The organism is Streptomyces sp. NPDC032745, from assembly GCF_055579465.1.
On the sequence record NZ_JBVING010000024.1, the window covers coordinates 1 to 54,945 of the forward strand.

General features: G+C 67.4%; 54 protein-coding genes and 9 pseudogenes (1 of these 63 only partly in view). 29 read left to right on the plus strand and 34 right to left on the minus strand.

Annotated features, from left to right (window positions below):
- Positions 1 to 204: 204 nt before the first annotated feature.
- The 3 genes and pseudogenes from ACZ5WG_RS38425 to ACZ5WG_RS38435 form a co-directional block, all read left to right on the plus strand.
- Positions 205 to 946, plus strand: a pseudogene (locus tag ACZ5WG_RS38425) (transposase); the annotation flags it as partial.
- 257 nt (positions 947 to 1,203) lie between these two features.
- Positions 1,204 to 1,491, plus strand: a complete 288-nt coding sequence (locus tag ACZ5WG_RS38430) for a hypothetical protein (protein WP_468729302.1) — start codon at positions 1,204 to 1,206, stop codon at positions 1,489 to 1,491.
- Between the two features lie 200 nt (positions 1,492 to 1,691).
- Positions 1,692 to 2,240, plus strand: coding sequence for a DUF4262 domain-containing protein (locus ACZ5WG_RS38435; RefSeq protein ID WP_468729303.1), 549 nt, complete (start codon positions 1,692 to 1,694; stop codon positions 2,238 to 2,240).
- A 165-nt stretch (positions 2,241 to 2,405) separates the two neighbouring features.
- On the opposite strand, the gene ACZ5WG_RS38440 is transcribed toward ACZ5WG_RS38435, so the two are convergent.
- The 4 genes from ACZ5WG_RS38440 to ACZ5WG_RS38455 form a co-directional block, all read right to left on the minus strand.
- On the minus strand, positions 2,406 to 3,248 hold the full coding sequence (locus tag ACZ5WG_RS38440) for an SDR family oxidoreductase (RefSeq protein ID WP_468729304.1): 843 nt from the start codon (positions 3,246 to 3,248) through the stop codon (positions 2,406 to 2,408).
- A gap of 26 nt (positions 3,249 to 3,274) precedes the next feature.
- Complete coding sequence (locus ACZ5WG_RS38445) at positions 3,275 to 3,742, minus strand: GNAT family N-acetyltransferase (protein WP_468729305.1); 468 nt, start codon at positions 3,740 to 3,742, stop codon at positions 3,275 to 3,277.
- 72 nt (positions 3,743 to 3,814) lie between these two features.
- Complete coding sequence (locus tag ACZ5WG_RS38450; protein WP_468729306.1) at positions 3,815 to 5,137, minus strand: UDP-glucose dehydrogenase family protein; 1,323 nt, start codon at positions 5,135 to 5,137, stop codon at positions 3,815 to 3,817.
- Between the two features lie 93 nt (positions 5,138 to 5,230).
- Positions 5,231 to 5,515 (minus strand): hypothetical protein, encoded by a 285-nt coding sequence (locus ACZ5WG_RS38455; RefSeq protein WP_468729307.1) that lies wholly within the window; start codon positions 5,513 to 5,515, stop codon positions 5,231 to 5,233.
- A 262-nt stretch (positions 5,516 to 5,777) separates the two neighbouring features.
- Here ACZ5WG_RS38455 and ACZ5WG_RS38460 point away from each other — a divergent pair, with 262 nt between their 5' ends.
- The 5 genes from ACZ5WG_RS38460 to ACZ5WG_RS38480 all read left to right on the plus strand — a co-directional run bounded on the left by ACZ5WG_RS38460 (position 5,778) and on the right by ACZ5WG_RS38480 (position 8,932).
- The gene (locus tag ACZ5WG_RS38460) at positions 5,778 to 6,551 is read left to right on the plus strand and encodes a hypothetical protein (RefSeq protein ID WP_468729308.1); all 774 of its coding nucleotides are present in this window, start codon (positions 5,778 to 5,780) and stop codon (positions 6,549 to 6,551) included.
- 142 nt (positions 6,552 to 6,693) lie between these two features.
- A complete protein-coding gene (locus ACZ5WG_RS38465; RefSeq protein WP_468729309.1) occupies positions 6,694 to 7,095 on the plus strand; it encodes a hypothetical protein in 402 nt (133 codons plus the stop codon).
- A 197-nt stretch (positions 7,096 to 7,292) separates the two neighbouring features.
- Entirely contained in the window at positions 7,293 to 7,613 is a 321-nt protein-coding gene (locus ACZ5WG_RS38470) for a hypothetical protein (RefSeq protein WP_468729310.1), read from the plus strand.
- Between the two features lie 94 nt (positions 7,614 to 7,707).
- Positions 7,708 to 8,190 carry a hypothetical protein gene (locus ACZ5WG_RS38475; RefSeq protein ID WP_468729311.1) on the plus strand — a complete coding sequence of 161 codons (483 nt, stop codon included), beginning with the start codon at positions 7,708 to 7,710 and terminating at the stop codon, positions 8,188 to 8,190.
- 217 nt (positions 8,191 to 8,407) lie between these two features.
- Complete coding sequence (locus ACZ5WG_RS38480; protein ID WP_468729312.1) at positions 8,408 to 8,932, plus strand: IS5 family transposase; 525 nt, start codon at positions 8,408 to 8,410, stop codon at positions 8,930 to 8,932.
- A gap of 8 nt (positions 8,933 to 8,940) precedes the next feature.
- On the opposite strand, the pseudogene ACZ5WG_RS38485 reads toward ACZ5WG_RS38480, so the two are convergent.
- Positions 8,941 to 9,471, minus strand: a pseudogene (locus ACZ5WG_RS38485) (IS110 family transposase); the annotation flags it as partial.
- A gap of 793 nt (positions 9,472 to 10,264) precedes the next feature.
- Between ACZ5WG_RS38485 and ACZ5WG_RS38490 the strand changes: the two are divergent.
- A complete protein-coding gene (locus ACZ5WG_RS38490) occupies positions 10,265 to 10,861 on the plus strand; it encodes a hypothetical protein (RefSeq protein ID WP_468729313.1) in 597 nt (198 codons plus the stop codon).
- A gap of 14 nt (positions 10,862 to 10,875) precedes the next feature.
- Here the strand turns inward: ACZ5WG_RS38490 and ACZ5WG_RS38495 are convergent.
- From ACZ5WG_RS38495 to ACZ5WG_RS38510, 4 genes and pseudogenes are all read right to left on the minus strand, one after another.
- Positions 10,876 to 11,040 (minus strand): annotated as a pseudogene (locus tag ACZ5WG_RS38495) (endonuclease); the annotation flags it as partial.
- An 11-nt stretch (positions 11,041 to 11,051) separates the two neighbouring features.
- A pseudogene (locus ACZ5WG_RS38500) lies at positions 11,052 to 11,228 on the minus strand (IS110 family transposase); the annotation flags it as partial.
- A 763-nt stretch (positions 11,229 to 11,991) separates the two neighbouring features.
- Positions 11,992 to 12,972, minus strand: a complete 981-nt coding sequence (locus ACZ5WG_RS38505) for an MvdC/MvdD family ATP grasp protein (protein WP_468729314.1) — start codon at positions 12,970 to 12,972, stop codon at positions 11,992 to 11,994.
- Positions 12,973 to 14,184: 1,212 nt separating this feature from the next.
- A complete protein-coding gene (locus tag ACZ5WG_RS38510) occupies positions 14,185 to 14,412 on the minus strand; it encodes a hypothetical protein (RefSeq protein WP_468729315.1) in 228 nt (75 codons plus the stop codon).
- A 62-nt stretch (positions 14,413 to 14,474) separates the two neighbouring features.
- Here ACZ5WG_RS38510 and ACZ5WG_RS38515 point away from each other — a divergent pair, with 62 nt between their 5' ends.
- Positions 14,475 to 14,735 carry a hypothetical protein gene (locus ACZ5WG_RS38515; RefSeq protein WP_468729316.1) on the plus strand — a complete coding sequence of 87 codons (261 nt, stop codon included), beginning with the start codon at positions 14,475 to 14,477 and terminating at the stop codon, positions 14,733 to 14,735.
- Between the two features lie 223 nt (positions 14,736 to 14,958).
- Here the strand turns inward: ACZ5WG_RS38515 and ACZ5WG_RS38520 are convergent.
- Positions 14,959 to 16,058 (minus strand): annotated as a pseudogene (locus ACZ5WG_RS38520) (IS3 family transposase).
- A 327-nt stretch (positions 16,059 to 16,385) separates the two neighbouring features.
- Between ACZ5WG_RS38520 and ACZ5WG_RS38525 the strand changes: the two are divergent.
- From ACZ5WG_RS38525 to ACZ5WG_RS38535, 3 genes and pseudogenes are all read left to right on the plus strand, one after another.
- Positions 16,386 to 18,920 carry a DUF4332 domain-containing protein gene (locus ACZ5WG_RS38525; protein WP_468729317.1) on the plus strand — a complete coding sequence of 845 codons (2,535 nt, stop codon included), beginning with the start codon at positions 16,386 to 16,388 and terminating at the stop codon, positions 18,918 to 18,920.
- A 251-nt stretch (positions 18,921 to 19,171) separates the two neighbouring features.
- Positions 19,172 to 19,408 (plus strand): annotated as a pseudogene (locus ACZ5WG_RS38530) (transposase); the annotation flags it as partial.
- Between the two features lie 491 nt (positions 19,409 to 19,899).
- Positions 19,900 to 20,582: pseudogene (locus ACZ5WG_RS38535) on the plus strand (IS256 family transposase); the annotation flags it as partial.
- 205 nt (positions 20,583 to 20,787) lie between these two features.
- Here the strand turns inward: ACZ5WG_RS38535 and ACZ5WG_RS38540 are convergent.
- The 6 genes from ACZ5WG_RS38540 to ACZ5WG_RS38565 all read right to left on the minus strand — a co-directional run bounded on the left by ACZ5WG_RS38540 (position 20,788) and on the right by ACZ5WG_RS38565 (position 25,295).
- Complete coding sequence (locus tag ACZ5WG_RS38540; RefSeq protein ID WP_468729318.1) at positions 20,788 to 21,339, minus strand: hypothetical protein; 552 nt, start codon at positions 21,337 to 21,339, stop codon at positions 20,788 to 20,790.
- 199 nt (positions 21,340 to 21,538) lie between these two features.
- A complete protein-coding gene (locus tag ACZ5WG_RS38545; protein WP_468729319.1) occupies positions 21,539 to 21,904 on the minus strand; it encodes a GlcG/HbpS family heme-binding protein in 366 nt (121 codons plus the stop codon).
- 17 nt (positions 21,905 to 21,921) lie between these two features.
- Positions 21,922 to 22,653, minus strand: coding sequence for an alpha/beta hydrolase (locus ACZ5WG_RS38550; RefSeq protein ID WP_468729320.1), 732 nt, complete (start codon positions 22,651 to 22,653; stop codon positions 21,922 to 21,924).
- A gap of 181 nt (positions 22,654 to 22,834) precedes the next feature.
- Positions 22,835 to 23,101 (minus strand): hypothetical protein, encoded by a 267-nt coding sequence (locus ACZ5WG_RS38555; protein ID WP_468729321.1) that lies wholly within the window; start codon positions 23,099 to 23,101, stop codon positions 22,835 to 22,837.
- An 83-nt stretch (positions 23,102 to 23,184) separates the two neighbouring features.
- A complete protein-coding gene (locus tag ACZ5WG_RS38560; RefSeq protein ID WP_468729322.1) occupies positions 23,185 to 24,123 on the minus strand; it encodes a ParB/RepB/Spo0J family partition protein in 939 nt (312 codons plus the stop codon).
- Entirely contained in the window at positions 24,120 to 25,295 is a 1,176-nt protein-coding gene (locus ACZ5WG_RS38565; protein WP_468729323.1) for a ParA family protein, read from the minus strand. The genes ACZ5WG_RS38560 and ACZ5WG_RS38565 overlap by 4 nt, the downstream gene beginning before the upstream one ends.
- A 212-nt stretch (positions 25,296 to 25,507) precedes the next feature.
- Between ACZ5WG_RS38565 and ACZ5WG_RS38570 the strand changes: the two genes are divergently transcribed.
- From ACZ5WG_RS38570 to ACZ5WG_RS38585, 4 genes are read left to right on the plus strand one after another with little or no spacing between them, the layout of a single operon-like run.
- The gene (locus ACZ5WG_RS38570) at positions 25,508 to 26,284 is read left to right on the plus strand and encodes a TnsA-like heteromeric transposase endonuclease subunit (protein WP_468729355.1); all 777 of its coding nucleotides are present in this window, start codon (positions 25,508 to 25,510) and stop codon (positions 26,282 to 26,284) included.
- The gene (locus ACZ5WG_RS38575; protein ID WP_468729356.1) at positions 26,268 to 28,352 is read left to right on the plus strand and encodes a Mu transposase C-terminal domain-containing protein; all 2,085 of its coding nucleotides are present in this window, start codon (positions 26,268 to 26,270) and stop codon (positions 28,350 to 28,352) included. Before ACZ5WG_RS38570 ends, ACZ5WG_RS38575 begins: the two co-directional genes overlap by 17 nt.
- Complete coding sequence (locus tag ACZ5WG_RS38580) at positions 28,343 to 29,398, plus strand: TniB family NTP-binding protein (RefSeq protein WP_468729324.1); 1,056 nt, start codon at positions 28,343 to 28,345, stop codon at positions 29,396 to 29,398. The genes ACZ5WG_RS38575 and ACZ5WG_RS38580 overlap by 10 nt, the downstream gene beginning before the upstream one ends.
- Positions 29,395 to 30,297 carry a hypothetical protein gene (locus tag ACZ5WG_RS38585; protein WP_468729325.1) on the plus strand — a complete coding sequence of 301 codons (903 nt, stop codon included), beginning with the start codon at positions 29,395 to 29,397 and terminating at the stop codon, positions 30,295 to 30,297. The genes ACZ5WG_RS38580 and ACZ5WG_RS38585 overlap by 4 nt, the downstream gene beginning before the upstream one ends.
- On the opposite strand, the gene ACZ5WG_RS38590 is transcribed toward ACZ5WG_RS38585, so the two are convergent.
- Positions 30,250 to 31,002, minus strand: a complete 753-nt coding sequence (locus ACZ5WG_RS38590) for a hypothetical protein (protein WP_468729326.1) — start codon at positions 31,000 to 31,002, stop codon at positions 30,250 to 30,252. The two genes, ACZ5WG_RS38585 and ACZ5WG_RS38590, sit on opposite strands and share 48 nt — an antisense overlap.
- An 8-nt stretch (positions 31,003 to 31,010) precedes the next feature.
- Positions 31,011 to 31,508: a hypothetical protein gene (locus ACZ5WG_RS38595; RefSeq protein ID WP_468729327.1), complete on the minus strand. Its 498-nt coding sequence runs from the start codon at positions 31,506 to 31,508 to the stop codon at positions 31,011 to 31,013.
- A 194-nt stretch (positions 31,509 to 31,702) separates the two neighbouring features.
- On the opposite strand from ACZ5WG_RS38595, the gene ACZ5WG_RS38600 reads away from it, so the two are divergent.
- Positions 31,703 to 33,625 carry an outer membrane protein assembly factor BamB family protein gene (locus ACZ5WG_RS38600; protein ID WP_468729328.1) on the plus strand — a complete coding sequence of 641 codons (1,923 nt, stop codon included), beginning with the start codon at positions 31,703 to 31,705 and terminating at the stop codon, positions 33,623 to 33,625.
- Between the two features lie 92 nt (positions 33,626 to 33,717).
- Here the strand turns inward: ACZ5WG_RS38600 and ACZ5WG_RS38605 are convergent, their stop codons facing one another.
- The 5 genes and pseudogenes from ACZ5WG_RS38605 to ACZ5WG_RS38625 all read right to left on the minus strand — a co-directional run.
- Positions 33,718 to 34,266: a hypothetical protein gene (locus ACZ5WG_RS38605; RefSeq protein WP_468729329.1), complete on the minus strand. Its 549-nt coding sequence runs from the start codon at positions 34,264 to 34,266 to the stop codon at positions 33,718 to 33,720.
- 618 nt (positions 34,267 to 34,884) lie between these two features.
- The gene (locus ACZ5WG_RS38610; RefSeq protein WP_468729330.1) at positions 34,885 to 35,553 is read right to left on the minus strand and encodes a restriction endonuclease; all 669 of its coding nucleotides are present in this window, start codon (positions 35,551 to 35,553) and stop codon (positions 34,885 to 34,887) included.
- Positions 35,554 to 36,016: 463 nt separating this feature from the next.
- Positions 36,017 to 36,487: a WD40 repeat domain-containing protein gene (locus tag ACZ5WG_RS38615; protein ID WP_468729331.1), complete on the minus strand. Its 471-nt coding sequence runs from the start codon at positions 36,485 to 36,487 to the stop codon at positions 36,017 to 36,019.
- Positions 36,488 to 36,538: 51 nt separating this feature from the next.
- Positions 36,539 to 37,366, minus strand: a complete 828-nt coding sequence (locus ACZ5WG_RS38620; protein WP_468729357.1) for a WD40 repeat domain-containing protein — start codon at positions 37,364 to 37,366, stop codon at positions 36,539 to 36,541.
- Positions 37,290 to 38,840: pseudogene (locus tag ACZ5WG_RS38625) on the minus strand (NB-ARC domain-containing protein); the annotation flags it as partial. The gene ACZ5WG_RS38620 and the pseudogene ACZ5WG_RS38625, both read right to left, overlap by 77 nt.
- A gap of 307 nt (positions 38,841 to 39,147) precedes the next feature.
- Between ACZ5WG_RS38625 and ACZ5WG_RS38630 the strand changes: the two are divergent.
- Positions 39,148 to 39,276, plus strand: coding sequence for an HNH endonuclease (locus ACZ5WG_RS38630; protein WP_468729332.1), 129 nt, complete (start codon positions 39,148 to 39,150; stop codon positions 39,274 to 39,276).
- 200 nt (positions 39,277 to 39,476) lie between these two features.
- Here the strand turns inward: ACZ5WG_RS38630 and ACZ5WG_RS38635 are convergent, their stop codons facing one another.
- Both ACZ5WG_RS38635 and ACZ5WG_RS38640 read right to left on the minus strand, forming a co-directional pair.
- Positions 39,477 to 39,995 (minus strand): hypothetical protein, encoded by a 519-nt coding sequence (locus ACZ5WG_RS38635; RefSeq protein ID WP_360703742.1) that lies wholly within the window; start codon positions 39,993 to 39,995, stop codon positions 39,477 to 39,479.
- Between the two features lie 109 nt (positions 39,996 to 40,104).
- A complete protein-coding gene (locus ACZ5WG_RS38640) occupies positions 40,105 to 40,437 on the minus strand; it encodes a hypothetical protein (protein ID WP_466862855.1) in 333 nt (110 codons plus the stop codon).
- An 855-nt stretch (positions 40,438 to 41,292) separates the two neighbouring features.
- Here ACZ5WG_RS38640 and ACZ5WG_RS38645 point away from each other — a divergent pair.
- The 4 genes from ACZ5WG_RS38645 to ACZ5WG_RS38660 all read left to right on the plus strand — a co-directional run bounded on the left by ACZ5WG_RS38645 (position 41,293) and on the right by ACZ5WG_RS38660 (position 43,873).
- Entirely contained in the window at positions 41,293 to 42,048 is a 756-nt protein-coding gene (locus ACZ5WG_RS38645; protein WP_468729333.1) for a hypothetical protein, read from the plus strand.
- A gap of 388 nt (positions 42,049 to 42,436) precedes the next feature.
- Complete coding sequence (locus tag ACZ5WG_RS38650; RefSeq protein ID WP_468729334.1) at positions 42,437 to 43,069, plus strand: hypothetical protein; 633 nt, start codon at positions 42,437 to 42,439, stop codon at positions 43,067 to 43,069.
- 157 nt (positions 43,070 to 43,226) lie between these two features.
- Positions 43,227 to 43,496, plus strand: a complete 270-nt coding sequence (locus ACZ5WG_RS38655; RefSeq protein WP_468729335.1) for a WhiB family transcriptional regulator — start codon at positions 43,227 to 43,229, stop codon at positions 43,494 to 43,496.
- A gap of 176 nt (positions 43,497 to 43,672) precedes the next feature.
- Positions 43,673 to 43,873 (plus strand): hypothetical protein, encoded by a 201-nt coding sequence (locus tag ACZ5WG_RS38660; RefSeq protein WP_468729336.1) that lies wholly within the window; start codon positions 43,673 to 43,675, stop codon positions 43,871 to 43,873.
- A 97-nt stretch (positions 43,874 to 43,970) separates the two neighbouring features.
- Here the strand turns inward: ACZ5WG_RS38660 and ACZ5WG_RS38665 are convergent, their stop codons facing one another.
- Positions 43,971 to 44,540, minus strand: a complete 570-nt coding sequence (locus ACZ5WG_RS38665; RefSeq protein WP_468729337.1) for an SMI1/KNR4 family protein — start codon at positions 44,538 to 44,540, stop codon at positions 43,971 to 43,973.
- Positions 44,541 to 44,791: 251 nt separating this feature from the next.
- On the opposite strand from ACZ5WG_RS38665, the gene ACZ5WG_RS38670 reads away from it, so the two are divergent.
- On the plus strand, positions 44,792 to 45,370 hold the full coding sequence (locus ACZ5WG_RS38670) for a hypothetical protein (protein ID WP_468729360.1): 579 nt from the start codon (positions 44,792 to 44,794) through the stop codon (positions 45,368 to 45,370).
- Positions 45,371 to 45,498: 128 nt separating this feature from the next.
- Here ACZ5WG_RS38670 and ACZ5WG_RS38675 read toward each other — a convergent pair.
- A pseudogene (locus ACZ5WG_RS38675) lies at positions 45,499 to 45,993 on the minus strand (helix-turn-helix domain-containing protein); the annotation flags it as partial.
- An 85-nt stretch (positions 45,994 to 46,078) separates the two neighbouring features.
- Positions 46,079 to 46,720, minus strand: coding sequence for a gamma carbonic anhydrase family protein (locus ACZ5WG_RS38680; RefSeq protein WP_355251332.1), 642 nt, complete (start codon positions 46,718 to 46,720; stop codon positions 46,079 to 46,081).
- Positions 46,721 to 46,909: 189 nt separating this feature from the next.
- Between ACZ5WG_RS38680 and ACZ5WG_RS38685 the strand changes: the two genes are divergently transcribed.
- Together ACZ5WG_RS38685 and ACZ5WG_RS38690 are read left to right on the plus strand one after the other, a co-directional pair.
- The gene (locus tag ACZ5WG_RS38685; RefSeq protein ID WP_468729338.1) at positions 46,910 to 47,533 is read left to right on the plus strand and encodes a DUF6000 family protein; all 624 of its coding nucleotides are present in this window, start codon (positions 46,910 to 46,912) and stop codon (positions 47,531 to 47,533) included.
- A 59-nt stretch (positions 47,534 to 47,592) separates the two neighbouring features.
- The gene (locus ACZ5WG_RS38690; RefSeq protein ID WP_468729339.1) at positions 47,593 to 47,868 is read left to right on the plus strand and encodes a hypothetical protein; all 276 of its coding nucleotides are present in this window, start codon (positions 47,593 to 47,595) and stop codon (positions 47,866 to 47,868) included.
- 28 nt (positions 47,869 to 47,896) lie between these two features.
- On the opposite strand, the gene ACZ5WG_RS38695 is transcribed toward ACZ5WG_RS38690, so the two are convergent.
- A complete protein-coding gene (locus ACZ5WG_RS38695; RefSeq protein WP_468729340.1) occupies positions 47,897 to 48,127 on the minus strand; it encodes a hypothetical protein in 231 nt (76 codons plus the stop codon).
- Positions 48,128 to 48,337: 210 nt separating this feature from the next.
- Here ACZ5WG_RS38695 and ACZ5WG_RS38700 point away from each other — a divergent pair, with 210 nt between their 5' ends.
- A complete protein-coding gene (locus tag ACZ5WG_RS38700) occupies positions 48,338 to 48,931 on the plus strand; it encodes a hypothetical protein (RefSeq protein ID WP_468729341.1) in 594 nt (197 codons plus the stop codon).
- A gap of 93 nt (positions 48,932 to 49,024) precedes the next feature.
- Positions 49,025 to 49,630: an SMI1/KNR4 family protein gene (locus ACZ5WG_RS38705; protein ID WP_468729358.1), complete on the plus strand. Its 606-nt coding sequence runs from the start codon at positions 49,025 to 49,027 to the stop codon at positions 49,628 to 49,630.
- Positions 49,631 to 49,666: 36 nt separating this feature from the next.
- Here the strand turns inward: ACZ5WG_RS38705 and ACZ5WG_RS38710 are convergent, their stop codons facing one another.
- Positions 49,667 to 52,096 carry a tyrosine-type recombinase/integrase gene (locus ACZ5WG_RS38710; RefSeq protein WP_468729342.1) on the minus strand — a complete coding sequence of 810 codons (2,430 nt, stop codon included), beginning with the start codon at positions 52,094 to 52,096 and terminating at the stop codon, positions 49,667 to 49,669.
- Entirely contained in the window at positions 52,093 to 52,725 is a 633-nt protein-coding gene (locus ACZ5WG_RS38715) for a tyrosine-type recombinase/integrase (protein WP_468729343.1), read from the minus strand. The genes ACZ5WG_RS38710 and ACZ5WG_RS38715 overlap by 4 nt, the downstream gene beginning before the upstream one ends.
- 31 nt (positions 52,726 to 52,756) lie before the next feature.
- On the opposite strand from ACZ5WG_RS38715, the gene ACZ5WG_RS38720 reads away from it, so the two are divergent.
- Positions 52,757 to 53,152 carry a hypothetical protein gene (locus ACZ5WG_RS38720; protein ID WP_468729344.1) on the plus strand — a complete coding sequence of 132 codons (396 nt, stop codon included), beginning with the start codon at positions 52,757 to 52,759 and terminating at the stop codon, positions 53,150 to 53,152.
- Here the strand turns inward: ACZ5WG_RS38720 and ACZ5WG_RS38725 are convergent.
- From ACZ5WG_RS38725 to ACZ5WG_RS38735, 3 genes are all read right to left on the minus strand, one after another.
- The gene (locus tag ACZ5WG_RS38725; protein WP_468729345.1) at positions 53,125 to 54,057 is read right to left on the minus strand and encodes an SMI1/KNR4 family protein; all 933 of its coding nucleotides are present in this window, start codon (positions 54,055 to 54,057) and stop codon (positions 53,125 to 53,127) included. The two genes, ACZ5WG_RS38720 and ACZ5WG_RS38725, sit on opposite strands and share 28 nt — an antisense overlap.
- 71 nt (positions 54,058 to 54,128) lie before the next feature.
- Positions 54,129 to 54,539 carry a DUF6262 family protein gene (locus tag ACZ5WG_RS38730; protein WP_468729346.1) on the minus strand — a complete coding sequence of 137 codons (411 nt, stop codon included), beginning with the start codon at positions 54,537 to 54,539 and terminating at the stop codon, positions 54,129 to 54,131.
- Positions 54,536 to 54,945: the 3' portion of a tyrosine-type recombinase/integrase gene (locus ACZ5WG_RS38735; protein ID WP_468729359.1), read on the minus strand. The gene runs 262 nt beyond the window's last position; the window shows 410 of its 672 coding nt (coding positions 263–672); its start codon lies beyond the right edge, outside the window; the stop codon is at positions 54,536 to 54,538. The genes ACZ5WG_RS38730 and ACZ5WG_RS38735 overlap by 4 nt, the downstream gene beginning before the upstream one ends.

A 54,945-nucleotide genomic window follows, 5' to 3' on the forward strand; every position in this document is an offset into this window, starting at 1 on the left:
TTCGGGCTGGGGGTCGTGGGAACAGGACCTGTTCAGCAGGCACCTCGCCGACGGCCCACCAGTACTCTGTGGCAGGGCCTCGGCCGAGCCGTGGAGACCTGCGTCGCTGCCCATCGCGACTGCCTGCGCAATCCTTCACCCACCGGCATGTTGCCGGAGGCCACCCGAACGGCTGCCGGCCGGCCGCAGGGCGACTCGGCTCCCGTCGGCCGGCGGGCCGAGCGGAAGAAGGCAGCACATGCCTTGGTCCACGAGCTCCTTGCCCAGGGGTACTCACGCCGGGCGATCGCCCGGCACCTGGGCTGGGGCCTCAACACCGTGCTCCGGTACGCGAACGCCGCACGCTGGCAGGACACCTTCCGCGATAGCCGGCCCCGGCCCAGCAGGCTGGACCCCTACAAGCTCTACTTGGAGCGGCGATTCGCCGAGGGATGTACCAGTGTCACCCGACTGCACGGCGAGCTGGTTGCCGAGCGCGCTCCTGTCACCTACGGCATGGTCCGCGCGCACATTGCCACTTTGCGCGGGGCTCCATCCGGGGCACCGCCCCGGCCGCCGACAGTGCGGCAGGTGACCGGCTGGATCACCCGTCACCCCGCGACCCTGACCGAGGAAGACCGGGCCGGCCTGAAGGAGGTCCTGGCACGCTGCCCCGAACTACACACGGCAGCCGGACATGTCCGCGACTTCGGCGATATACTCACAGACCGCCTCGGCTCCACGCCCCCCACCTGGATCGATGCAGTCGACGCCAGCCAGCTACCCGGTCTCACCGGGCTTCGCGCTCCATCTGCTCCAAGATCTCGACTCCGTGACTGCCGGGCTCACTCTCGACTGGAGCTCCGGCAGCATCGAGGGCGCCGTCAACCGCATCAAGAAGATCAAGCGGCAGCTCTACGGCCGAGCCGGATTCGGACTGCTCCGCAAGATGATCCTGCTCCAGTGACACTCCGAGACGCCCCCAAGACCCGCACAGAGCCGAGAAGTAGGAAGATTTGCCGCGGGTGTGTGGACCGGGGGTCCATCCAGGTGCCCAGCCGTGGCAGGATGGCGTCATGTTGATCCGAAAGGGCGATGCCGCGTAGGCGTCCCAAGGCCGTCCGTGCAGAGCGGTGGCGGCCACGATGGCAGTATCCGGTCCTGAGGGTCCGCGGTGTCTCCGCGCGAACTCGTGCAGCGATCCGCCGGGTCGAAGACCAGGAGATGTGGCCTAACGCGGTCGCGAATGCGCTCTCTCGCTTCGAGTGGGCCTTCAAGCAACCGGGCCGCTACCTGAACGCCTCCGAGGCCTGCTCGCCTGGGATAGAGGTGGAAGACGCTCGAGACGATCTGGAGCGGGCGATGCTGCACCTTCCTCCCGGAGCCAAGCGGGACTTGGGTCGACTGATCGCGCGCATCGATGAGGAATTCGAGCGCCGCACCTTGCCGGAGCCCAACTACATCGAGTGGGCAATGGACGGCTGGTGGTGGACCAGGATGCGTGAACGCTGACGGAACCGGCCTCGTGCCCCTTCCTTGTAATCGAACGACACGGTTACCCTCCGCGACCGCTCCCCAAGATCTGTGCCAGAACCGACCTCGGTTCTGGCACAGATCTTGGGGAGTCGTTGCGGAGGGTGATGGTGCTGTTCGATGGAGAAGGTTCAAACCCCGGTTGCTCGACTTGAAGGCTCACCTCATATCCTCCGCACATGACTGATGATCCGTTCCAGTGCCGGTGTGTCCTCTGCCATGACTACGGCGACCGGGACGAAGCGGACCGCATGGATCTGACGGTCATCGATCACGTGCAGCAGCACGGATGGCACGTCGTGATGGTTCCCGAAGACGAGATCGGTCCTGGATTCGCCTACACGGTTGGCCTCGCGCACACCCACGGCGGACCTGAAGTCGCCATGTTCGGGCTCGATGTCCACGTCATGCACCGCATGCTCAACACGCTCGGAGAGAAGTCCGCCGCGGGCGAGGTGCTGGCGGATGGCCAGAGCCATCCTGATGTTGTCCACGGGTATCGCGTCGCGCTCAGGCAGGTCGACCGCAGCTGGTACCGGACCTTCTTCGGGCAGGCCATCGGGTTCTACCGGCGGCCGCCTCTCCCCGTGCTGCAGGTCGCGTGGCCTGATGCCGAGGGCCGTTTCCACTGGGATGAGCAGGCTGACGAGAGGCACCGCGACTCACAGCCTCAGTTGTGGCTCCCGTCGCGTGACCATCCTGTCGGGATCTGGACGGCCGATCTCTGATCTCAAGAGGCCGGGAAGCGGAGTTCACCCGCGCGGCGTACGCGCGGCCAGCCGGGCGGGCAGCGCGAGTCGGCGCCCGGGGCGCGGCGGTGAACGCCGCGCGAACAGGAATATCGGCGAGGGGGTCACCACCGCCGCAGCGCCCGTTCGCGCGTCGAAAGCCACCTACAGGTTGGGCTGGTACCCAGTGCGGCGCAGGAACTGCCGGACACCGCGCAGTGTGGTGCGCAGAGTCCGCTGGGTTGCCCGGCTGTCGAGGCGCACGTCGAGCGCGCCGGGAAGGGCGCTGTCGGCCCGCAGGCCCGTGGGCAGTAGGGAGGCATCAAGACCGTCCCGCTCGGCGATGAGCAGGCCAAGCTTGTGACGGCTCACAGCGTCGGAGCCTGCGAGGTGGTGGACGCCGGTCGTGTCGGTGGCCGCCAGCTCCAGGAGGGCGGAGGCCAGGTCGGTGACGTGCACGGGGCAACGGATGTCGTCCGTGAATAGCGCACCGTCGCGCGTGCCATCGGCGAGTTCGTGTACCACCTTCTCGTGGGCAGACCGCCCGTAACCGATGATCAGCGATGTCCGGGCGACAGCAGCCTTCGGATGTACGGCGAGGACGCCGGTTTCTGCCGCAGCTTTGGCCGCGCCGTAGGGGGTGACGGGGTCGGGGAGGCTGGACTCGTCATAGTGGACTCGCGCACCGGAGAACACTGAGTCGCTGGACACGTGGACCATGCGGGTTCCGTACGTCGCCGCGACCATCGCGAGCCGGATGGGGCCCTCTGCCGTGGTCGCCCAGTCGGCCAGGCCGCTCGACGCGTTGAGGACGAGCTGCGGGCGCACCTCGGCCATGATGGCCTCTAGGCTTCCCGCGTCCCGCAGATCAAGGTGGCGCCACGCGGTCGGGGAGGCGGGACCGGGCTTGGTTGCGTACGTCGCGACGGTCGTGTGCCCCGCTGCTGTCGCCTGCCGGACCAGCTCGGTCCCGAGGAAGCCGCTGCCGCCGACGATCAGAACTGTCATTGCGACACCGTAGACCGCCTTCACCGTCAGTGTGTTGGTGGGGGAGGCCAGACATAGCGGACGTCCGGCTCGCGCTCGTCGTTGCGTACTCCGTCGGTTCGCTCGACCGCGATGAAGCCGTGTCGCTCGTAGAACCGGTGGGCTGATTCGTTCACCTGGAACGTCCACAACGCCAGTCCGTCCGGCTGCCGCTTCTTGGCCAGGGACATGAAACGGTCGCCCAGGCCCCGCCCGCGCCGCGCGGGGTCGAGGTAGAGCTGTTTCAGCTCACCGCCGTTGAGAACCATGAGCCCCACCACGTTGCTGCCGGTGACCGCCACCCAGTTCTCATACTGGGGCACGAGCACGCGGGCGAACCAGTCGCGTACGTCGGCTTCGTCGTGGGCGCAGCGCACGGTCGGCAGAGCGGCGGCGAAGGAACGCAGCCACAGATCGGCCGCGGGGCGCGCGTCGGAGTCGTCGGCACGACGAAGAAGGACGTCGTCACTGGTCATGGCAGGGCACCTCCGGCTTTCGAGGGCGTTGACGATGCTTGATGCGGACCTACTCCTCCTCGGCCGCCGGTTCTACTTGCCAGGTCGTCCGAGCTGGTGGAGAGTCCAGCCGGCCGTGCGCCAGGGATCGGGGTCGAGGGTGGTGCGGCAGTCGACGAGCAGGGGGTCGGCCGGACGGTTCACGAGAGCCCGGGGGTCGGCCTGCCGGTACTCCGGCCACTCGGTGGCCAGGACGACGAGGTCGGCTCCGTCGACGGATGCAGCCAGGTCGCTGGTGTAGTCCAGCTCCGGGTTGCGGGCCATGGCGGAGGCCACCGCCTGCGGGTCGTGAACGGTGACGTTGCCACCGGCCTGCTGGAGGGCGTGGGCGAGGGCCAGGGCCGGGGACTCGCGTACGTCGTTGGTGCCGGGCTTGAACGCGGCGCCCCACACGGTGACCCGGATCCCCCTGACGGGACGGTTACCCAGAGCGTCGCGGATGAGGTCCATGGCGACGTCGGTGCGGCTCTCGTTGATCTTCTCGGCGGCGCGCAGGAGGGTGGCGGCCTGTTCGGCGCCGAGCTGGCGGGCGGAGGCGGTGAAGGCGCGGACGTCCTTGGGGAGGCAGCCGCCGCCGTAGCCGATGCCGGGCCTCATTCCGCCGCTGCCGATCCGCGGGTCGATGCCGAGGATCTCCACGATCTGGGAGACGTCGCCGCCGGCGGCTTGGCACATGTCGGCGACGGCGTTGATGTAGCTGATCTTCAGGCCGAGGAAGGTGTTCGCGGCGCCCTTGGCGAGTTCGGCGGTCTGCGGGTCGGTGACGAAGATCGGGACACCGGCGTCCAGGATCGGCGCGTACACGGCACGGATCGCTTTTTCTCCCTCGGCGGTGGTGACGCCGGCGATGAGACGGTCGGGGCGCAGCGTGTCCTGCACCGCGTGGCCCTCGCGCAGGAACTCCGGGTTCCACACGACGTCGACGTCCTGGCCGGCGGGGGCGAGGCGCTGGGCGAGAGCCGTGACCTGAGCGGTGGTGCCTACGGTGACGGTGCTCTTGCCGACGATCGTGCACGGCCGCGTCAGGAGAGGGGCGAGCTGGCGGACAGCTCCGTAGACCTGTGCGGTGTCGTAGGAGCGGCCGTCGGCGTCGATGGGGGTGCCGACGCCGATGAAGTGCAGGTCGGCAAAGTCGGCGGCCTCACGGATGTCGGTGGTGAACCGCAGGCGTCCGCTCGCGGTGTGGACGGCGAGGAGCTCGGGGAGCCCGGTTTCGAAGATGGGGCACTGACCGGCATTGAGCCGGTCGACCTTGGCCTGGTCGACGTCCACGCCGATGACCTCGTGGCCGAGCTCGGCCATGGCCGCAGCGTGCGGGATGCCGAGGTGACCACAGCCGATCACGGAAACACGCATTGCAGATCCTTGTCTCGTCGGGGGGCACGCCGGGCACGGTGTGCCCCCCGACGCTATCGGTGCCGAACTCTGTCTGAGAAAAGCCGAGTTCGCTCAGATGTTCGTGTTGATGTTCAACAGACGCTCTAGGTCGCTGATCGCGGTGGCGGCCGTCTGCCGTACGACCACGTCACCGGTCTGCGGGGCCTCCAGCGGGTAGTCGAACCACGTGCCGTCCGGACGGGGGAATCCCTCCGGGTTGACCAGGAACACCTTGAGCCCGGCCGCGCGGGCCCGCTTGGCCACCCACCGCCGGTCGGCGTGCAGCCCGATCACGACCAGGGCCTTCGCCTCGGGGTGGAAGGTGACCGGCGGGATCCGCTGGTCGTAGCGGCGCATGAACCGCTCCTCGAACCCAGCGCGCGCCCCCAGGCGATGTGCCGGGCGTTGGTGGACGGGGGCGGAACTGTCCTCGTTCGCGGGCGGACCATTCGACGTTCGGACAGCGGTGGCCGCTATCCCGTCCGAGGTCAAGGACGGATTCCTCCTCGACCAAGTCCCCTGGCAGCATTTCCCGGCGGGAGATCGTGTCAGGGGCGCCGTTCACCTGCTACACACGAACGACTCGCCTGTTCGCACGGGAGCAGGCGTTGTGGATGGCATGTGTGCCAACGACATGCGGGCCGCGGCCGTTCTCGCTGCGCCGTTCCTGATCCGCATCGCCGCCGATACCGGCCACCCCTACCGTGCCGGCGCGCTCTCAGAGGCCTCCACCCCGGCACGCGCCCGCTACCTAGGTGTGGCCTCCCGCGACGAACTACTGCTCCACCGCGCCGACACCCAGGACGGCGATCCGTACGACGACTATGGCGTTGAGGTGACCGGCTACCCTGCTGGTTGGTCGGTTGCCGCCGCCCGGGCCGCGATCACCGCCGACATAGCTCTCCTGCAGCCCCTTCTCGGTGACCCTGACCCGTCGATACGCATCCACGCCGCCTACACACTGGCCGCCGCCGCAGACCACGACCACGCGGTCCGTGCTTCCTGCCAAGACCGGCTCGCCGCCGAGCAGGACCCGGCCGTCAGAGCCGCCTTGGTCCTCGCCACCGCTGAAGTGACCCGAACCCATCCCCACTTGCCGACCCTCGCGTGGATGCGAGAGCTGTGGCGGCAGCAGACACAGGCGCCCGAGGTCCGGCTGGCCGCCGCGATCGGCTGGCTGTGCCTCACCGATGAACCCGTCCCCGACGACTTGCGCGCCGCCGTCGACGACCTCGCCACCGACGAGCGCGCCCACGCCATGGACGCCCTGCCCTGGATGGCCATCGCCAGCGGATCCGACGAGACCGGACTGCAACGCTGCGTCCGGAAGATGCTCCATCCCGACCAGCCCGACCCTCCGGATTGCGACGACCCGTGGGCCTCGCGCCGTTGACGGCGAGAGCAAGCCACCAACGTTAGATCTTCACCCGTACGACTGAGACAGGCCGCGTCTGAGTCCGTGCACGCTGACGCTAAGAACAGGCCGAGGGCGCCGCTCGATTGAACGAGACGCCCTGGTGCAGTTAAGGACCAAGATGAGAAGACGGGACACCACCGAAGCGGTCATCGGCGCCGTCACCGGCACCTTGACCCGCCCGCAGCTCCTGATCCTCGGCCGCCGCGACCAGGACGGCCGGCTGCGCGCGGTCGGCCGCACCGTACCGCTACGCCCGGACGCCTCCCGGCAGGTCGGCGAGCACCTGGCCGCCGCCGGCCCCGGACACCCGTGGACCGGCGTACGGTTCGCGGCGTCCTGGGGATCCAGAGAGGCCCTGCTCGCGGTCCTGGTCCGCCCCGAGCTGATGGCGGAGATCAGCGCCGACCGCGCGATCGACCACGGCGGCGTCTTCCGCCACCCGCTGCGCTTCCGGCGGCTACGCCTGGATGTGAGCGTGGACGATGTCCCGCGGTTCGGGGCGGGGTTGGCTGCGGGCTGAGCCGGCAGGCGCAGTCACCGCAGGCAAATAGAAACAGGGCCGACCCTGGTGTGGGCCGTGCATGTGCGGCACTCGCGCGGCAACGCGGTGCTGTTGTTGTGCCATCCAGTCCGCTCACGCGTACGAAGACTCACGGTTCGTCGACAGCTACCGGACTGCGGAGGGTCGTACGGCCGCGCAGGGTGCGGTCCAGGGCGGTGCGCAGGGACATCCCGATGGTCGGGATGGCCGCCCTGGTGGTTGAGCGCGGGGTGGACATGGGGGAGGGCCGGACCCGGGAGGCGCGGGAGATCTGGGACCGGCTCCGGCCGAGCCAGCGCGAGCAGGGGCGCTTCCGGCTGCTGGCGGCGAGGCTGCTGGTCGCTGAGGGCCATGTGGCCGCCGCCCGGCGGCTGTTCGAGGACGGCATAGAGGTCCCCGACTTCCGCGAGGGCGACGGGATCCTCTCCGAGGTCTGGTCCACCCTGACCCACGTCCCCCTCCCGGCCCGCTACGACTTCCGGATGCGCCCGCAGTAACCCGCCGGTAACGGTGCGCGAACTTCTCCTGCGGCGCTACGGTGCACGAGGGTGTTGCTTGGTCTTCGACCGTTCGGCTGAGGGGGGAACGGGGATGCTGGAGCAGGCGTTGACGGCACTGGCCGCCGCGGGCGGGTCGGCAGTGGTGCAGGCCGCGGGAACGGACGTGTGGACGGGGCTGAGGCAGGCGGTCGCCCGCTGGTTCGGCCGCGGAGAACAGCAGCGCGAACAGGCGGAACTGGAGCGCCTGGACCGGACCGCGGGCGAACTGGAAACCGCGGACGCGGACGAGGCCGAGGCGGAGCGGGCCCGCATCCGGCAGGCGGCGGCCTGGCAGGCCCGGTTCGAAACCCGCCTCGAAGACCTGGGGGCCACCGAGCAGGCCCAGGCTGCCGAAGAGCTGCGCGCCCTGCTGGCCCGGCACACCCCCCACGGCGGAGCGTCGGCCGGCCAGGGCGGGCTGGCCGTCGGAGGCAACGTGGACATTCGCGCCGACCGGGGCGGGATCGCCGCGGGTGTCATCAACGGGGGTGCTCGCATCAGCAACCCTCCGGTGCCGGATTCGTCACAGGGCTGAACGAACCGGCCGCCGCCCCCAGCCCACCACCCACCAGTACGCCGGCCACTCCCGACGGGTCCGCGCATCTCACGGTGCGGGCAGACCAAGGCGGCGTCTCCCTCGGCTCCGTGGGCGACGGCGCCCGGTTCACCTTCAACGGCGTACCACCGCTGTGGACGGGCTCTCCGGACCCCGACCGTACGCGCTCCGGGCATGGGCACGGGCACACGCAGGCGTGGCCGCCGCCCGGGCCGGGCGTTCCCTTGGCCGTCCCGCAGCGCAGGGTCGCGTCGGGCCGTCTGCGGGGACGCACCGAGCTGGTGACCGGATCGGATCGAAAATCCACTTGATCACCGATCGGAACGGCCTGCCTCTCTCACTGGGTATCTCCGGCGCGAACATGCACGACAGCCTCGGTCTGGAACCGCTTGTGCGGGGCATCCCGCCGATCCGTTCCCGGCGAGGACCTCGTCGACGGCGCCCCGCCAAGCTCCAAGCAGACAAGGGCTACGACTACAACCACCTACGCCGTTGGCTCCGCAAACGCGGCATTCGCCACCGCATCGCCCAGCGGGGCATCGAGTCCTCACGACGACTCGGCCGTCACCGGTGGGTCGTCGAACGGACCGTGTCCTGGCTCGCCGGCTGCCGTCGCCTCCACCGCCGCTACGAGCACAAGGCTGAACACTTCCTCGCCTTCGTCGGCATAGCCGCAGCCCTCATCTGCCACCGCCGCCTCACCAAACGAAACGATGTCTAAAGGAGTACGCGGACAAGTCCTTCGCGGACGTTCGCGAAGGCGGCGAGGAAGCCGGGGAAGTACCCCTGCAGGTGGGAGCGGAGCTTGTCGGCGGCCTGGGTCCGGTCCCAGACCGCGTCCTGCTGGGCCCGAGCGAGGACGGCGATGGCCTGGACGAGTTCGCTGTCAGCGGGCAGCGGCCGGTGGGCGGGCTTGTCCGTACGCAGGATGTTCGCCAGGACCATGGCGTCGAGGTGGTCGGACTTCTTGCGGGCGACCGCGTGACGTTCTCTATAGCGGGCTGCGGCCATCGGGTTGATCGCGTACATGGGCCGGCCGGTCGCCCGAAGGCAGGAGACCAGCAATCCGTGGGAGGTCTCGATGGCCACCGGTATCGGCGTGTCCGCAGTGTCGCCGTGTGCGGTGAGCAGGTCGAGGAGCTGTTGCAGGCCCGTGGCGTCGTCGTCGATCCGGGCCCTGCCCAACAGGGTCCCTTCGTGGTCCACCACCGCGACGTCGTGGTGATCGCTGGCCCAGTCGATGCCGCAGAACACTTTCACCGGGTTCAGGTCCTCTCGGTCGGGGTGTGTTGCTGCTGGTCGCAGCCGTGCGGGGCACGCGTCTCCCTAATGGAAGGGCTCGATGGCCCTGCATCCGATTAGCCGTTCGTGACCCCAGCGATCCGCAGGGCCCTCGGTCTGTGAGGGAGCTCGTAAGGCTCCTGGCTCTTTGAGAGGTGACCCCTGCGAACGGCTTGAACCACGGACTTCAACGATCCGGTCGTCGGCCTTGGTTCCTCGCAAACGCGGTGGCAGCGGACGGGACCGGGGGCCGGATCTTGACCAAGGGATCAAGTCCCAGGGATGTGTCACGACTATCCCGGTACCGACTGCTGCCACCGCGAACGGGAGGTGAAGCCGGAGGCCGCGCTCTTTTTGAAGACCTCAAGGGCCGGGTAACGGGTAGCGATCCACCGACTTCGATGCCCATTAGGTAACGGGGGGTGCGGAAGGCCAGGTCTTCGTAGGTAAGGAGGCGGCTGACCTGGCCGCCTCCCAGACCTCGGCCCAGGTGGCCGCCGGCATCCGGATGCCGCTGGCCGCGCTCTCCCAGAAGCTCTGGGACCCCTGCCCGCCGCAGGCCGCCTGGCCGCAGTTCCAGGCCCTCGCCGGCCGCCTGGCCCCCTGACCCCGACCGGTGGGCGGTCACGGGCATCCGCGGGGCGGGGGCGGAGGTCCGCACTCCGCAACAACGGGATCCCGGCCCGGTGACGAACCGCGTCCGGCCGTCGCCCCGGCTGGATCCCGGGGGTTACGGTGCGGCGACGCCGGAATCCGGGAGAGGGAGAAGACCATGAGAGCGGTTCGGAGGCAGGCGGCCATGGCCGCCCTGGCGGTGTGCGGCGTGCTGGCGCTCACCGCCTGTCAGAACGGCGACGACCTGGCCGCGCCGGACGCGAAGCCGACCGCAGCCGCACCGGCCCCGCCCACCGCCAGCGCCACGGTCGCCGTGCCGGCCCCCTCGAAGACCGGCGCGGCGCCCAAGCCCTCGGCGACCGCCACCCCGGCGGGGAAGAATCCACCCGCCCCGGCCCCGCCCCCCGCGCCGACCTGCGGCGCCGACCACAGGATGCCGGTCTCGCCCGATACGATCGCCGTGCACCGCTACACGCCCGAGGGCGGCATGACCAACCTCATCGTCCAGCACGGCACGTACGGCTGCCCCGGGCGCTTCGAACCGTCGGGCGCGTGGACGTACATCCCGATCTCGGAGAAGGCCAAGATCACCGCGACGGCGCCGATCCTCCCTTCGGAGGTGATGGGCAAGCCCATCTCCACCAGCGAGCTGACCTCCTGGCTGGACACCCACCCGGACAAGGGCCTCCCCTTCCGCTACCACCTGAACGCGGAAGGGGTCATCGACACCCTCGACGAGATCTACGTGAAGTAGCCCGCTGCCGCCGCCTACCAAATGGAGTCGACCCACTCCGGGTGGTCGATGAACGGGTTGCGGTTGTGCTGGTAGGTGTCGTAGATGACCTGGTTGCGGCGCTGCTCGAAGGCGTCCGGCGGGTCCATCTGGTTCCACTGCTTCAGCAGGCTGATCCGGCCGAAGAGGGGGGGGTGCCCCTATGGGTTGGTCAAGGTGATGGGGCGGGTTGGGGTTCGTAGAAGGTGCCGTCTCCGAGCATCGCGAAGAGCACGTCGGCTCGTCGTCTGGCGAGGCGGAGGAGGGCTTGGGTGTGGTGCTTGCCCTGGCTGGTCTTCTTGTCGTAGTAGGCCCTGGAGACGGGGTCGGCCAGGGCGGCGAACGCGGAGAAGTGCGGCCGGGTCGGTGCCCGGGACCACGACAGTCTGTTCGTCCAGCGCGCACCCTGCGGCCCTGAAAGCACCTCCACGAGACAACGACGTCGCTCCCCCGCGCTCGCCTCGAAGACCCCCGCGTTCTTCATCGCCTTCGACGCGCTTCTTAAATATTCATAGCCAAGCAGTTGAATTCATCTCATATCAGGATGCCCCCCTGGGGCCAGGGTGTAGATTTGTAAATGTATGGCGCGCGCCATACCGTCAAATGGAGAATAGAATGGAGTACGGTCATGACCGAATCGCGCGACGAATCTGGCGAACTCGTGATGCTCACAGTCGAGCCAGGGGAGATGGAACCGACGCTGGAGGCTTTGGCGGACGCGGGATTGACGCCCGTGGCTGTTAGCGGTACTGCAACGTCTTGCGGCCCCACCGGCTCAGGTGGTTGGACGTGTACCGACCGCGACCACGTTTGAAGCAATTAGGGCGCTCTGCCGGATGCTTCCCGCTACTACAGCAGAGAAAGCGATGCGTGTGCATGGATAGTAAAGTAAGCCCGCCGAACACAACACCTCAGCCATTCAATCCTACTGCCGAGCCAGTGAACGTTCCAGTCGGTATTCAGGCTATCGATCTACCTGGTTCAATCGCCGATTATCTTCGGCTCCTTGGAGCAGACTCTCGCCCTGTGCTTGATGCCACCCAGGTGTGGATCACGCAGTCAGGAGGGAAGCTGAAGATGTACTTTGGGGATGTCGAGCATGGGGCCGTTGATTAACCAGCTCGGCCTCCTTGCGTGATCAGTAGATCACACATCGCCTTAGCCAACGGAATTCCTGTAAGCTCTTCGAGCCAGTACCACTGCCCGTTCGGATTGATTTCAAGGAATACATATTCACGTTCAGGGGTGAGAACGAGGTCGATGGCGCCAAACTGCAACCCGAGGCGCCTCACAAGCTGGATACAGAGCGCGCCGATACCTGTCGGCAATTCCATTGGTTTGTGAGCCAATGTGTAAGCTGGCGCTCGACGAAAGTCCACGCGCGACTGGCGTACCGCCTGAGACGCAATCCCGACCGCGAAGACATTCTCCCCCATAACAGTGACTCGAATGTCCATCGATTTGGGGATGAATTCTTGCAGATATGTCGGGCCAAATCGGACTGACTCAATCTCATTCATGTCATTGTCGGTGACAAGGTGAGTGTAAATCGTACCCGCCCGATTTGGGTAGAGGATTCCTGGGTCCGCGAGGACCTTAACAATCACCCCTTGACTGCAGGAGGAAATGAATGCCGAAGCCTTAGCTACATCGTTTGTAATAGTGAAGCGAGGGATTCGAAAGCCCATGTCGCTGGCAATCCTGAGCTGTGTCACCTTTACGGAGGACCTTCTTACGGCTTCCGGATCGCTCACCCAGCCCTTCAGAAACCCCCCTCCCCATAGACCGCGGATCAGGTGAGTGCATTCATTGCGTACCCACTCTTGTTCCTCGGTCAAGAGCAGGTCAGATAGCTCGAAACCGCCTGGTCTCCGATACCAGACTGCGGTAACGTTGGAAAGGTCAATAAACTCATTGTCGTCACGGGCGAGGAATGCCCGTACGCCTGTTCTGGTGGTTTCCACGGAGACGCGAGAACATCCTGGAAACTGTGCAGGATCGTAGACCCCCCATTCCGCTCCTCGGCGGGAAAGCTCCGAAGTGACCGGCTCGACATGCCCGTCCAGCTCTGAGTTAGTGACGATCAAAATCAAGGTGTGCAACCCAAGTCCGAGAACTCAACATCTTGACAGTTCGACGTGGCATTCAACGACCCTGTAAAGCGTGCGCGCATAATGAAGTAGCCCTCACCCTCTGACAGTTCATTAAAGTCTTCGAACTCAATCCATTCGACACCTACACGCAGAGTAAAGGGAATTGGGCGATCATCCCAGTGCTCGGACTTGCCTTCCACTCTTGCAGAATCGTTCTTTACTGACATCGTTGGCGGCCCCCCCTGTTTTCGTCAAGTTTGATCCGAGTCGCGGTCGCCACACGCCCAGCCCGGCCCCGACTTACTGCAGCTGGTTCCAGTGCTCTGGCCAGACGTGCGAGTCAGTCCAGCGTCCCCCAGTGCCTTCAGGGTTGCTTCCATCTGACCTGGCTCAACAGTGAGCATCAAGAGTTCTTTAGAGTCGTCGTAGGATTCGGTCATGACGGTGCTCCATTCTATTTCTTCCATTGGTGGGATGGTGCGCGCCTGCACCTACAAATCTACCCCTGTCCCCTGAATTGCGCATCCGGCATATTGAATGACAATTCAACTTTTTGATCATGGTTGTTTGCGTTTAGATGACAGTGAAAGTACTCTCGCGCGTTTGGCGGCCGGGATGAGGAAGAACTTTCCACCGCGCATCCTCGTCCGCTACAGCTCAACGCCCGGCTGTTGAGTGCGAGTTGGGCAGTCGCTGGCATGCAACCACAGGAATTGGCGCTGCTTGCCAACGACGCAGACGTCACGTCATGGGGTCTGTCGGGCCCAGATCGGGGGGTGAGTTGTGCGCCCGGTAGACAACGAACGGGCAGATGGCGCAGGCACGTGAGCCCTCCTGGGCGAACCACCGGCAGTCGGCTCTGATTGCGCATCGTGGCAGGCCAGAGTCCGGTGCCTCCAGCACCGTGTCGGCCCCTGCGCTAATCAAGCGGCCGACGAGGGAACAGTCCCGACCACTCCAGTACTCGCAGCAGTCCTGTCGGCAGCCGTCGGCGAACCGGAACCGCGACTCGGGGTCGCCGTGCTGCCCGCAGGCCTCAGAGAACGTCTTGTCGACAGCGAGCGGGGGGCGCAGGTACCCAAGGCGCCCGTTCTCCCCCAGTACGGCGATGAGCACAGCACCCTCGTGGCACGTGGAGCTCGGGCATGTCATTCCCGCCGTTGCTGCCGCAGGGAGTGGTGATGAGCAGGCGCCGGAGGCCGGTCCGGGCATTTAGGCCCTCGCCTGCTTGACGCGCATCCCCCGTGTGTGGCCCGGCTGGCCCAATGACTCCGCCGCAAGGCCCTTTTCAAGGAGGTCGGTGGATCGACCCTCGACATTGAAGCTGGCCAGCTCGGTGAGCACTGCCTTCCGGATAGCGGCGTCGATGCGCTGCACCACCTCGTCAGGCAACTCGATCCCGTCGATGTCGACCTGAAACTTTTGACCCCTATTCGGCATGGGCAAAGTCTCCTTTCCACCCGGTCTTCGGCTCTCAACCAGCTGCGAGGGGCACGCGCTCGGTGGCAACCACCCTTGGTGAGCTAAACATTGCGCTGGGCGCCGCGCCACTGACCACGACCGTATGGGTGACGCTGCCGCTTCGCGAGCTGTTGACCGGGGCAGCAGACGTGAGCAGGAAGTGGCAGGCGGCGGCCGGAGGCGGTGGTGATGGTGGCTCGTCCGGAGTGGGCCGGGAACCTTTGTTTGGGCTGGTCAGTCTGCCAGTGGGTCTCTACATGGCGACCGACAGCCATGCGTTCCACTTCCATCAACTCCAGTGAGGCACCTTCGGACCACGCCTGCGGTCCGGAGAAGTGGAGCGTGCAGGAGCTGGAGTCCGCCGCGGCGGCCGCGTCGCCGACGTGACGATGGCGGCTGCCAGTGCATCCGCCGCGTTCGTGTACGAGATCTTTCGTGTGTCTCCCCATCAGGCCTGTGTCGTTGGCGTGCGCGGGCGAGGTCGGCAATCCGCTGAGGCGTCCCCCGGAGTGTGGACACGGGGGTTCATGCTGCGAGTGTGAGTTCACGTGCTCTCTGCTGTTGCTGTTCGAATTCGGCAGATGAAAGGTAGTCGAGGGCGCTCTGGCGTCTGCGGGCGTTGTAGTAGGTGAGCCACTGGAAGATTTCCAGCCTCGCCTGATGCATCGTCGAGAACAGGCGCTGGCGCATCGTCTCCCTCTTGAGCCCCTGCCAGAACGACTCGGCGAGGGCATTGTCGTAGCTCGAGCCGACGCGGCCCATGCTCCTGCGGATCCCGAAACCATCACAGACCTGCGCGAACGCGGCCATACGTGTACTGCGAACCCCTGTCTGCGTGGAAGATCACTCCGTCGACGTTGCCGCCGCGGGTCGCCGCCGCCATTTTCAGCGCATCGATGACCAGCTCGGCGCGTATGTGCGAGGCCATCGATCAGCCGAGCACTCGGCGTGAACAGATGGCCAGGACGCAGGCGAGGTACAGCTATGAGCCGCCGACCTGCACGTATGTGATGTCGCCGCACCACTTCTCGTCCAACTGCACGGCGGAGAAGTCGCGTTGGATCAGGTCCGGGGCGGGCGGTGCGAGCCGGTCAGGGACCTTGGTGCGCTTGCGGCGCCGGAGGTGGCGGCCCTCGAGCCGGTTGATGCGCATCAGGCGTTCGACGCGCTTGTGGTTGAACGTGTGCGCGCGCCGGCGATCCACCGGTAGTAGCCCGAGCGAGACACCCGAAGGACCTGGCATATCCGCTGGACGCCGAGCGTCTCGGCGTGGGCGGAGACAAAGTCTCAGAGGCGGGTCTTCACTTCATCTCCTTGGCGAAATAGGCCGCTGCCCGGCGCAGGATCTCCCGCTCGAGTTCCCACTCCTTCTCCGCCTTGCGCGGTCGGCCGTTCTCCGCGCGCAGCCGGGCCAGTTCCTCATCACGGCTCTCCACGCTCTGCTCACCGTAGCTGTGATCGCGGCCCGCGTGCTCGTCGGCTTGGCGCACCCAGCTCCGCAGCGTCTCACCGGTCACCCCGACATCCGCCGCGACCGCCGCATACGTGCGCTTCCCGCCCGCTGCGCGATACAGCGCGACAGCGTCGTTCCTGAACTCCGCCGGATACGGAGACCTACGTCCCACCAGGACACCTTCCCGTGGATCAGCAAGATCCATTGTCGGAGTGTCCACACCACAGGGGTCGCCTCAGCGCGGTGCGTCACCAAGGGCGGGACCAGGATGCCTCCCGCTGCCCACTCGGCTGGCCCACTGGCCGGACCTACCACTCCTTCAGTCCACTGCGCCCGCCGGGGTGGGCGCAGTGAAGCCCCTGGCTGGGCCTTTCGATCCAGGCTGCACTCCCGCACGGCGGCCGATGACACCGTCTTGAACACATTCAGAGAGCCGCCTACCCCGTGAGTCGGTTCACTTACGGGCATGTGGACACGCGTTGGCCGGGCCTTAACGGTCGTGACATTCAGCGTCTTGATGGTGGTAGCTGCCGCTCCCCCGAATTCTGTGGCGGACAGGATCTGCGCTGCGGCGAAGGGACACCTCGAGGCTGGCTCACTTGACCGCGCGAAGAAGCTGTATGAATCAGTGAAGCCGGCCGACGACGAGCTCAACTGTGCCGTGGAAGGCCTTCAGCTCGTGGCAGTGGCGCGTCAGGCGGCGGCGGAGCAGGTCACAAACGGCAAGCGGCTGATTCGCTCGGGAGACCTCAAGGGGGCGGAGCGGATGTTCCGCGCCGCACTGAAGTTTGATGCGGCCAACGCGGGCGCGGTGGCGGGTATTGCTCGGGTGGCAGATCTGGAGAGTCGTCCCCTGCCGACGGCACAATCGAACTGGGATCGGTTTTACGCAGACTGGGTTCTTCCCCTGGGCAGACTTGCACTCTTCAGCACGATCGGTCTCCTGGCGCTCTATGCGCTCGCAGGTCTGTCCTCGCGGCTTTTAGTAAAGGTGGGCTCGGTTGCCTGGCCGACCGGGGCCAAGCGGATCGCTGGAGGCGCTGGCTGCGCGCTGCTGATCAGCGCGGCAATCATGACGCCTCTGTTCGCCATGTTTAATCCGTTCACCCCGACGTGGATGCAATGCTGGATCGCAGCGTTGGCCATTTTCGTGATTGGGGCCGGCACTTTCGGGGTGGTGTGTTGGGCTACTCGGAGTCGCCTCAGGCACTGGATGACTTTGCTTGTCTCACTCGGCGTTGTGGTCGTGGCAGCGATTGTCGTTCTGATGGTGCCTATCGCTTACGAGACGCGCTTGATGGTGGCCCACGCCGCTCTTGCTCTGATCGGTGTGGTGTTGACCGCGGCCGCGTTCGGGCAGAACCTGCGTCTCCAAGTGGAAGTGCAGCAGCCCGACGGGAAGGTAAACGCGGCCGCCACCGACTACCTGCTGGCCCGGATGAAGGGGCTGGGCACGGAGACACCGAAGGCTCTCGATCGGGCCACTTCCGCTCTGGCCACCACCCCTCTGAGTCAGATCCCCAACGAAGAGCTGAGCGTGCTGCCCGCTGGCAATGTCGTCGGGGCGCTGTCGCGTCTGTTCTTCGCCCTTCGACCCGACCTCACATGGCGGGCACGCGTGACGCTCGTGGACGACAACAGGGTGGCGACCGCCATCTCCCGCAACGGGCGGCACGCGGCAAGCGCGGTGTTCAGCAGGATGGAACTCGGGCTCCCCTTGGACACCGACCAGGACCGGGCAAGGGCGCAGATGCTCACCGGCGCTGCAGCCTTTGTCCTGGTACACCTCAGCGAAGTGCACCAGGAACTGAAGGCAGACCTGTGCGGGGCCCGGCAATGGAAAAGCGTCGCGCTGCAAGTCATCGCCAAGAGCAAGTCTCTCCTGGACGAGGGTGAGGATCGAAGCGTGCGGCGTGTGGATCTTCTGTCCCGGGCCACGGACGAGGATCCAGGGAACACGCTGGCACGTTTCGAGTACCTGTGGGCGGGATACGAAGAAACCCCGCACGAAGAAACGGACTTCGCGTCATTCGCGCGGACCCTCGATAGAGAGTACAAAAGGTCAGGCCTATCGGAAAAGCCTGACGCAGAGGAAGGCTGGGTGCCGCTGAAGATCCGCGTTCTCTACAGCAGCACTACCCAGTGGCTCAACGCCTACGTGCATGCCCGAGACAAGGGAACCCATGCGGACGCCGGTGCGCCCACATTTTTGGGGGACGCGGAGAAGTCTGCGAAGAGGCTTCACGACCTGTGTTCGAAATCCTGGAACTGCAAGCAGCTACAACACCAAGCCGAGGAGATGCGCCCGTTCGCTGTGAACCTTCTGCGCTGTATCGACGCTTTGAAGGGCGTGAACCTGGATAAAATCACAGGAGAGCATTCCCACGAGGGCGTCGATCCGTCACCACGGCTGACCTACGATCACGCGTGCCTGCACATGTTTTTGGCCAGCCAGACCAAGCTGACTCGCAAGACTCGCAAGCAGCAGCGCGATCAAGCGCTCGACGATCTCCAGTTCGCGCTCGTCACAGACCGCGACCGTAACGACGCCGCCGAGGATCCTTGCTTTCGTAAGCTGCGGTCCGACGAAAGGTTCAGGCAGCTGGTACATGCGCAGCCACCCCGGGAATTTCTTGACCTGCCGGCGTTCGTCGCACATCGTGCGAAGCTTCAGGAAGCGGGTATCGCCACTGCTGATGATGTCCTTCGTCGCACCCACACCACTCAGCTTCGGATGCAGCTGGCCGAACATCTGAGCGTTTCGGCCGTCACCATCCGGCAGATGCGCGACGTGGGGTTGCTAGCACGAGTCCATGAGGACCTGGGCGACCCCCTGATGCTGCACCTGATCCTCAGTGTGGGCATCGCCTCCCGAGAAGCATTGCGGGATGCGGCACGCCGCGATGAGAGCGAACTCCTACGTCTGATTCGAACTCGGGCTACTGAAGAGCGCCTGACCAGCCTGGCGGGAGTGCAGAAGCCTCAGTCGTGGTTGGTAGCCGTCCAACGCAAACGCCGTCCCTGGTGGCGCTGACCACAGCTCATATTCTCGCCGCATGGGCTACGGAGGGGCCAACAAGGTGGAGTAGTCGGCGGCGCGATTCCCCTGCATTGTGTCACCCGCGACGGCCCTGGACTCCCGGACTGTAAGCATGACGATGCCGGCCGCTCGCGGACCGCAAGCTCGTTGGACCGCAAGACTGTCAAGACGGGCCTTGACCCCGGATTTTGGACACCGGAGACACTTGGATCTTGATGGTCCAGGAGAACGGAGTCCCCGTGGGGATGAAGCACTACCCCGCCGAGTTCAAGGAGGACGCGGTCGCGTTGTACCGGTCGAGGCCGGGAGCGACGGTCAAGTCGGTCGCCGCTGATCTCGGGGTGAACACCGAGACGCTGCGGAACTGGATCCGGGCTGCCGACGGGCGCCGCCCCGGCTCCCACTCGACACAGCCGGCCGCCTCGCAGGCCAGCGGTGACGACGTTCAGGCGGAGTTGGCCGCAGCCCGGAAGAGGATCCGCGAGCTGGAGGAAGAGCGCGACATTCTCCGCAAGGCGGCCCGGTATTTCGCAGGGGAGACGCGCTGGTGGGCCGGCGGTGGCCGCGACGGGGATCGGGATTTCGAAGTGGACGGTCCCGTAGCCGCCGTGCTCGCCGGTCATGCGGGCGTCGCAGACCTCGTCGGCCATGCTGCGCCAGAAGGCTTCCGCGCCCGGGATGTCGACGTTCGTGTGCAGGTAGATCGTGTCGTAGCCGGGGACGCCGGCGGCGAACTCGCAGGCTTTCCTGACCATGGGGCGGGCCAGTCCGTGCCTGCGGTGGTCCGGGCGCACGTACACCCTCAGGAGCTGCGCCGAGGCAAGCCAGCAGGAGAGCGGTACGGACACTCGTCGCGTCGGCGAGTATGTCCGCAGTGGCGGCGCCGACGGGCTGGCCGCCCCAGGCGATCATGCGAGCCGTCGTGTTGACCCGGGCCTGGAGTCCCAAGGTCCGCCTCGGGTAGGCGCACTCGTGCGTGCTGGTCCTGCTCGGGGTGCGGTTGGACGGAACCAAGGAGCTGATCGCCCTTGCGGAGGGCCTGCGGGAGAGCACCGAGTCGTGGGCGGACCTGTTGCGCGACTGCCGCCTCCGGGGCATGCGCGACCCCGAACTCGTCGTCGGCGACGGCGCGATGGGGCTCTGGAAGGCGCTGGCCGAGGTGTTCCCCGCCGCCCGGCATCAAAGGTGCTGGGTGCACAAGGCCCGGAATGCCGCGAACGCCCTGCCAAAGTCCGCACAGCCGGGCGCGACGAAGGCGATGCGGGAGATCTACAACGCCGAGGACCGGGCGCACGCCGAGCAGGCGATCGAGGCATTCGCCTGCACCTACGGGGCGAAGTGGCCCAAGGCCGTCGCGAAGATCACCGAGGACCGGGAGGAACTGCTGGTGTTCTACGGCTTCCCGGCCGAGCACTGGATCCGCCTGCGGACCACGAACCCCATCGAGTCCACGTTCTCCACCGTCAAGCTGCGGACCAAGGTCACCCGCGGGGCCGGCAACCCGCCGCCGCGTTGGCGATGGTGTTCAAGCCGGTCGAGTCCGCCCAGGTCCGCTGGCGCGCGATCACCGGTGCCCACCTCGTGCCCGTGGTCCGCGCCGGCGCCAGGTTCGAGAACGGCATCCTGGTCGAACGTCCCGAGGCCGCTGTGGCCTGATCACAGGTCAAACTCGAACTTGACCCGCGCCAGGTCAGAGCCTATCCACGCCGTTGCGCCGCCGATCGAGTTTCCGTAGCCGACCTGTCCGACTTGCCCGCGACAGAGCCAATAAGTCCACAAGCCCCTGGTCCATCGTGAACGGGAACCTTCGTTGGCCCGCGACGGCCAGCGCCTCGCGGGCGCGCTTGGGCAGCGACGCGTGTCAAGCGACTGTTTCTCCGCGGCGGCGTGTGTAGTACGCGTACGTCACGGCCAGGAGAAGTGGGCCCCACAGAGTCAGCGGGAGAGTGGCCGCTGCTGCAAGCGCCTTCCACCATCCGCTGGAGTACTCGACAAGGGGCACCCCGCCGATGTGGAGGAAGGCGAGAGGCAGGGGATCCCACAGCGCGATCAGCGCCAGACCGCCCAGAGTGGCCGGGACGATCGCAGCCAGTGGTGGAATGCGCTTGCCGCCGATGACCGGGAGCCATGAGGGTGCCACTTCGCCCCACCGGGCCACCAGGCCGAAGGAGAGATAGGCCAGTCCCTCGGAGAGAAGGCTGAGTCCGAAGACATACAGGATCACCCACCAGTGCCATGTCTTGTGGACCGCGTAGACCTGGCCCATCTCGTAGTCGAATGCGAACGGTAGACGCCACAGGCACGACGGGACGACGACGAGGGGTATGAGCTGGGCGCAGCGGATGGCCCACCTTGGGACGGGCCGCGCGGTGTCACCGACCGGCGGGGAAGGATGAAGCGTCTTGATTCCCATGAGTCGAGCTTCGCTGCTCGGTGAACGCCCGGGATCCGACTCAAGACGGGTTCGGTGATCATCTCTGCGATGGACATCGAGTCCCCCGCACGGGGGAACCCGGGCGAACCGTTTCACATCACCGCTGGTCGCACGTCCGCCCCGCCGCCAGGTCGGAGAACCGCCGCTTGATCGAGCGTCCCACGACCGCTGCAGCTGATCACACGTCACTCAATCCACAACTCTTGACAATTACTCCGCCGATCAGAGTGCCACTGTCGTCGTGGACGGGGAGGCCGCCGGCGTAGGGGATCAGGCCCCCGTTGGTGTACTCAGTCGCGGGAGCCGGGCCGCCGGGCTTGCAGAACTCCCACAGGTCCTCGCTCGGCCCGTTGAAAAGGATCGAGGTCTTGGCCTTGGCGAGTGCGATGTCGATCGAGCCGAGGATCGCGCCGTCCAAGCGGGCGAAGGCCAGCAGGTGTCCGCCGCCGTCGACGACGGCGATGTTCATCGGGACGCCGATCGCCACCGAGCGGGTGTGGCCCCTCTCGACCATGGTTTGGGCCGTATCCAGGTCGATGCTCATGGCGTTTGCCCCGGTCGTCAGCGGTGCGAGTTCGTGGTGCCTCTGTCGGGAGCGTCGATCTGTTCGGCGATCCAGGAGGCTGCGAACGTGGTCCAGGCCGCCGCGTCACCGGCCCCTCGGGCGAGCCCGAGACTGTGGGGGCCGTGCGCGAATACATGGACTGTGTGCGGGACGTCGTGCGCGGCCAAGGCCGCGGCGAGGCGGTAGGTGTGCTCCGGAGGGACGTAGATGTCCTCGGCGGTGTGCCACAGGAAGAACGGTGGTGACTGGGCGGTCACGAGCTTGTCCAGCGATGTCTCACGCCGCAGGTCCGGCGAGGCGTCTTCACCGAGCAGGATGATCCGCGAGGGCCGGTAGGTCTCGGTCTCCATCGACGTGATCGCGTAGCCGAGTACGGCGAACTGGACCGACTCGCGTAGGTCGGCGGTCGGTGCGAGCGCGGCGTGCCCGGCCAGGTGCCCTCCTGCGGAGAACCCGATCAGACCGATACGCTCGGCGCCCTGTTCGCGGCGGCGCCGGATCTCGGCGCGCAGCGCCAGCAGGGGCTCGGGATGGCGCGCATGAAGCGGGTACCGGAACACGCTCGCCGAGATGCCGATCCCACCGAGCCAGCCGGCGACCGGCTCCGCTTCGTGTGCCGAATGCGCCGCGTACCCGCCGCCGGGGAGCACGATCACGTGGATTGTCGCAGCCCGGGCCGCGCTGACGTCTGCGCGGAGCGACCCCGTCGGTTCGTGCTGACTCTTCACCGCTGACCTCCGTATCGTCCATGGACGGCGTCGCCGGCCTGCTCCCGTGAGACCGTACCCAGGTCATCGGCTCGCCGGACGCCCCGACACCACGCGAAGATGCGAGCGCGCAGATCTGGTGCACGGCGGCCCGTCGGGAGCGCCCGGTGCCGGCCCTCAGCCCTGCGGTGTGGTGTCGGCGTCAGGAGCCCCAGCGGGCTGCCCGAGCCGCGAGTTCGAGGGCGGTGACGGCGCCGGGTTCGCCGCGCTCGCGGAGGAATTCGCTTGGGACGGTGTAGCGGGCGCCGGCCTGCGGGGAGCGGGCGGCCTGCCGCACGACGTCGTCGACCAGGACGGTGGCCATGTCCAGCCGCGGGTAGCGGCCGTGGAGTGCCTCGCCCTGGGCGTCGGTGACGAACTCGGTGCCGAAGCCGATGTCGACCCCGATGCCCCGGCGGGTGAGGTTCACTGGAGCTATCAATTGGACTTCACACTTCTCCCGCTGGGACGTCCATGATCAAGAACTGTCGCGGCGGTACCGTGAGGGCTGAATCATTTGAGTAACGCGTCCGCGGACAACAAACCATCCGAGGACGCAGCCGGTGACGCCAGCGGCGCTGCCGCAGGGAGCTCCCGGGCCGGTTTGTTGTCCGCGGACAACAAACCGGCCGGGCCGGTGGGAGGTGCCGTCTCCGACCGCCTGGCCGACTCCAGCAGTGCCCGCTCCTGTGCCTTGGCCTCCGCTGCCTGGGCCTTCTGGGCGTCCAGGTGTTGCAGCAACTGAGCTGCGTTGAGACTGGGGGAGTCCCGCAGCACACGAGCCAGTGCGCGGCCATCGCGTTCGGACAGCGTGCCTGCGCTGAGCATCGTCTGCAGCTCAGTCGGCACCGAGAGAAGCGCCAACTGGTTTGTCACCCACGAGCGATCCCGCTTCAGGCGCTCTGCTGCGCGCGACTGCGCCCCGCGCTCACCTGCCTCGGTGCAGACATTGACGAGCTCCTGAACGCCTCGAGCTCGTTCGATGACGTCGAAGTCCTCACGGTCCAGGTTCTCGGCGAGGAGGTGGTCGACGAAATCCTCGCGCGTTCGTGCGAGGTCGTCGCGCATGACGAAGTCGAGCTTGTCGATGCCGACATGGCGGGCGCTGCGGTATCGGCGCTCGCCGTTGACGAGGACGAACTCGGCTGATCCGATGTGGGGCCCATGCTCGGGCCAGAGCGCAAGGTAGGCGGTACGGGACACGACGACGCAAGCGGCGAGTTGCGCTTGGCGCAGTTCCTCACCGAAACGCGTGAGGTCGTCGTCGGACCCGAAGTTGCGACGCGGGTTCAGAGGCGTGGGGGAGACCTCGTCGAGCTCGATCCTGATGAGCTCGTAGGTCGGGATCGCTCCCTCCGTGATGGCCTTGGCGCGGCCGCGTTCGCTGCGTTCGCCTGTCCGGCGAGCGGCGGAGAACGAGCTGCCGCCGCCGAGGAGGTCCTTCTTGCTCACTTCGTCAGTGCTTTCTTCAGATCGCGCATGGCGATGGCCTGGTCGCAGTCGGGCGCATACTCAAGAAGGGGGCGCTTGAGGCGTACGGCCTCTCGCTGTTCCTTGAGGTCGGGGATGACGGCGAGGACCGGGGGGTCGCCGAACTGCTCCCAGCCATCGAGCGACGACGTAGCGATCCATCCCTTGCGGGCGTCGTACAGGTTGACGACAAAGCCCAGCTGGGTGATGGCGACGTCCAGGTCGCCTTCCATGTCCTCGATCTGCTCGTGGAGCATGTCGTAGGCGTCGGCAGAGGTGTCCTCTGCCTGGACCACTACGAGCAGCCCAGAGGCTCGGGGGTCTTCACCTTCGCGGTTCCGGGCGAAGTAGAGCGCCGTGTCCATGGTGTATCCCAGGCTCGGCGGGCAGTCGATCACGATGTAGTCGAAGTCCTTTTCAAGGGCTTCGATGGCCTTCTCCAGCGCGGTCTCCTTCACGCGGACGTGCCGCGTGGTGGCGAGCTTCGCGTCCAGCAGGAAGGCGTCCTTACATGCCGGCAGCAGGAAGAGACGGCCGTGGAACTCGTCGTACTCGATGGGGATTAGGAGGTCACGGATCGAGCCGTCGACCTCCCCCAGCATGTGCTTGGCGAGGCTGGGCTCCTTGACCCCCAGGTGCTTCTCCCCCAGGTGCAGGGTCAGGTGCCCCTGAGGGTCGAAGTCGATCACGCAGACACGGGCGTCGGCCTCCGCGAGAGCCTCGGCGAGACCCGCGCTGACCGCGCTCTTGCCCACGCCGCCCTTCTGATTGCACACGACGAACCGACGAGCATGCTCAGGGCGGACCGGCGCCGGCATGGTGTGGGTGTCGAGCCATAGCCGGATCGACTGGGCCACACCCTGGTTGTAGGCGACTCCCTGGACCTTGCAGTCCTTCTTGAAGTCCCCATACAGCCCACTGGGCAGATAGGTAGCGAAGGATGGGCCGCCAGAGGTGTCAACGGTCCTGGCGGCGGAGGGGTCGGTTCGCCAGGCGTGGACGCCATCTGTCACGGCATCTTGGATGTCGACACTGAGTTGGGCGGCGCGAACCTTGAGCTCGTGACGCAGGGCCGGCGGCAGCTTGACGACTACCTTTTCCCTGTCGGATGGGTCGTATGGAGCGGTCGTGCCGGTTACCTTACTAGTCGCCATGTGCCGTGCAAGTGCTACACGCTGACACGCTGTCCATTTTTGTCCTGACCTGTCTCGCTGATGGTGAGCCAATCCCAGTCGTTCTGAGCCATCTGGTCGCGCGTCTCAGTCAACCTCGGCCATCTGCTGTTACGTCTCGCTCTTCCTGACCCACCGGTCTGAGCCGCTACCTACGGTCGATGCGCGTGGGCAGGGCGAAGCGGGAGGGACTGTTGGAGGCAGAGGACTTCTGGCTGGAGTACGTGGCGGCCCCTGGTGAGCTGTGCCGGGGGCCACTTGAGGTGATGTGGTCAGCCGGCTTCGAGCTGGCGGAGCAAGTGCGTGCGTTCCCGTCGTACCGGGGACAGCGCAACTTCCCCGGCTGGTACTGGGCGGCAACCAGGGCCACGGACATCGGTTACGAATCCTGGGTTGAGCTGGGCCACCTGATGCGGCTGGACTTCGACCCGGATGTGGTGGCGCTGGCCTCGCAGCCCTTCCGGCTTTCCTGGCGGTACGGCGGCCAGGGGCGCCGGATCAACCACACGCCGGACTACTTCGTACGTCGGCGGGACGGCACAGCCACGGTGCTGGACGTACGTCCCGACGATCGGATCGAGCCCGAGGACGCTGCAAAGTTCGCAGCCACTGCCGTGGCCTGCGGCCGGGTCGGCTGGGGATACGAGCGTGTCGGGGTGCTGGAGCCGGTGGCGGCGGCGAATCTGCGCTGGCTGTCGGGTTACCGGCACCCCAGGGTGCGGCGGGAGCCGGTGGCGGCTGAGCTGAGGGCCGCCTTCACCGAGTCTCAGGGCCTGCTGGAGGGAGCCCGGTCGGTCGGTGACCCGATCGCCGTGCTGCCGGTGCTCTTCCATCTGCTGTGGCTCCGGGAGCTCGACATCGATCTGGAGGGTGAGTTGCTGTCGGCGGCCACGCTGGTGAGCCTGGCACCCGCGATCGCCAAGGAGGTGGACACCAATGCCGATGCGTCCGCGGATGCTGTTGCTGGGTGACCGGGTCCGCTATGACGGGCGTGAGCACACGGTCGTCGCCCTGCACGGCACGTCGGTGCGGCTGGTCGACGATGCGCATGCCGCGAGCGTGGTGCTGCTGGGGCATTTGCTGTCCTCCGACGGCTTCGCCGTGGTCAGCGTCGGCCCCGTCCGCCCGGTCATGGGTGATCCGGGTGCTTTGGCGGGTCTGCCGGAGGACGTCACGGATCGGGTCAGGTGGTGGCAGCGTCACTTGGTCGAGCTGCTGACGGGACGCCCGGACGACGATCCGCACGCCCCGGTGCGGGCCGAGTACGACCCGTCGCTGCACTCGCTGCACTCGCTGCGGCAGCGGGAGCTGACCAAGCTGGCCGAATTGGGGGAGAGCGGTGAGGAAGTGGGGCTGAGCGCGCTGCGTCGGATGCGGTCCCGCTTCGAGCGTGACGGGGTGGCGGGGTTGGTGGACGGGCGGCTGCGCAAGCCCGCCACTGGCACGAGCCGGGCTGATCCACGGGTGGTGGCCGCGATCGAGAAGGTGGTGGGCGGGCGGACAGAGGAGGCGACTGTTACCGCGCAGGTGCTGCGGCGGAAGGTGGAGCGGGAGCTGGCGGCCGAGCACGGCGCCGGAGTGGTGGAGCTGCCCTCCCGCGCGACGTTCTACCGGCTGCTCGAGGCGGTCTCCAGCGGGCGGCATCTCCTGGGGTCGGCCCGCACCCGCCGCTCGTTGGGCAAGCAGCCGAAGCGAATGTTCGGGCAGCTCATAGCTGGCCGGCCGGGCGAGGTGATGGAGATTGACTCCACGCCCCTGGATGTCCTGGTCATCCATGACGACGGGGTCGTGGACCGCTGCGAGCTGACCGGGCTGGTGGATGTGGCCACCAGGACCTTGGCGGCGGTGGTACTGCGCCCGTCGACCAAGGCGGTGGACGCCGCACTCCTGCTGGCCCGAGCTACGACACCGGAGCTGATGAGGCCCGGTTGGCCAGACGCCTTGCGCATGTCGCGCTCGGTGCTGCCCTACGCATCGCTGCTGTCGCTGGACGAGCGGCTGGCCAAGGCCGCCGCGGTCCCGGTGATCGCCCCGGAGATGGTGGTTAGCGACCACGGGAAGGCGTTCATCTCGGACACCTTCCGCAACGCCTGCCGGAGCCTGGGGATCTCCTTCCAGCCCGCGCATCCCGATACCCCGACCGACCGGCCGCACATCGAACGGACCCTCGGCTCGGTGGCGACGATGTTCGCCCAGTACGTGGCTGGCTATACGGGCCGCAGCGCCGAGATGCGTGGCAAGGACCCGGCCTCGCACGCGGCCTGGTCCATCCACGAACTCCAGGAGCTGCTGCAGGAGTGGGTCGTCGCGGGGTGGCAAACACGGCCGCACGACGGTCTGAGGGACCCGCTGATGCCGGATCGGCCGCTGAGCCCGAACGAGAAGTACGCCGCCCTGATCTCGGCAGCTGGATACGTGCCAGTCGCGCTGAGTCCGGAGGAGTACATCCAGCTGATGCCCCGTGCATGGCGGGTCATCGGTCCAAGCGGAGTCCGTATCAACAACCGCACCTACGACGCCTGCGCACTCGGCCCCCACCGGCGCCAACCCTCCGGGGCGGGGCCAGCCGGCCGTCTATGGGAGGTCCACTACGACCCCTACGACATCTCCTGCGCCTGGGTGCGCAATCACCGCGGGGAAGGGTGGATCACGGCAACGTGGCGCCATCTGCGCACGTCTCCCGTTCCAATGGGCGAGTTGGTCTTCGAGCGAGCCCACCAGGTACTGACCGAGCGGGAGCAGCGCAGGCCGCACGAGGAGGAAGTCGCCCAGGCTGCGGCGGCGCTGCTGGATCGGGCCGCCGACGGACCGGAAGCGCGCCCTGCCCGACGGCGTACCAGCGACCGGCCGGCCGAGCGCCGGGACCGCAAGGTCGCCGCCCGGACCCGGGCGACCTCTTCCGCTTCCTGGCCCCGGCCGGTTCCTGAACCTGAGCCGAGAGCGGAGGCCGCGATCGCGCCGGAAGGGGAGGAGGCACTCGCAGAGGTCATCCCATTGGAGATCTTCGATGCACGCAAGGAGGCTGAGAAGTGGTGGTAGCCACCCCGGAACCGGACGAAGAAGAGCCTGTGGACCTGGAAGAAGACCGGCCAGATCCCTCCACCCGTCTGGAAGGCTGGCGCCGGTTCGTCGAGGAAGACGCAGCCGGCTTCGATCTGCTGCCCGGACCGGAATGGCAGGCTTTGGACCTGATGCGGCGCGAACCCTACGACGAGGCCCGAATCCGGTATCACTCGGAAGTTCAAGTCGTCCGAACCTCGGCTGTGAAGGAGATTGCCCATCAAGGGCGACTGCTCACGCTGCTCAACCAGCGTGAGCACGGCGCCCGACGCGGCATGATCGTCTCGGGGAAGCAGACGACGGGGAAGACGACCGCACTCAAGCAGCTCGGACGTCTCCACGAACTGCGGGTACGCCAGCGCTACCCGGATAGCAACCGGATCCCGGTCGTCTACCTGACTGCCCCGCCCAAGGGGTCTCCACGCAAGCTCGCCATGGAGTTCGCCCGCTTCCTCGGCCTGCCGGCGATCGGGCCCCGGCACAACACCATCGACATCACGAGCGCTGTCTGCCAGGTGATGATCGAAGCCCGCACTGACCTTGTGCTGGTCGATGAGATTCACCTGATGAACCACGCGACTCTCGCGGGCGAGGACCTCTCCGACCATCTGAAGTACTTCACGGAGCACCTGCCCGCCACGTTCGTCTACGCCGGCATCGACGTCGAGCAGTCCGGCGTGTTCACCGGAGTCCGCGGGAAGCAGCTCGGCGGCAGATGTGTTCTTGTCCGCACCGGATCCTTCCCCTTGGGCAGCGAATGGCACTCGCTGGTTGCCTCCCTGGAGACAACGCTGCGGCTGCACCGGCACGAGCCAGGCACACTGGTGAAACTGTCGGACTACCTCCACCAGCGGACCGGTGGAGTCATCGGCAGCCTGTCTCACCTGATCAGGGCCGCAGCCATTTCCGCGATCCTCGACAACAGCGAGCGCATCACCCGCGCCTCGCTCAAGAACACCCGCATCGATCACAACAGCGAGTCCACGAGTCGGCGCGCGGCCTCCCCGGCGAGGGCGGCGGGGTGAGCGGGACGACCGATTTCTGGCTCGTCCGGCCGCTTCCCATGCCCGTGAAGCCGTTCCCCGGCGAGACCGAGGATTCCTATCTGTGGCGTCTGAGTCAGAAAAACAAGATTCCCGTCCAACGGCTGATGGCGCCATCCAGCTGGCTGCTGTCCCAGCAGGACTACGTAAGCCGCCTCAGCATCGTCAGCGGCCAGCCCCGTGACAGCCTCGTGAAGGCAATCCCGCACCTCGGCAAGACTCAGAAAGGGCAGTCAGGACGACCGCGTCAACACGCTACCTATGCCTGCCGTCGCTGCGTGGCACAACGGACCGGCGTCCCGGATCACAGCGTCTGGACCTGGGCTTCCCGCCACGATCAAGTCTGCATCCCGCACCGTCTCTGGATCGGAAGGGCCGTCGACAGCCCCTCCCGTCAGTTCGATCTCACCGAGTTCCCGGACGTTGTCGAAGCCCAACGCCGCCACCACCGGCTTCTGCGCCGCCACGGAAATCTCCTGCTCGACGCGTGCTACCAGTACGGTTCGGCCTTCTGGCACAGCATGTTCCAGCGCGGCTACCGCCTAAGCGACCGTGCCGAACGGCTCCGTCAGATGTCTCCGGTCAACGGATGCGTCCGCCCCTTCGACCCGCGCCGATATGTCGCCGTCTATCCGGAAATCGTCGAGACGATCTCGCTTTACTCCTCCCCGCACTGGCGGAAGGTCGCGCTCGCCGACGACGAGAAGTTCGACCGCTTCAAAGCCGAGTTCAATCGGCGGCTGCCACAAGAACGAGCTCTGCGAACCACGACCCGTGATTGGTTCCTGACCGAGCTGAGACAAATCGCCGTGCGCGTCGAAGCAGTGGCTGAATCATCCCAGCCTGGCTGGCCAGCCGGCACTGATCTGAGCGGCCACTGAGAAGTGCGCTTCACAGTCCGGGCAGGTCGCATCGCCGAAGACGTAGGTCAACATGTTCGCCACCTCTTCCTGACCGTCGGCAAGCGCGACATCGTGGAGACGGCGACCGATGCCGGTCAGGCCAAGGGGGGCAGCGGGGAGCAGGGGCCTCGTCTCCACCTCGTCGTCCGAGAGTGCGTAGTCACCGCTGGTCGAGAAGAACCCACGCTCGCCAAAGACAATGAACAGGCCCGCTGCACAGCCGGGGCAGGAGATCTCGTACTCCTCGTTCGTGAGCCCCCACGCCAAGTCTTCGCTCCAACCGGACACGCCCTCAAAGCTCAGTACGTCTTCCAGGAGATAGGCGTACTCACTGCGATCGATAGCCGTCCGAAGGCGCTCATTCGCCAGCGAAAGCAAGGTCGCTACGTCGGCCGAGTGCTTCACGCGGACATCGCCGGCCCCATGAGGCTGGTCGGCACCCGCCATGATTGCGCCCGCCAGGTTCAGCGCATGAACTGCTCGCTCGCGGTCGTCCGTGCTGGCTACGCCGACCAGCCAGGGCAGCACTGCAAAGCTGGCCGAGTACACGCTGCCCTGATGGCACAGGGCAGACCAGAGGTCATTCCAGCGTTCAGAGGTCGGATCCGATGCGATCCGCTCCAGCAGAGCAGGTATGTCTTCCGCAGAGCCGTACGCATGGCTGAGCCCCGACCAATCCGTCATGCGGGAATCTAACCAGGCTGAGTGAGACGGGCAGTCAGCGCCGTCTCACTCAACCTGAACCACTGCTGGTCACGGCACCTTCGTGGCCCACCTTCATTGCGACAGGACATGTCCTGAGCTGACTTGCTGACTTGCTCGCGGCGGGCGGTGACGACGACTCCGGCGAGTCGGCGGTCGATGGTGGACGGCGCGGTCAGCTTTCCGGCGGGCTGGCCGGGCCGCGGGGGCCGGGCGGGCTGGAGCCAGCACCACTCCACGAACAGGACCAGGGTGCCGGAGCGGACGGCGAGCGGGGGCAGGCTGGTCTCGGTGCAGAAGCGTTCCCACACACGCCAGTCGTTGGCGTACCCGTCGCGGGCCTTGGCCGGCCGGTTGGCCTCGACGTGCTTGGTGGCATCGCGGTCGATGTCGGCCAGGCGGACCTCGGTGGCGGGGCCGAACTGGCCAGGGAGCTCGAGCACGGTCTCCTGCGGGCCTGCGGCGGCCGTTTCCACCGAGTTCGCCATCGTCTCCCCTGAACGTCCGTCATGCGGCTTTCTGGAACCCTGATAAGTGAGCGGTGCTGGTGCTCGACGCAGCACCTCTCGCACGTGCCAGGTCCGGGAGGATTCGAGTGATGAGGGTGAGCACCATGGAATCTCCGTCTCGCTGGGGGTCTGTACGGGAGAATGCGCGCAGTTCTGGGAACTTGGGGGAGCCGGTGGCGCAGCGGGTGATCGCGGGCAGGTATGAGCTGCAGCAGTTGCTGGGGCGGGGCGGGATGGGGGAGGTGTGGGCGGCCCGCGACGGCGTGATGCAGCGTTTGGTGGCGCTCAAATTGCTCCAGGCGCAGCTCGGGACGACCGAGGGCGAGAAGCTGTTCTTCCGGGAGGCCCGCACGGCGGGGGCGTTGAGTCATCCGGGGATCGTGACCGTCCATGATCTCGGACGGGACAGTGACGGCACGCTCTACCTCGTGATGGAGAACGTTCCCGGGCAGAACCTGGCCGTTGTGCTGGAGCAGGGCCTGCCTCTGGTCGGGGACGTCCTGGCGTGGGCCGCGCAGGTCGCCGACGCGTTGCACGCGGCGCACACCGTCCGGATCGTGCACCGCGACCTCAAGCCCGCCAACCTCATGCTCACCCCGGCGGGCAGCGTGAAGATTCTCGACTTCGGAATCGCCCGCTACCTCTCCGCCCTGACCACGGTCAGCAGCCTCATCGGCACGTTCGCCTACATGCCTCCCGAGCGGCTCCTGGGCAAGGGCGGCGACGCCCGCGGAGACCTGTATTCGCTCGGCTGTGTGCTCTACGAGCTGCTGACCGGCCGCACCCCGTTCAGCGGGCTCGACCGTCCGGCCCTGATGTACGCGCACGTAAACACCCCGCCCGCACCGCCCTCAAGCCACCGCCCGGGTCTGTCGCCCCATCTCGACGTGCTGCTGGCCGAACTCCTTGCCAAGGAACCGGGCGACCGGCCCGCCAGTGCCGCCGATGTCCGTGACCGCCTCCACCACCTGCCCGCGTCTTCGCCTCCCGGACTACCGCCGACCTTGCGGGGAGAGCCGGGCCACCGGAATGTCGGCGCCGTCACCGGCGGTCTCCGGCCTCCACCGGCCTGGGCCGCCATGGCGAAGCCCTCCCATCAGCCCTGGACGCACATCACCGGCGGCCGGGTCCGGACGACGCCGGCGGTCGTGGACGGCACCGTCTACATCAGCAGCGGCGACACCGGGGTGTACGCGCTGGACGCGGCCACCGGCACCCCCCGCTGGACCCACACCACAAGCAGCGGCATCTGGGCGCGGTTCGCCGAACACGTCGTTTCGTCGCCGGCGGTCGTGGACGGCACCGTCTACGTCGGCAGCACCGACAAAAATGTGTACGCGCTGGACGCGGCCACCGGCACCCCCCGCTGGACCCACACCACCGGCAACTGGGTCCTTTCGTCGCCGGCGGTCGTGGACGGCACCGTCTACGTCGGCAGCGCCGATAACAAGGTGTACGCGCTGGACGCGGCCACCGGCACCCCCCGCTGGACCCACACCACCGGCAGGAATATCCGTTCGTCGCCGGCGGTCGTGGACGGCACCGTCTACATCGGCAGCGACGACAACAAGGTGTACGCGCTGGACGCGGCCACCGGCACCCCCCGCTGGACCCACACCACCGGCGGCTGGGTCCGTTCGTCGCCGGCGGTCGTGGAAAGCATCGTTTACGTCGGCAGCACCGACAAAAATGTGTACGCGCTGGACGCGGCCACCGGCACCCCCCGCTGGACCCACACCACCGGCGGCTGGGTCCTTTCGTCGCCGACGGTCGTGGACGGCACCGTCTACATCGGCAGCGCCGATAACAAGGTGTACGCGCTCGATGCGGCCACCGGCATCCCCCGCTGGACCCACACCACCGGCGACACCGTCACCTCGTCGCCGGCGGTCGTGGACGGCATCGTTTACGTCGGCAGCGACGACAAGAAGGTGTACGCGCTCGATGCGGTCACCGGCATCCCCCGCTGGCTGCACACCACCGGCGGCGCGGTCCGCTCGTCGCCGGCGGTCGTGGACGGCATCGTTTACGTCGGCAGCGACGACAAGAAGGTGTACGCGCTGGATGCCGCTACCGGTCGGGCCGGCGCCTCGTGACCGGTAGCGGCCGGCCGCCTAGCGACCGGCCGTGTCCCCTGGTGTCCGAGCTGGGATTCCGGGGCCTAGACCACCCGCAGGGCCGCGGGCCCTCACTGGTAGGCCCAGTACAACCTCAGTGCCGATGCGATCGAGACCAGGACGGCTCCCAGAAGGACCATCGACCAGGAAAACGCCTGATTCGCCAACTCCCCGACTCTGCGCGTCTCGTCCTCACCGCTGGCACGGATGAGATCAAGGTTCTGAGCGACCGCCCGTTGCGCTCGAAACAGGGCAACGGGCGGAAGGTCCAGGAAGTCCTCCTTCGCCTGGATCCCGATAGCTTTCCCCTTACGGGCCGCCCACCCGACAGTAGCCCTAGGGCCCTTGCGGACAGCTCTGACAGGGGTGAGGAGCAGCACCACCAGCGCGGCCACCACTACCCCCAACAGAGTGCCGAAGATGCGAAAGCTGGCCCAAACCTCGATCGGGAATCTAAGTGCGGCCTTCAACAGGTCGGGAACTTCGGCCCGCTGCACCAGATCTTGGTACTCCTTGAGCGCGAACCACGCGCGCACGGCTGATCCCAGTCCCCCGAGCAGCCCCCCCACCAAGGTGAACCAAGCTGCAGCCTGCGTCACGCTTGCTGGCACCGCGCCCATGCGTCTCCAACCTTGATCACTCATTCCGTCGGCAACCTTCGGAGCTGGCCGACAGTCAGGGGTGGGGCGGAGTGTGTCGGTATCGGTAGTCCATGACCCGACGGTGCCATGCCAGCCCAGAGCAGTCGTGACACCACGGCGAAGCGGCCACCCCTCAGCCCTGACCATCGGCGATCCGGGCTAGCGCACGATCTGACGTGAATGTTCCTCACCGTCCGGGTACAGCACGCTCACTCCGTGCCTTCCCCGTGGTCGGTCTGGATCTCACGGGAGAGGCGGGCGCGGCGCGCGAGTTCTTCCGCTCGCGCGACGGCGCGGGTGGCTGCCTGGCTTGTCTGCGGTGTCCTCGACCTGGCGGCAGCGGGTGGGGAGGCCTGCGCGGAGCGGGCCGTCCGAACCTCGCCCTGATCGGCCTGGCGTCCGGGGATCCGCCGGGCGCGCTTGTCCGCTCGGGCCACGGCCAGGGCGGCCGCGCAACGCTCCTCCGTGGTGATGGCGGGGGCTTCCACGGGCTGCGGAGCGGGCTCGGGAGCCCGGGCCGGGACTTCAAGTCCCCAGCGGGCGAGCTCCGCGGTGCGGGCTGCGGTTTCCGCGGCGAGCTGGGTGCGCCCGCGGCGGTCAAAGCCGAGGTTGGCGAGCTCGCCGCAGCGATGGGGCGCTGCGCCGTGGGCCAGGGAGGCCTGCCAGGAGAGCCCACAGGGGAGTGGAGCCGGTTGCCCACTCGTTCAACAGGCCGCGATCGACCAGGTGCAGCCGCTGGCTTTGGGCAAACTTCACCGCTGGAGCGGTGAATCGTCCGTTGGTGACGAGGACGACGACGTCGCCGTGGTGTACGGGGCGACCGGTCCCGTTCAGGACGTGAAGGTCCGGGGTGCCCACAGCGGCCCCGGCCGCGCCGTCGCGGCGATGTTTGCATTGGATGACCCAGCGGCGGCCTGCGGGGTCGGTTCCTTTGACGTCGGCGCCGTTGTCGCCGGCGCCGCCCACCCGGATGGCATCGTGGGCGCCGTCCCGGCGCAGCAGATCTCGTACTGCATCCTCGAACTGGCTGTGATGCAGGCGGTCCAGGCAGAGAATGTCCCAGCTCTCTGGCTGCCGGCGTCGTGGCGACCAGGCGGAGGCGACAAGTCGCCCTGCCTTCACCAGCAGCAGCATGATCGCTGTGGCGGCCAGGGCCACGATGGCGACTGCCGCGACCTCGGGGCCGTGGCGCTCCCGCCACTGCCGGGCCTGCGACACCAGGGCGCACACGAGCGCGGCCGCCACAACGAGGCTGGCGGTGTCCATGCCGCGCCCTCTTCTCCGACGGTGCACGGGCCGACGTCCTCGTCCTGGCGTCCGTCGTCGAGCGGTGGTGCGGGTTGGGTTCCGACGTCCGGGCATGGCCGGGCCTTCCTGGAGCAGGTCACTGACGGGACCCACCCCCCCCCGGAGGGTCGGCGGGCGGGCGGCCGCCTCCCACCGGCTGGCGGGAATCTCCACCCACCCTCCTCAGGACGGCTTGCCCAAAAGCTTGCCCAGCGCTCGAAGGGGCGAGAGCGAAGGCTTGCCCAGCGAGCGAGCCCGTGGTTCAGCTGGGCGGCTCGACGCGCGGCCGCGCCGCTGCGGCAACTCTCCTTGTGGCTGAGCACGCTAGGTGGCCCGGCGGGACAACTTCGCGGCTCTGTTTCTTCGCCGAACGACCGAGTGGTGCCCAGGACCCTGTACACCGCACGCAGTGCGTGGCCGGAGGGGGCGCTGGGGCCGCTTCTCAGGTGAGTAGTTTGTAGAGGTACAGCCCTCGCTCGCCTCCCACTGCAAGTTCGTGAGCGGCCCCCCATGCGCACGAGTACAGCGGCCCTTCGGCTCGTGCGAGGGCTGCAATGCCTCGTCCCTCGACATTCCAGATCCGCACCGTCCCGTCCCCGCAGGTGGTGGCGAGCCAGGTGCCGTCTGGCGCGATCGCCACCGACCTCACCGGGCCGTGGCGGCCGGTGAGGGTGGCCGTGCAGGTGCCCGAGGCCCGATCCCAGATCTGCACCGTCCCGTCGAGGAAGCCGCCGCCGGTGGCGAGCCAGGTGCCGTCTGGCGCGATCGCTACCGAGTGCACCGGGCCGGTGTGGCTGGTGAGGGTGGCCGTGCAGGTGCCCGAGGCCCGATCCCAGATCCGCACCGTCCTGTCGAAGAGGCTGCCGCCGGTGGCGAGCCAGGTGCCGTCCGGCGCGATCGCCACCGACTGCACCCGGTCAGTGTGGCCGGTGAGGGTCGCCGTGCAACGGCCCGAGACCCGGTTTCAGATCCGCACTGTTCCGTCGTCGTCGCCGGCGGTGGTGAGCCAGGTGCCGTCTGGCGCGATCGCCACCGACTGAACCGGGTCAGTGTGGCCCGAACTGGGGGGAGTTTGAGCAGCGAACACCCGGTCCCAGATCCGCACCATCCCGTCGCGGGCGCCGGTGGCGAGCCAGGTGCCGTTCGGCGCGATCGCTACCGAGTGCACCGGGCCGGTGTGGCTGGTGAGGGTGGCCGTGCAGGTGCCCGAGACCCGGTCCCACAACCGCACCTTCCCATCGTGCCCGCCGGCGGTGGCGAACCAGGAGCTGTCCGGCGCGATTGCCACCGACTGCACCGGGCGGGTGACGGTGGCCGTGCAGGTGCCCGAGGCCCGATCCCAGATCTGCACCGTCCCGTCGAAGAGGCCGCCGCCGGTGACGAGCCAGGAGCTGTCCGGCGCGATCGCCACCGACCACAACGCGCTGACAGGGCTGGGGAGGATCCGCCGGAAGCCGGAAGCCGGAAGCCGGAAGCCGGAAGCCGGAAGCCGGAAGCCGGAAGCCGGAAGCTGGGGCGTCGGGTAGGGGCCACCGGGTTTGGAGGCAGGGGCGCTGGGTGGGGTCGTGGTGGTGGGCGGTGATCTGGGGGTGCCAGTGCGGGTGGGTGTCGAGGCGTGTGTGGAGGACGCCGGTGAGGGCGTGTGGCGGTTCCGTGGGAGTGAGTAGGTGGGCAATCTGCGCGAGGCTGTGGGCCATGGAACGGGTGTGGGTGGTGTCGATGCGGGTGAGATCACTCCAGGGGGCGGTGGGTCCGCGCAGGGTGAGGCGGGCTTCGACCCAGCGCAGGTCACCAGCCAAGGCCTCGGCCAGCGGGGTGCGTCCGGCTGCGATGAGGTGGTCGATGAGGTGGTCGAGAAGGTAGCCATCTGTGAGCTGCCACCAGGCGCGTTCTGGTTCGGGGTGGGTGGGGACCAGCGGGCGGGCCGTGGGCAGGGTGGCGGCGACCGTGTTGATCAGGAGGGCGTTGATGCGGGTTAGGCCGGCTGTGCCGAGCTGGGCGCGGAGGTAGTCGCGGATGACGTCGTGGAGGCTGATCGTGCCGCCGTTCGTCGGGTTGAGTGAGAGGAGGGACAGGCATTCCAGGTCCCGGCACAGGGTCCGGGTCTGTTCCTCAGTCAGCCCGCTGCTCGCCTGCCACAGTCGGGCTACCAGCGGGATGGGAATGGACTCGTCTTCGGCGAAGATTCCGAGTTCGGTGAAGCGGTCCGGACCACTGGGCGGGAGCAGGGTGGTTGCGGCCTCGATCGATGCCTTGACGGCCTGGTTGCGCTGGCTGGGGTCGTCGAGGTTCCAGGTGGCGGTCGGGGCGTCCACGGCAGCTGGCCCGGTGCCACGCAGCCGGTGAAGGATCCGCTCGGCGGTGGCGGTAGGGTCGGCGCCGCCGGCACACTGTTCTGCGATCAGGCGGTTCGTCAGGCGGAGCAGCAGGGCCCATCGGCCGCTGGCCCGCAGCAGCGCGTTCAGCAGGTCCCCCGGGAGGGGTGGCAGGTTCCAGGTCAGGACTGCCGTGGCCTGGGCGTGGGACATCTGGTCGACGGAGATAGGGCGGGTACCGGGCGGTAGCAGGTCGGGGTTGCGGGTGGTGACCAGCCGGGCGCAGTGGCGGCCTCCCCTCAGGAAGGGCTCGAGCTGGTCGAGTTCCCACACGTCGTCGAGTACGAGCAGGGTGCGGGGCCGCTGGTCGAGGAGCCGCCCGAGGTGCGCGCCTGCCAGATCGGGATCGTCAAACTCGGTGGTGTCGCCGGTGATGAACCGGGTGGCCTCGGCGACCTTGGCAGCCACCGCCGCGCGTCCGCGGACGTCCCGACCGATGGTGAAGAAGTAGATCCGGGAACGGAAACGTCGTCGCACTCGCCTGTGGGTGCACACCGCGCTCGCCAGCGTCGTCTTACCGAACCCTCCCGCTCCCGACAGCGAGGTGGTGATGCCCACGGGGCGGCCGCCGCGGCACACTGCCGCCACTGTGGCTCGGGTTTGGTCACGGTCCACGAACCAGTCGGGAACAGCCGGCGGCGGAGGAGGCGGCGGATCGTCCAGGCCCGCTGGTGGACGCAACTGCAGCCATGCCGCGCCACCGCCTGCCACGATGGCCAGCGCGCCGAAGACGCCGACAGACCACCACGGATGCTGCCGCAGCTCATCCAGAAGCCAAGGCCAGCGCGGAGTGGCGGTGGCAGCATTGCCCGCCAGAGCCACCACAATCGCCAGAGCCACGCCCAAACTGACAAGCGCCACCACTACCGCAGCCCACACCCGCACGCGCACGCGCCCACCCCCGGCAACGAATCCCTGCGCGTGACCCTAGCGAGATCACTCTCCACCATCAGTAGAACGCGATAAGACGGAGTCGCCGGGAACACGACGACCGCCCGATCAGGATGATCCGCGCGCCACCCTGCGAGCGCGTCCTGCTCAGGGGCCGACTAGCGTGCTCAAGGGCCGACTGTCGCGCCCGCTCAGACCACATCCTGCTGTGACTTTGCACTTGAGTCGGCCCGTTTCGCCAAGTGGAACGCTCATCCGCGGGCCTCGGCTAGATCGGCCCTTCGTAGAGGATGATCTCGGCGGGCTTGTGGTCCTGGAACAGCATCACTTCACCTACCGGCGAGACGGCGGCACGGACGAGCGGACCAACCTTCGCCTCGTGCACTGCGAGTGCCACCGCCAGCACCACGCTGGCGACGGCGAACGGACCACATAACCCTGCTGACCTGCGAAGCCCTCGCGGCTTGCTTGAGCCGGATGCGCTGAAAGGTGCACGTCCGGTTCTGAGGGGGCCGGAGATCAGCAATGGGCTCCGGCTACCCGACCTCAGCCGTTGTGACTGAGCGCTCGACTCGGCCCGTCTGGCCAATCAGAGCGCTCAGCTGGAGCCCGCATCCAGAGCGATCCGGTCGGAAGCTAGCGACCCACCGTGCTCCAGTCAGCGGGGGCAGGCGGCACCGTACGGCCTGCGATGTGTTCGCGGAGGCGCCGGGTCAGTTCCGGCAGATCGTAGGCAGGGAAGCTGACCTGCAGGAGGCGCAGGGCGAAGTCCGACGGCTGGTCGCCCTGAAACATTGCCGCGTCCATCGGCTTGATCTTCACGTCCCAGGCGTCGGGGGCGGCCCAGTGCGTCATCCGCACGTAGAAGGCATCCCGCGGTCCGGCATTTGCTACGGCCGAGAGGAAGGAGAGTCCGCTGTCGACCGGGAAGTCGATGAGCATCCAGCCGCGGCGGGACTCCACCCACTCCGCCATGTGCGGCAACTTCGCTGGCCAATCCGCGTTGCTCTCGGCCAAGTCCTGGCAGCAGGTGAACGTGTCGATGCCACACTCCCAGATCGCCTGGATAGCTGGTGCGAGCTGCTCGTCGATCTGGGCGTGGAGGTTGCCCACCCGGACGAGAACGGTGGGATGCGTGCCTTCGTAAGACGTCATCGCAGGAGCATAGAAGCGGAGTACGACATCACAGTAGGCGGAGCCCGCCGGCAACATGCTCCGCTTCAACCAGCCGCGCACCCGCTAGCCGGACACCCCCTGGGAGCGCTCAGCGCCTCAACGACTGCACCACGACCGCCGCCGACAGCAGGAGTCCGGCACCGGCCATCACCTTGGCGGCGGTCGGGCGTTCGCGCGGGTCCGCCCCGGTGGCCAGCAGGAGCTGCAGCGCCGAGGGGAAGAACAGGAACATCCCGGCCATGGCGCCGATGAACGACCACAGCACCAGCAGCGCCGCGATGGTGCCCGCGACGTAGACGAAGCCGGACGGCCGGGCGTACAGGAACAACGGCACGGAGACCACCGCGGCGGTCGCGAAGGCGAGCGCCGGGATGCCGGAACCCGCGAACCACACGATCAGCACCGGTAGGGGGGTGACCACGGCGCACAGCACGAGGCCGAACTGCCATGGATGAATATTCGCTCGCGCAGCGGCCTGCATGACCAACCCCCGGACCCGATGACTTGAACGCGTTCAAGCTACCGGATCCGGGGGCGTGCTACGGCAGCGGGTGCACCGGCCAGCTGGACCGCTCGGTCAGGCCAGCTGAAGAGCAGGGCAGATCACCTCCGCCTGCGCGGTCTTCCGCCTCGCCGTCCACCGCCGAGCCCACCCGTGCTCCGTGTCCGGCCTCTCCGCCACCGCCGGATCAATGGCGTACGGCGCGGCGAGATCGTCCAGGGCGCAGCTGTGTGACCAGATCGGCCGGGATTCGATCTCCGGAGCATGGACCGTAACCGTCATGCCCCCAGATAGCGCGCTTGCACCGGTTCCCGTATGGCTTCTCGCGAAGTCCCAGCAGGCCAGCGCACCAACCGCTACCCTGCGTGCCAACAACAACGCTCAGCGGGGCCAACTCAAGCACTAAGGCTAACTCAGCCGCTCAGTCTCAGCCGTGCTCTGATCCCTCGTTTTGCGTAACCAGGGGGCGAGTCGACAGCCGAAAAGGCCACCAGCGGCCGCCTGCGGGCCTGTTGGGTGATCGCAGGTCCCCATCCATACCGGCCGTGCCGAGTTCGTCGACTGAAGGGCCCATTCTCGGCGTCGTTTTTCATTAGTGATGCGTGAATTGCCGGATTGAGTCCACTTGATCTGTCCCAGCGAAGGCTGAGCGTTCTCACCGAAGACTGAGCGCCGATCCGGCATGAGCGGAGAGCGGAGTTGGCGGAAGAGGGTGAGCGCCCTCCTCAGTCTCGCTACGCTTCGCCAACCGCAAGTTCACAACCAGGGGGCATCGTGCGTCACCGCATCCTCGCGGCCGCCGCCGTACTCGTCACTGCCACCGCGTGCGCCGCCCCATTCGGGAGCAAGGCCGACGGCGCGAAGCCTTCGGCCACGGCAACGCAGGAAGTTCCCTCTCTGAGCCCGACGCCGTCGGTCTCTGTGCCCACGCCCAGTACGTCGGCGGCCCCCACACCGGTCACGCCCAGGCTCACACCTGTCACGATCGACGACTGGCGCTACGGGTATGCCTGGCGGGGCTACTCCACGGACGTCAACGGTTCCGGAGGACAGTACGACAAACCCGGCGAGGTGCACGTGACGCTGACGGTGCAGATGACGATCACCGACGACCGCCGCCCTGAAATCCCATCTCCGAACAGCCTGTGGGTGGGTCACAACTACGGTTTCGCCTTCTTCGTCAAACCGTCGAAGTTCCCCGATTGTCTTCCCCTTGAAGGTGTTGGCCTGTGCGAGCTGTCCTCCGGCCCGTTCTACAGCGGCTGCAAAGAACTGCGTAACGACGGTGACGGAACCAACTTCCCGCCGAACGGCCGACTGATCATGAGCTGCCGGATAGAGGCTCCGCTCCCAGAGTCGGTGAAGCCGAGTGATTTCAAGGTTGGCGTCCACTACGACGAATGCTGCGAGTCAGACGCGGAGCACCGGGTGTGGCTGCCGTTCCAAGACTTGCCGGCGCCGCCGCCGAAGAGCCAGCCGGAGCCCGAGCCAAAGGCCGGACAAGCGTCGTCAAGCGCCCTCTACTTGTAACACGAAGACGACGTGGCATCCGAGCCTGTGCGCCCGCTGTGCCGCGTCTCAGCCGGAGGCGGGCGAGAGGCTCACAGTAGATCAACGCCCAATCCTCATTGATAACGCTCAGACTTCGCTGCGACAGGTCACCACTCATGCCCGGGCTCACGTACGCCTAGCCAGCTCGGCGGCGCTCCACTCTCCGACGATGTCGGAGCGATCGGCGGTGAATCAGACGGTGGACAGGGACTTCTTGCCACCGGTCCAGTGTCTGGGGGGAGGCGTTGCTCCTGGCCGTGGTCGAGGCGGTGGCGATCTGCCGCGCCACCCCTCTGGACGCGCGCACGGAACCTTGCCGCCACCCTCGCGTTCAGGAGGTGCCAACTCCGTCACCCCTGGGGAGCCCATGAGCGCCATCGACCCCGCATCCGCCGTCCGACCGGACTGGTGGAGCGACAACACCTTCCTCCACCTCTGCGCGCTGGCAGACCAAGCGCTGCCGTGCAAGGGCCTCTCAGAGTGGGAGGCGCAGCATCCGACTCTGCCTATCCTCAACCACTTGCTGACAGCGATCTGGCGCCTGGGTAAGACCGGCGGCATCGGCGGCGGAGGGCCACGCGCCGAGGAGGTCGTCGTGGCGCTGCAGGAGGCCGAGAGATCCTCCGCGGAAGCCGCGCGTGCCGCGCGCCTGATCCTGAGCAGGTTGGACGGACCATCCGATGACGAGACGGAGGCCGAGGAGCGGGAGTTCGAACAGACGGATCCGAACTGGGGTCCACCTGCCACCCATCTGACGGACCTCGCCTTCACGGTCCGGCTGCCCGGATACTCGGGCGACACCGTCAGCGCCTCGATCGGCGTGAACAGCTCCGGCGCCATGCGCGTGGAAGGCAACGGCCCGCTGGCAGCGCTGGGCACCCTGGGGCGCCTCGATACGCGCGCGATCATCTACGAAGTCGAGAAGCTCGTGGAGCGCCAGCTCGTGCCGACCGCCGAGCCGTACAGCGCGGGCCCCCCGCAGGACGGTTTCCGAAGCTGATTAAGCAGTCCGTGCCGCGCCGAGCCCGGTCGGCGATTTCGTCTCGGGGCTCGGCGTGGTGGCAGCGGACAAGTGCCGGCCAGTCACGCCGCGGGCGCCCGGCAGCGGCGAGCGCTTCCGGGAGCGTCCCGGCCGCCGGCACCACGGGGGTGGGGGAGTGACCGCCACCGACCTCGCCCCCTGGCCGCGGCTGACCGGCAGCGAACCGTGCAGGGCCCCCGGCGCCGACCCCGAGAACTGGACCGGCACCCTCAAGCAGCGTGCCAAGGGCAAGGAAGAGTGCCTCGCGAGCTGCCCGGCGACCACCCGCGAGCAGTGCCTGGCCTGGGCCCTCGACCACCCGACCAAGGCCGGATCCGGCATCTGGGCCGGTACCACCTACACCGACCGCCGCCGACTGCGCGAGCTCCGCGCCGCCACGGACTAGCGGCCAGCCCCCGGCCGTCCGGACGCCCGGACGGCCGGCGGGCCCCCGACCTCTCCCGCACACCAGCAGGCAGCCGGGCCCCCGCCGGCTGCCCGCTTGCTCACACTGAAGGGAGCACCGATGAAGTTCCGTACGGATCTCGCCCCGCTCGCGGCACGCCGGTCACCATCGGCTGGATGCAGCTCTTGCTCAAGGATCTTCCGGTCACCGCCCAACGACTCCGCGAGGACCGGATCCTCGAAGAGGCCGCCGTCACCGGCGCCGACCCGCAGCACCTGTGCGCGGTATTCAACATCACCCCCGACACAGGACTGCGCTACACCCGGACGTTCCACCCCGACCCCTTGTCCGACCGAGACCAGGAGGACAAGCCGTAACCGGCAACCGCCCCGCCTGTGCCTCCGCAACCGAGCCTCTCGCTCCGGCCAGGGTGAGGACGGATTGGCAATGGCAGTCATGCGGTTGGGAACCGTCTCACGACCAGACGAGTCGACCGTCAGCGACCTTGCAGACCGGGTAGCTGCCATCGGCGATCTTCGTCAGCATCTTTGCTACGGAGTAGAAATAGTGGGCCATCGATTCGTACTCGCCCGTGACCGTGATCTCACCCACGAACCATCTGCCGACGCGCCCGTCCCGCACGTCGATGAACTTTCCCATCCAGCCGTCCTGGTCCGAAAGGAACGGGATCCACTCATTACGCCAGAACGGATCGTCCGGCTGGTCCGGCGGGTCGAATCCACCGGACCGGGAGCGGTTCGCATAGAGCCTCTCCATCGCCCGAATGCCCAGAAAGAAGCTTCCCTCGTCGGGGAACCCGTCGAAGCCGCAACACATCACGTCGTCGTCGACGTCTTCCGCTGGCAGATCCAGATTGTTCTGCAACAGCCACGTCCGCAGGTCCCCATGCAGGGAGATCCCCATCCGTTCCTCGGCTGCCGCGAGCATCTGCTCCGTAGCGGGCCCTGGCAGATCCGCGTGATCGGCCGGGGCGTGCTGCCGAAGAAGGGTCATCACGCGAGACCAACTCTCAGCCACACTCATCGCCCTCTGCCCTCTCTACACATATGCCTCCGTCCGGCTGCGCGCCACGGTCGAGGCTGCGAAGTGCCGACCGGAGAACCTTGCAGGATGGTACTTCGAGCATGCTTCCTACCCCCTCCCCAGGATCATCTTGCGACCCGAAGCAACCTCTGCGCTAAGCGGGCCCAGCCGAGGAGCCTCCAGGACACCAGCGAGGGTCGTGGCGTCCGGCACGAGAAACTGCAACGGCCGCATGTCGAGGCCGCAACGTCATGCACTTCGACACCGAATCAGTCGGAACCGAGCCGCACACAGCCGAGGATCCCGGGCGGCAAGGCCAAGTTCCTGGTGCCAGCGCCTCAGAAATCGCGAACTCAGGCGCTTTCACCGGCGGCTACATCGGCCCCTCCACCCGCGCCGAGATCGCCTACGCCCACCAGCTCGGCCAGCCCGTCCGCTACACCGACCCGGTCGGCCACGCCGTCATCCTCCACCGGCCCGGCCTGGACCCCGTACGGATCGGCCCGTACGAACACGAGGGCCGCGCCGAGGAGATCGCCGCCGGCCTGCGCAGGCAGCTGCACTCCACCGCGCACGTGGAGGGCACCGTCATCACCACCGGCGACTTCCGCCCCGACCTCGACCACCTCAAACCGCAGGTCCCGAAGGACCCGTACGCCCTGGCCGAAGCCATGGACAACGACCCCGGAGGCGACGGCACCGGGCGCAACTTCCCCGACCTCTACGCCCGCCTGTGCGCACAGAGCCGCCCGAGTACGCAAGCAACCTGTGGGGGAGGGCCTGCTCCGCATACGACTACCTGCACGCCGACAAACGCGTCGCGAAGTTAACTTACCCGCGTCCTGAGCGCTGCTTCGGAGATACGTCGCGCAAACCGTCGTGTGGGTAAACCGCGTCGCCGAGAGTGGTGACCGTGTGGTCCTCCCACAAACGGACATCGTAAAACTGCGGTTCTCGCTTCACTGCTGTGATCACGACAGCGGGAGGTCTTCCAGGTCTTTATGCGTTGAAACGAGACGCCCTCCTCGCGGAGCAGGACCCGCAGGCCCTCGTGGCTGATGTCGTCGACCACCCCCTCGGCGACCAGGAAGTCGGCCAGCTTGGCCAGGCTCCAGGTCGAGAACGGCAGGCCGTGCTCGGCCGGCTTGGACTTGGCGATCTTCTTGATCTCCCGGCGCTCGGGCAGGGAGAAGGTCCTCGCCCGCCCGCCCGCGTACTTCGGATAGAGCGAGTCGAAGCCGTCAGCGTTGAAGTTGTGGATCACATCCCGGACCCGGTCCGCGCTGGTGAACGTCACCTCGGCGATCTTCGCCACAGGCATGCCCTGCGCGGATAACAGCACCATCTGCGCCCGGCGCCAGGTCACCACCGACCCGGTGCCCCTACGGATGATCCGCAGCAGCCGCCGCCCCTCGTCGTCATCGATCTCACGGACCCGCACTCGCTCTGCCACCGGCACAGCTTGCCGGACGCGCACGCCGGAGTGGAATCCGGACGGCGCGTCACCTCACCACAGCACAAGGGCCGCTGATGCGGCGCTAGCCGAGATTCAGAACCTCATCGTCCGCGTGCGTGCCGAACTCGGCGACGCGCACCTCCGCGATGTGCTCGTACCGACTGATCCGGTCGGTCCACTCTGCGTCGACGCCGAACGCCACCTGCGCGAAGCCCACCCGCCCGACGGCCTCGGCCAGGCCCGGATCGCCAGGGGCCAGCAGCCGCACCGGCGCGTCAAGCGCCACGGTGTGCGGCGGCACGAAGTACTCGTCCGGCAAAACGGTGCGCGCATGGACGAGCGCGCCGACAGCGACAACCGAGCCGGCCCCCAACCGTGCGCACTGCAGGACCGTCGCCGCGGTCGCCACATAGACGCACCTGCCGACCTCGCAGCCCAGCAGCGTGGCATGCGGCCCCACGAAGACGTGGTCGTCGACAAGCACCGGCTGATCGCCGGCGACCGCAGACCCGCGCAACACCGCGTTCTCGCAGATCACCGCCGCCTCCCCGACCTCGATCCGAGACCCCTCGGCATCGAGCACCGCACCGTACATCACCCGCGCCCTTGGCCCCACGCGGACATCACCGACCAGCGTGGCCGTCGGGGCGACGTAGGCGGTGGGATGGACCTGCGGTTCATGCCCGCGGTGCCGGATGCGGATTCCCTGCGTTTCAGCGTTCATGAGCGGATCCTCGCCCGACCGACCGCGAGCATGCTGGCGGATTTCCGACGTCGCGTTCGCCGAGACATGTGCCATCCGCGATCTGAGGCACTACAGGGCGAACGTTGGCGGATACGGCACTAGCGATCGCTACTCGTGGCTCTGTGTAAACCGCTGGCAGCTGGGTCCTCGCCGGGCAAGGATGCAGCCATGCGCTATGCCAGCACCGATCCCGAGCTCATGGACCTGGTCCGACGATTCGTCACCCCCGGTCGGCGGTACATGCGGCTGGGCGGAAGCTCACTGCGGTTGAGCGGACCTGAGCGCGACCTGTTCGTGAGGGAGCTGGTCCAGGCTGCCGGGGAGATCACTTCCACGGAACTCGGCATCCTTCTCGAGGGCGGGTGGCGAGAGCGCACGACTGCCTCCTGGCTGGTTGCCGTGGCCGGGAGGACCGAGTTCCGGAGCCGCCTCGGCGAACTGCTGCTGGCGAACGGAGGCCCCTACCAAGGTTCTCTCTGCATCGCTCTTGCCACCTTCGGCACCAGCGCGGACGCCGATCTGCTCTGCAAATACCTTGATCGCTACCTGCCTGAACCCGACCTCCGCTGGGACCAGACCGCGGTATTCAGCACACTCCTTCACCTCGATGCCGTCCTTGGGACCGAGCGAGCAGCCCCATACCTTGCGGCCGGTGGGCTGTGGCAGCAGTGGACTGCTACCACGCCGAACACGGTAGGTGATCCGCAGGAGTACCGGCAGGTCGTGGACCAGCTTTGTTCCTTCGCCAGCGAGTGCGCTGAACTCTTCGCCAGAACGGAACCCAGGAACTGAGCCTCCTGACCTGACGGCTGGAAGCCGACTGCTTCGGACGTCTCGGTAGAGTCTGGGCAATGACAGGAAACCAGGGCCGCTGGTCAAAGATCGACCAGGATGGTGGTATCGAGGACGTGACGCTCGTCATCCTGGAATGGCTGGGTGAGCAGGGTGTGAACGCCATGATCAGAGTGGACGCCGAGAGGGTGGCCGACAACGCGCCGGCCTGGACGTTCGCCGCCAGTGGGGGCCCCTTGGAGCATGGCATGCGTGCTGATGGGAGGACTGTGCAGCAATGCATGTCCGCGGCTCTGTCCCAGCTGCGCGCGGCTGGGCTGTCAGTTCCGTTTTGATTTTCGTCTCGCTCACCTCTGGCTCCGATCATGACGTTGGTCTCGGCGTCCCAGCGGTTCCTCCTGGCCGGCTGAAGCCCGGCATGCCGAGCTGGACCGCAGTCGACTTTCTCTCGGCCAGTGCGTCGACCTGAGCGAGCTTGTCTTCGGCGCCAGCCAAGCTGACCCGGAGTCCTTCGACCTCGCCGAGCCAGCCCTCGTGTTCGGCTTCGGCGACGCGGGCGACGCGGGCGACGAGGTTGTCGCGGATCTCTTTCAACCGGCCGCGCTGGGCCGGGTCCGGCCGGAGGAGCGAGCAACGAATGCAGGCTTATCCGAACTAGTCCAGACGGCCTGGCGGGGTCGGATCGCAGTCGGGTTGCTCAAAGTAGTGGGCAAAAATCTCGGCGCCAGCGAGCATTGGGCGTGTCGCGCCGCCAACTCCGGTCGGACTGGTCGCCGTTCAACCGGCGTCCGGAGACGGGGGAGAATGCAGCACATGGATGACGCGTTCACACTCCTTCGGCATGCCGTCGATCTGCTGCCGCAGGACGCGGCGGCAGAGAACGGACAGACGGTCGGGGATGTGCGCGAGGACATCGTGCGCCAGGAGTGGGAGATGGTGCTCGGCGTTCTCATCGAGATCGGGGATGTCCACCCCGTGTCCGTTGACTTCTGGGAACTCCTCGCCGAAGCCGCTCGCCAGATGATGCTCGACCGCAGCCGGCGTTGGTGCGAGTGGCGGGGCTGGGAAGTTCGACACGGCACCGTCCGGGCCACCCTGAGCCTGGTGGGTGCGGAGGAGGGCCGACGCCGGACTGCCTTTGCCGCAGACGGGCGGCTCCGGCCGATGTGGGACATCGGCAACCGCACCGCTGGCGGGGAGCGAGAACTGAACATCGCCCGGTTGTGGGTGGAGTATGCGCAGGAGCTCGGCCCGGGAGAGACCGCCGACGTTCGGCTGGCTCCTCTGAGCCCCGAGCAGTGGAGGCACCTGAAGTGCGGTGATGTGATCACCATGTACGAAGCCCGACCTGTTTCGGGAACGGCCACTGTGATCGAGGTCCTGCCGCCGCGCGCCTGAGCTCATCTCGCGTCAGGCGGGCTCCGGCTGCAGCCAGGTGATCTTCGAAAACCGTTCGAGCTCAGATGGCGGGACCAGTACTGTTCCAGCGTGATGAAGCCGGATGGGATGAAGTTGGGGATCGAAGCAGCGCGCCTTCTCGCCGTTGTGGACTGCTGCGAGATAGCTCCGGGGCTGAGCGAGATCGAGCTCCAGCGTATTGAGCAGGAGTACGGCTTCGAGTTTGCCGACGACCACCGGGCTTTCCTGGCGTCGGGCTTGCCGGTCAGTCAGCCGCCCGAAGAGGGGGACACGTGGGAGAACCCGTGGCCGGACTGGCGCCACGGCGACCCCCAAGGGCTCCGAGAGCGGCTTGAGTGGCCGGTGGAGGGCGTTGCCCTGTCGGTCCGACGCGGCTACTGGCATCCGAGCTGGGGGCAACGGCCAGAGGATGCCGACGAGGCCCTTCAGCAAGCTCAGGCGCTGCTTGCTCGGGTCCCCAAGCTCGTTCCCATCTACGGGCATCGGTTTCTGCCTGCCGGCCATGGCTCCCATGGTCACCCGGTTCTCTCAGTGTGGGGCACCGACATCATCTGCTACGGCACTGACCTGGTCGACTACGTCAACCACGAGTTCGACGATTTCGACGCCCACACCCCCGACGACTGGCGCCCGCAGGCGACCGTCTCGTTCTGGCGGGATTTCCTGCGCAAGACTTGATCTCGTGGCGGCAACCGTCCCGGATGCGCGGTCGACTCACAATGGGCCTGACGCGGTTGGTGGGGTTTCGGGCTCGGCGCTGCTTCGTCCGGCGTTCCGGCGGAAGTCGGGCATGCCGAGGTGGACGGTGGACGGTTGCGCTGCACGCTCGCGCATGGCCTCCAGCTTTTGCGCTGCGGCGGCCATGGTGGTCTCGATGGCGGCGACCTCGCCAAGCCAGCCCTGGTCCCGGGCTTCCTGGAGGCGGTCGACGAGGTTGGCGTGGATCTCCTGGAGACGTGGCATCTGGGCCGGGTCCACGAGCAGTAGGGGACATCTGACACAGGCGTTTTCATGCTGGCACGGGGTCGCGTAGTCGCGGCCGCAGGTTCCCAGGGCGACCTTGCGGAGTTCGAAGTGGGCCAGGAACTCGTTCCACTCGGTGACGGTGAGGTCGCGATATTCCTCGCTGGGCCGATCGCTTCTGCGGCGCGCGATGAAGGCCCGGTGATGGGAGATCACGTCCTCCGGGTAGATCGCGGCATAGCCCATGGTCGTGTCCAGAGCGGCGTGGCCGCAGATTTTCGCGGCGATGTGCGGGGGCAGTCCGGAGCGAATGGCGTCTGTCACGAAGATTCTTCTGAATTCGTGGGGGCGCCATTCGAGCGGGTCGCCGGACACGGTGATCTGGGCGGACTGCGAGGTCGCGACCAGGCACTCGCGGACGTAGCTGCGGGTCAGCGGTCGGTCCTCGGTGCCGTACCGGCGTTGGAAGAGGAACGGCATGGGCGGGCTCCAGGTCTGCTCGAACACGTCGTAGGCCGACACCAGCGGCAGGGCGGCGTTCCCGGCCCGGACCCGGAAGATCACCGCTGTCAGCACCTCCGCCAGCTCCGGGGAGACCAGCAGCAGGCGCTCCGAATCGGTCTTCGACGGGGCGACCTGCAGCATTGGCACCACCTCGCCGGTGGTGGGCAGGGTGTAGGCGATGAAGCTGTGGTGGGTGAGCTCCAGCATCTCCTCGATCCGGATGCCGGTGTGCCGCAGCACCTCCACCGTCGCCCAGGACCAGAACGCCGCCTCCTCCTCGTGGGTCAGATTCCGCCGCCTGCCAGCGGAGGCCTCGGTGACGTAGACGCGGCGGGCCTGCCCGAACCCGCAGCGCTCGAACTCCTCCCCGGCGACGAGGAACCGTCCGCCGGCCGGCGTCGCCCGAGCCGCGGTGATGCGGGCCTCGGCGTCCTTGCGCTGCCGGTCGACGGCGCGAAGCAGCGCGGGCAGCAGCGGCAGCTGGGTCCGGGTCCGCTGATCCATCCGGGACTTCACCCCGGACCTGGACTTCTTCGTCGCGCACTCGTTCGCCTTGATCGGACACGGCGCCACCCACGGCGCCCACCGCGCCGGATCGTCGGCGGCCCAGCGGGCGATGTCCTGGTAGAACGCCCGGACGAACACCAGCTCGCTGCGGAAGTTCACCCGCGGCCGCACCGGGTGGCCCTGGGCGTCACGGATGAAGGCCAAGCGTTCCTTCCATGCCTGCGCGACCTCAGGTGTCAGCCGCAGCGACTCGATGCCGGGATGGTGGATCTCCAGGTCGCGCCAGAACAACCGGCACAGGTTGCGGGCGATGGAACGCAGCGAGACGTGGTCGAGCTCGGGAGCCCGCTCGGTGAAGTACTCGACCAGCAGGTCACGGACGGCCCGGCATTCAATACCGTACGCGTCGACGATCTGCTCGACGCTGCGGCGGCCTTCGATGCGGAGCGCCCGCAGCCGCAGCGGTGCGCTGGCCGGGAGCACGCCGGTCTCCTTGAGCAGGGCATAGAACAGCGGCCGGCCGGCGCTGCCCCGGAAGTGGTGTTCCTCCAGTGCGGCGGTCAGCTCGATGCAGTCGCCGACGGTGATGTCGCTGACCAGGCCGCCCTTGCGGATCACGATCCAGGTGAGCTTGTTCAGGGCATCGGACCTCGCCGTGGGTGTCGCGTGCTGAGCCAGCTGTTCGAGCCGATGGAAGGCATCGGGGTCGCTGGCGGCCCGGGACTCGGTGAGCATCACCGTCACGCGCTGCCGCAGCAGCCACGGGTAGCTGGGGCGGATCGCCTGCCCGGCGACCAGGAGCACCAGTCCCGTGGCCAGCTCATCGCGCCAGTGGCTCTTGGGTGTGCCGCGTCCCTGCAGGGCCAGATCGGTCCACTCGAAGCCGGCGTCGTCCGCCCCGCTGGCCATCCAGCGATCCTGCCAGGTCTCTCCGGGCTGGCTTTCGAGCCAGTCCAGCAGCTTGCCCAGGCCCCGCCGCCGGGTCTTGTCGCGGGTCAGGCCCGCACCCGGGTCGGTGAACAATCCAAGCAGCCGCTCGACCAGGCTCTCCCGGCTCTGACGGGTCTGCCACCAGCTCGCTTCGCCGACTCGCGGTTCCCACTCCAGCGCGTTCCCCACCTCATGTGGCTCGACGGCCCTGGCGACGTCGACGTTCGCGGTCGGGTTCACCGGCTCTCGCCGCCCGCAGCCGAGGTGCCGAACAGCGCTGCCAGCACCTCGGGGCGGTAACCCGGCGCAGGCGGGGCCGGTGGCTTGACCTGCTCGGCGCGCTGTCGTTCATGGTGGGCCAGAACGTGGGCGACGACCTCGTCGGGCGTGGGAGCGATGTAAATTTCCGTGGTGGTGATGTGGGCATGTCCCATGACCCACTGCACGTCGGCGAGGGTCAGGTTCGGATCGCGGACCATCCTCTTGGCCGCGCTGTGCCTCAGGTCGTGGAGGGTCCAGTTCGCGCCGAGCAGCTGGTTGGCACGGGTGAAGACCATCCGGGCCGCGTCGTACTCCAGCGGGCGGAAGGGCCGTCGCAGCGTCCACCACAGCGGCTCCGACGGGTGCTTGGGGACCATGCCGCGCAGTTCCTGCTGGTAGAGCCGCAGCCACACGAACGCGTCGGTGGAGGCGGGAAGGTGCTGCAGGACCTGGCTGCCCTTGCGGACCACGCCGATCGTCTGGTCCGCGGGCGAGACCAGGCCCTGCGGGACACTCAGCAGCTCGGAGGCGCGGGCGCCGGTGGAGATGTAGTTGCCGGGGTGGGGGTGGCCGGTAGAACCGCTCTCGTGATGATCATGACTGGCCACGGTGCCCGCGCATGCTGTCGGGGAGCGCGCCGTGCCGGAAATCCTCCCGATGGGCGACGCGGTGCCCGCGCTGCCCCTCGCCGTCGAGGACCGGACCGGCTATCAGCGCACGAGCTTCAAGCACTGGAACGCGGGCGCGAATCCGTCGGACGGCTGTAACACCCGGGCCGAGGTGCTGATCCAGGAGGCGATCGAGGCACCCGAGGTCGGTCCGGGCTGCACGCTGACCGGGGGTGTCTGGTGGAGCTACTACGACGAGCAGCGGGTGACGCCGGCCGGGGCGCTGGACATCGACCACATGCTATCCGCACCTCCGACGGCCTGGCCCGGAAGGCTTGCTGGTCAGAGGGTCAGCGGTATGCCGTTGACGTTGATAGGGGGGCTTGGGGGAGTGCCGCGTCAGGCTGAGTGCTCGAGCATTCTCTGAATGGTTTCGCGTACCGAGTCGTCTGTCTCGTGCGCGAGGCGCCGGCTCAGGGCTTCTCGTAGCTGGGTAGGTATCCGCAGTCCCCGCGGTGTGTTCGTCGCCATGAGCACGGCGGCGAGGGATCTGACATCGGTGACCGGATCGGTGAGCGCTGTGGTCAGCAGAGCTCGGCCGTGTTCTCCCTGGGTGGCGAGGGCGCGAAGGATCGTTTCTCTCACGGCCGGGTGAGTCTCCGCAGTGAACGCCCGAATGAGCATGCTGGGCAAGGTGGAGCTCGGGTCTGGGTAGGTGATGAACGTGTAAGCGGCGGCTCGCCGCCTTGTCGGGAGTTCGTCATCCAGGAGCGTCGCCAGGAGCTGGCTCTCGTTGCCGGCCATCTGGTCGGCGAACCAGTTGAGGTCCCGGTGTCCTGTCAGAACGAAGTCGAGCCACCGCTCGTACCAAGACAGGAAGTCAGAATCGGCGTAGAACCGGGGAGCGAAGAATCCTTCGGCGTTGACTTCTACCAGGCGTCCGCGTCCGGGTCCTGTGACGACAAGCAGCGTGAAGTCGCTGCAGCCCCGGTAGACAACTGTGATGGTGCCAGGGAAGGAGCCCGCGAGGTCGCCCCGGTCATCGGGACCCGTGGGGACATCGACATCGGGGACGATTGGGAACGATTCGGCGGGCTGTCCCATGCCACCCCGCCCGACCCACCGCTCGATGGGCAGCAACCCGTAGGTGGGACCGTATCCGCCGTGGCCGATTTGGGTGAGGAACTTGCGAAATTCCTCAGGCAGTCGGACGCCGTGGGTGTCTTCGAAGTCCGAGATCTGAGTCTCGGTCAGCACGGGGCCGAGTACGGCCTTCTCCGTGGTCGGCAGTGCAGCGAGTTTGGCTTGGATCCGGGTGATCCTGGCGTCCACCGGTACTTCTTCTCATGTCGGAAGGTAGTTCGAGCCCGAGCATAGCCCGCTATCGGGCTGCCGGGCTGTCGTCAGCCTGCGTCGAACATGGCCAGACGGCGCCTAAGATCCAGGTTCTCGCCGTGGGCCACCTCCAAAGCCTTCCGTAGCCGCGTGATCTCCTCGCGATGGGTCTGCTGTTGCTGTGAAAGGCGTGCGCTCAGAGCACGCACGGCCGCCGAGGTTGACGGCAGCGGTTCCGTGTCGGCCTGACGCATTCGGGAAACCTGACCGTCCCTCGCGCGGTGGCGTTCGATCCGGCTGCGCAGTTCCGGGCTCCGGTAGAGGAAGTCGGTACTCACCCCGGCCTGGCGGGCCACGGCGGTGAAGCTCACGGGCTTGCCCGCCTTGACCAGCTCGGCGAGAGCGGTGCGGCCACGTTTCTCGGCTTCCTGGGTGCGGGCGCGGGTGGCCTGGCGGAGGTGCTCGGGCAGTGACGTCATGCGGTCGGCTCCTCCTGTGCGGTGGTGGACGGCGGCTCGGGGCGGTCGGCCGCGCAGGCTCCGCGCACCGCCCGGAACTGTCCGTCCTCATGGACACTGACCTGGTCCAGGGCAACGAGGACCTTGGTCAGGGCGCAGGTCTCGGCAAGACGGCCGGCGAGCCAGATGTTGTCCTCGCCCATCGGCTCTCCGTGCCGGGCGGTGAGCTGTGACTGGCAGCGGCCGATCAGCGCCTCGGTCTGGGCGAGCTGGTGCTGGAGTTCGTCCCGGTGGCTGGCATCGGTGACGAACTTGTCGCAGGTGAGGCAGGCGTTGCCCTTGGAGCAGACCTGTCTGGGCGGGAGCATGCACCAGCCGTTGGGCAGCACGCGATCGGCGCGCTGATCGAGGTGGAGGAGGTCGTAGA

Excerpts from the sequence above, each read along its gene's own strand:
- ACZ5WG_RS38430 (WP_468729302.1), top strand. The coding sequence starts at position 1,204 with ATGTGGCCTAACGCGGTCGCGAATGCGCTCTCTCGCTTCGAGTGGGCC.
- ACZ5WG_RS38435 (WP_468729303.1), top strand. The coding sequence starts at position 1,692 with ATGACTGATGATCCGTTCCAGTGCCGGTGTGTCCTCTGCCATGACTAC.
- ACZ5WG_RS38440 (WP_468729304.1), bottom strand. The coding sequence starts at position 3,248 with ATGACAGTTCTGATCGTCGGCGGCAGCGGCTTCCTCGGGACCGAGCTG.
- ACZ5WG_RS38445 (WP_468729305.1), bottom strand. The coding sequence starts at position 3,742 with ATGACCAGTGACGACGTCCTTCTTCGTCGTGCCGACGACTCCGACGCG.
- ACZ5WG_RS38450 (WP_468729306.1), bottom strand. The coding sequence starts at position 5,137 with ATGCGTGTTTCCGTGATCGGCTGTGGTCACCTCGGCATCCCGCACGCT.
- ACZ5WG_RS38455 (WP_468729307.1), bottom strand. The coding sequence starts at position 5,515 with ATGCGCCGCTACGACCAGCGGATCCCGCCGGTCACCTTCCACCCCGAG.
- ACZ5WG_RS38460 (WP_468729308.1), top strand. The coding sequence starts at position 5,778 with ATGTGTGCCAACGACATGCGGGCCGCGGCCGTTCTCGCTGCGCCGTTC.
- ACZ5WG_RS38465 (WP_468729309.1), top strand. The coding sequence starts at position 6,694 with ATGAGAAGACGGGACACCACCGAAGCGGTCATCGGCGCCGTCACCGGC.
- ACZ5WG_RS38475 (WP_468729311.1), top strand. The coding sequence starts at position 7,708 with ATGCTGGAGCAGGCGTTGACGGCACTGGCCGCCGCGGGCGGGTCGGCA.
- ACZ5WG_RS38490 (WP_468729313.1), top strand. The coding sequence starts at position 10,265 with ATGAGAGCGGTTCGGAGGCAGGCGGCCATGGCCGCCCTGGCGGTGTGC.
- ACZ5WG_RS38510 (WP_468729315.1), bottom strand. The coding sequence starts at position 14,412 with ATGCCGAATAGGGGTCAAAAGTTTCAGGTCGACATCGACGGGATCGAG.
- ACZ5WG_RS38540 (WP_468729318.1), bottom strand. The coding sequence starts at position 21,339 with ATGGGAATCAAGACGCTTCATCCTTCCCCGCCGGTCGGTGACACCGCG.
- ACZ5WG_RS38545 (WP_468729319.1), bottom strand. The coding sequence starts at position 21,904 with ATGAGCATCGACCTGGATACGGCCCAAACCATGGTCGAGAGGGGCCAC.
- ACZ5WG_RS38565 (WP_468729323.1), bottom strand. The coding sequence starts at position 25,295 with ATGGCGACTAGTAAGGTAACCGGCACGACCGCTCCATACGACCCATCC.
- ACZ5WG_RS38575 (WP_468729356.1), top strand. The coding sequence starts at position 26,268 with ATGCTGTTGCTGGGTGACCGGGTCCGCTATGACGGGCGTGAGCACACG.
- ACZ5WG_RS38590 (WP_468729326.1), bottom strand. The coding sequence starts at position 31,002 with ATGACGGATTGGTCGGGGCTCAGCCATGCGTACGGCTCTGCGGAAGAC.
- ACZ5WG_RS38595 (WP_468729327.1), bottom strand. The coding sequence starts at position 31,508 with ATGGCGAACTCGGTGGAAACGGCCGCCGCAGGCCCGCAGGAGACCGTG.
- ACZ5WG_RS38605 (WP_468729329.1), bottom strand. The coding sequence starts at position 34,266 with ATGGGCGCGGTGCCAGCAAGCGTGACGCAGGCTGCAGCTTGGTTCACC.
- ACZ5WG_RS38610 (WP_468729330.1), bottom strand. The coding sequence starts at position 35,553 with ATGGACACCGCCAGCCTCGTTGTGGCGGCCGCGCTCGTGTGCGCCCTG.
- ACZ5WG_RS38635 (WP_360703742.1), bottom strand. The coding sequence starts at position 39,995 with ATGACGTCTTACGAAGGCACGCATCCCACCGTTCTCGTCCGGGTGGGC.
- ACZ5WG_RS38650 (WP_468729334.1), top strand. The coding sequence starts at position 42,437 with ATGAGCGCCATCGACCCCGCATCCGCCGTCCGACCGGACTGGTGGAGC.
- ACZ5WG_RS38660 (WP_468729336.1), top strand. The coding sequence starts at position 43,673 with ATGCAGCTCTTGCTCAAGGATCTTCCGGTCACCGCCCAACGACTCCGC.
- ACZ5WG_RS38665 (WP_468729337.1), bottom strand. The coding sequence starts at position 44,540 with ATGAGTGTGGCTGAGAGTTGGTCTCGCGTGATGACCCTTCTTCGGCAG.
- ACZ5WG_RS38670 (WP_468729360.1), top strand. The coding sequence starts at position 44,792 with ATGCACTTCGACACCGAATCAGTCGGAACCGAGCCGCACACAGCCGAG.
- ACZ5WG_RS38680 (WP_355251332.1), bottom strand. The coding sequence starts at position 46,720 with ATGAACGCTGAAACGCAGGGAATCCGCATCCGGCACCGCGGGCATGAA.
- ACZ5WG_RS38685 (WP_468729338.1), top strand. The coding sequence starts at position 46,910 with ATGCGCTATGCCAGCACCGATCCCGAGCTCATGGACCTGGTCCGACGA.
- ACZ5WG_RS38690 (WP_468729339.1), top strand. The coding sequence starts at position 47,593 with ATGACAGGAAACCAGGGCCGCTGGTCAAAGATCGACCAGGATGGTGGT.
- ACZ5WG_RS38700 (WP_468729341.1), top strand. The coding sequence starts at position 48,338 with ATGCAGCACATGGATGACGCGTTCACACTCCTTCGGCATGCCGTCGAT.
- ACZ5WG_RS38705 (WP_468729358.1), top strand. The coding sequence starts at position 49,025 with ATGAAGCCGGATGGGATGAAGTTGGGGATCGAAGCAGCGCGCCTTCTC.
- ACZ5WG_RS38730 (WP_468729346.1), bottom strand. The coding sequence starts at position 54,539 with ATGACGTCACTGCCCGAGCACCTCCGCCAGGCCACCCGCGCCCGCACC.